Here is a 57671-nt window from a genome sequence, read left to right as displayed (position 1 = left end):
CCTGCCGGAACTTGCGCGGCTGGCCGACCAGGGGCTCACGGCCTCCGGCTACGAGGAGCTTTCCTTCCTCTCGCTCTCCACGGGGGATTTTTCCGCGCTGGAGAGCCTGTTCGAGCAGTCCGCCGGGCGCTGCCTGGCCGACCAGGTGGCCATCAGCCTGCCCTCGCTGCGCGCGGGCACGCTCACGCCCAGGATGCTCTCGCTCATGGCCAAGCTGCGCCGCACCGGCGCAACCGTGGCCCCGGAGGCGGGCAGCGCCAGGCTGCGCGCGGTCATCAACAAGGGCATCACCGAAGAGGACATCCTGGCCCACGCCACGAGGCTCTTCGCCTCCGGCTGGCAGTCCATCAAGCTCTATTTCATGATCGGCCTGCCCACCGAGACCGACGAGGACCTGCAGGCCATCGCCGACCTGGCCGTGAAGGTGCTGCGCTGCGCTCCGCCGGGCGCCAAGCGCCTGCAGGTCACGGCGGCGCTCTCCACCTTCGTGCCCAAGCCGCACACCCCCTTCCAGTGGGAGGCCCAGATCGACAGGGAGGAGACTGAGCGCAGGCTGGCCCTGGTGCGCCATGCGCTGGCCCCCTACAAGAAGATCACCATGCGCTGGCACGAGCCGGGCATGAGCTGGCTCGAGGGCGTGTTCTCGCGCGGGGACAGGGCGCTGGCCCCGGCGGTTGAGCGCGCCTACCGCCTGGGCGCGCTGTTCTGCAGCTGGGTGGACATGCTCGACGTCTCGCTCTGGGAGCAGGCCTTCGCGGACTGCGCCATCGATGCTCCGGCCTACCTGAACGCCCGCGACCCGGACCGCCCCCTGCCCTGGGACCACCTGCGCTGCGGCGTGGGCAAGGCCTACCAGCTTCGCGAACGCAAGCGCGCCCTGGAAGAGAAATACACCCAGGACTGCCGCTTCGGCGCCTGCCGCCAGTGCGGGGCCTGCCCCGAGCTGTGCCCCGAGCCGGAGCTGCACACCCCCGGCGTGCGCCCGCGCCTGAACCTGCCCGAGCCCGAGTGGAAGGCCTCCCTCGAAGCGGAGAAAGCCGCCCTGGAAGCTGAAAGCCAGGTAGCCGGGGACCGGGAGACTGCGGATCTGACGGCTGCGGAGGCTGGTGAGCGCGCGTCCGGACGGTCCGGCCCGCCCCAGCACCGCGAGGAGCTGACCCGCCGCGCCGCGCATTTCCGGGTCTGGTTCTCCAAGACCGGCCCGGCGGCCTACCTGAGCCAGCTGGAGCTGGCCAACGTGCTGGAGCGCGCCCTGCGCCGCTCCGGGCTCAAGCCCGCCTTCTCCGCCGGGTTCCACCCCATGCCGCTCATCACTTTCGGCTGGGCCCTGCCCGTTGGCGTGGAAAGCCTGGAGGAGTGGTTCGCCCTGTTCCTGCGCGAACAGGCCGAGGCGGACGAGGTTGCCTCCCGCCTGGACGGAGCGCTGCCCGAAGGCCTGCGCGTGACGCGCGTGGACGAGCTGGGCATGGGCAAGAAGGTGGCCCAGCCCGTGGCCGAGGAGTTCCTGCTGGAATTCCTGCTGGAAGGCGACGCACTGGCCGCCCGCATGGAGCAGTGGCGCGCCTTCTGGGCCCAGGAGCACTTCCCCTGGTTCAGCGTGACCAAGAAGGGCTCCCGCACGGTGGACATCCGCCCACTGGCCGCCGCCATGGCCGAAGAGTCGCCCAACACCCTGCGCCTGACCTTCTCCTGGGAGGGCAACCGCTACGTCAGCCCCCTCAAGCTGGTGAAGGCCGTGAACGAGGACATCTCCTTCAAGGACTTCACCCTGACCAAGATCCGCCAGATATTCGAATGATCCCGTCGGGTTGGCCGGCGAACATGACCGAGGTTTCATGTTCGGCGCACTAGCCGCAAGGGTGCGAATGCATTATGGATAGCCGATTGTGGCCCCGTGGGAGGCAGCGCCGCCTAGGCGCCGGCTCCCCGCGGCGGCCGGTTTATCCAAAGAGGTCGCACCATGATGAACCGCAGACTATTCGGATACCTGCTCGTGGCCGTGCTCCTGGCGTCGGGGCTGGTCTACCACTTCCGCCTGGGCAGCCGTCCACAGCCCCAGGAGCAGGGCCAGACTCAGGCTCAGGGCCAGACTGAGGCCCAGCCCACGAAGCAGGCCGCCCGGGCCAAGGCCGGCGAATCCGCGGCCATCCCCACCGTCACCGAAAGCCTCGAACTGCCCGTCACGGACGGCCGCCTCCTGGCCAGGCTTCCCAACGGGCTCACCGTGCTTGTGGCGGAGGACAAGCGCTTCCCCCTGGTGGCGGAGCGGCTCTACGTGCATGCCGGGTCCTCCTACGAGACCAAGGCCCAGGAGGGCATCAGCCACCTGCTGGAGCACATGGTCTTCAACAGCACGGCCAAGCGCCCCAAGGGCGGCGTGGCCTCCGACATCGAGGGCGTGGGCGGCGACACCAACGCCGCCACCAGCTTCGACTACACCCAGTACATGGCCGACCTGCCCAGCGAGCACTGGAAGCTGGGCCTTGACGTCTTCCAAGACATGATCTTCGGGGCCAGGTTCCTGCCCGAGGAGCTGGAGCAGGAGAAGAAGGTCGTCATCTCCGAGCTGGAGCGCGGCCAGGACGACCCGGGCCAGCGCCTGTTCAAGCTGAGCCAGGCCCTGACCTGGAAAGGCACCCCCTACGAGCACCCCATCATCGGCTCGCCAGAGACGATCAACGCCGTGACCTCGCAGGACCTCAAGGACTACATCGCCAAGCACTACCAGCCCCAGTCCATGCTGCTGGTGGTGGTGGGCGACGTGGACGCCCAGCAGGTCTACCGCGAGGCCCAGGCCGTGTTCGGCTCCCTGGAGAACGACCGCACCGTCACCCCCCCCGACACGCGCGACATGCCAGCCAACACCGGCGGCCCCGTGGCCCGCGCCGTGCCCGGCAACTGGAACACCTGCTACCTGCGCGTGAGCTTCGCCGTGCCGGGCCTGCACTCCGCCAAGGACGTGCCCCTGGAGGTGCTCTCGGACCTGCTTGGCGGCGGCAAGACCTCGAAATTCTACCGCAAGTACGTCTATGAGCTCCAACTGGCCAACGACATCGACGTCTCCTCCAGCACGCTGGAGCGCGGCGGCATGTTCACCATCGACGCCACCCTCAAGCAGGACAAGCTGGAGGCCTTCTGGGCGGAGCTCGGCCGCGACCTGGCCACGCTCAAGGCCGACCGCTTCACCGACGAGGAGCTGGACCGGGCCAAGCTCAACATCGAGGACCACCTCTTCCGCGCCAAGGAGACCATAGGCGGCCTGGCCACCAAGCTGGCCTACTACCAGTTCAACGGCTACGGCCCGGACGGCGAGGCCAACGTGGTCTACGACGTGCGCAACGTGGACCGCGCCCAGCTGCAGGGCCTGCTCACGGAGTACGTCCAGCCCGGCAACGCGGCGCTCTCCCTGCTGGTCCCCGGCAAGGAGCAGGCCCAGGCCGACGCCCTGGCCACCAAGATGCTCGCGGGTCTGAAGGCGTCCTGGCCCGCCGCGCCCGTGGCCGCCCAGGCGGCGGGGCAGGGCGGCAAGGCTTCCGCCCCCGAAGTGGTGGAGCTGGGCGGCGGGCACATCCTGGTGCTGCAGCCCGACCCCACCATGCCCTACGCCTCCGTGACCCTGGCCTACCGGGGCGGCGACGGCCTGCTCACCCCGGAGGAGCAAGGGCTTTCCGAGCTGGTCGCCAAGACGCTGGCCCGCTCCGTAGGCAAGCGCCAGGCCCCCGAGATCGACGACTTCCTGGGCAACCGGGCCGCCTCCCTGGGCGCCACCGCAGGGCGCGACGCCTTCCTCGTCAGCGCGCGCTACCCCTCAAGGTTCGAGCGCGACGTGCTCGGGCTGTTCGGGGACGCCGTGCTTGAGCCAGCCTTCGACCCCGCCGAGCTGGAGCGGGCCAAGAAGCTCCAGCTGGCACAGATCGACCAGGCCGCCGACAAGCCCACCAGCCTGGCCTTCCGCAACATCTATCCCTTCCTGTTCCCCGGCAGCCACTACGGCTACTTCCGGGCCGGACTGCCCGACACCGTGGCGGCCTTCACCCGGGAACAGGCCCGCGCCTACTGGGAGAAGCAGCGCTCCATGCCCTGGGTCATGTCCGTGTGCGGCGTGTTCGACCGCAAGGCCGTGCTGGAGACGGCCACGCGCCTGGCCAAGGCCCCGGCGGCCAAAGCCCCGGCCATCATTTCACCGGCCTGGGGTGCAGAACGCTCCAAGGTCATGAAGCTGCCGGATAGGACGCAGTCGCACCTGTTCATGGTCTTTCCCGTGGAGGGGCGCGACAGCGAGGACACCGCCGCGCTGGAGGTGCTCAAGACCGCGCTGGCCGGCCAGGGCGGGCTGCTCTTCCAGGACCTGCGCGATCAGCGCGGGCTGGGCTACACGGTGACGGCCTTCCTTTGGCAGGCGCCCAAGGCGGGCTTCCTGGCCTTCTACATCGGCACCACCCCGGACAAGACCGGCGAGGCCCTGGAGGGCTTCAAGCGCATCGCCGGGCAGGTTGCGGCCAAGGGCCTGGACAAGGATGAGCTGGACAGGGCCAGCAACTCCATCGAGGGCGACTACTACCAGGGGCACCAGAGCATCGCCAGCCGCAGCCTGGAGGCGGCGGGCAACCTCATCATGGACCTGCCCCTCAACTACGACCGCGAGATGCTTAACAAGGTGGCCGCGCTGAGCCCCGAGCAGGTGGCCAAGGTGGCGGCCAAGTATCTGGACGCCAGCAAGGCGTATTTGTTCAGCATCGAACCGTAAGCCTTCTCGTCCGTGCATCGAACGAAAACGGCCCGGACTTTCGTCCGGGCCGTCTTGTTTTGAAGCGCGCGGGAGCCTAGATCACGATCATCATGTGCAAATCGCACACGTTGGTCATGGTCGGCCCGGTTTTCAGCAGGTAGCCGATCTTGTCGAAGAAGTGGTAGGAGTCGTTGTTCTTGAGCGATCCGTTGATGGAGAGCCCGGCCTTGGCGGCCAGTTCGATCAGCTCGGCCGAGGCGTAGGCCCCTGCCGCGTCCGTGGGGCCGTCGGTGCCGTCGGTGGAGGCCGACAGGAAGTAGATGTCCCTGCCCTTGAGCTCGTCGCGGGCGATCTCGGCCAGGAAGGCCAGGGCCATCTCCTGGTTGCGGCCGCCCTTGCCTTCGCCCTTGAGCGTCACCACGGTCTCGCCCCCGGCGATGATGCAGGCGGGCTTCTTCACCAGCAGCTCGGACTTGCGCACGTCCTTGGCGATGCCCCAGAGGAACTTGGCGGCCTCGCGGGATTCGCCGGTGAGGGCGCAGGTCAGGGCGGTGGTGTTGTAGCCCAGGCCCCTTGCCGTTTCGCAGGCGGCCAGCAGCGCGGCCTGGTTGGAGCCGATGAGGATGTTGGTGGCCAGCTCCGTGGCCGGGTCGCCGGGCTTGGGGGTCTCCTCGATCTTGCCCTGCACGCCTAGCGTCAGGGTGCGCATCACGCCCGGGGGGGCCTTGTCGTAGAGCTGGTACTTCTCGATGATGGACATGGCGTCTTCGAAGGTGGTCTCGTCGAAGCTGGTCAGGCCGGAGGCGATGGTGTCCAGCCGGTCGCCCACCACGTCGGAGAGGATGAAGTTCAGGCTGCGCGCGGGCTGCATCAGGCGCAGGAGCCTGCCGCCCTTCACGCCGGAGATGTGCTTGCGGATGCAGTTGATCTCCCCGATGTCCGCGCCGCAGGCCAGCAGGGCCTTGGTCATGTTCTGTTTGTCGGACAGGGTCAGGTTGATGGGGCCGTCGGGGTGGTCCAGCACCAGGGGGCAGGGCAGCAGGGCCGAGCCGCCGCCGGAGATCAGGTTGAGGATGAGGGTCTTCTCGTCCGCGCCGCGCACCAGGTCGGCGATGCGCTGGGCCGCGCCCACGCCCTGCTCGTCGGGGGTGGGGTGGCCGGACTCCACCACCTCGATGTGCTTGAGCGGCTCCGCGTGGCCGTACTTCACCGAGATGAGGCCCTTGGTGATGCGGTCGGCCAGGATGTCCTCCAGGGCCTTGCCCATGCGCGCTGACGCCTTGCCCGCGCCCAGCACCAGCACTCGGTTGTAGTCGTCCAGGTTGACGTCGTGGTGTTCGCCCTCGAAGTCGACGGCCAGCCGGGAGCCCTCCAGCCGCACATGGTTCACGATCATCTTGTAGGGGTCCACCCGCTCCAGGGCGGCGGTGAACATCTGGGTCAAATGGTCGAATTCTTTCATGGGCTCCTCTCTTTGCACGTAATGTCCCGGGGCCGCGCCGGCCGGCTCGGCCCCGGGAAGTTTTCCTCAATGTGGCGCGGCCTGTCCAGGGGTTAGGGCAGCATCCACTTGAGCACGTATGCCTGGGCGATGGTCAGCAGGCAAAGCACCAGGACCATGGCCAGGGAGTGGAACAGGTTGAAGCGGAAGATGTCGCCCTCGTGGCCCACCAGACCGGTGGCCGCCGTGGCCACTGAGATGGACTGGGGCGAGATCATCTTGCCGGTGACGCCGCCGGTGGAGTTGGCGGCCACGCACAGCTCGGGGCTGACGCCGATCTGCTGGGCGGTGGTCTTCTGCAGGTTGCCGAACAGGGCGTTGGAGGAGGTGTCCGAACCGGTGAGGAACACGCCCAGCCAGCCCAGGATGGGCGCGAAGAAGGGGAAGAAGGCCCCGGTGTTGGCGAAGGCCAGGCCCATGGTGGCCGACAGGCCGGAGTAGTTGTACACGTAGGCGATGGCCAGGATCATGGCGATGGTGATGATGGGGAAGACCATCTTCTTGATGGTGCTGCCCAGGCAGGCGATGGCCTTGCCGTAGCCGTAGTTGGGCATGAAGGAGACGGAGATCAGGCCGCCGATGAGCACGGCCGTGCCGGCCGCCTGGCCGAAGTTGAAGTTGTACACGGCCGGGTAGAGCGCCTTGGCCGCCGGGATGCCCTCGGGGACGATGGGGGGCATCTTGGTGACCAGGTTGTGCAGGCCGGGCCACTGGAAGGTGAAGCCGAAGGGCGCCAGCAGGGCCTTGATGTCCTGAAGGCCCCAGAGCAGCACCATGATGGCCAGCACGATGTAGGGGCCCCAGGCGCGCAGCACCTGCCCGGCGGGGTAGTCGCAGCAGGCCTTGCCGGTGGGCGCGGGCTCGTCCGGGAAGTGCCAGGTCACCTTGGGCTTCCAGAATTTGAGCAGGGTCAACAGGGCCAGGATGGTCACGATGGCGGACATGATGTCCGGCAGGTACGGCCCGTGGTAGTTGGAGAACGCGAACTGCGCGGCGGCGAAGGCGAAGCCCGCCACCAGGATCGCGGGCATGATCTCGAAGGAGCGCTTGAACCCGCACATGGTCACCGAGAGCCACATGGGCACGATGATGGAGAGCAGGGGGAGCTGGCGTCCGGCGATCTTGGAGAGGGTCATCAGGTCGAGCCCGGTTACGTTGGCCGCCGTGACCAGCGGGATGCCGATGGAGCCGAAGGCCACGGGCGCGGTGTTGGCGATCAGGCAGATGGCCGCCGCGTAGGTGGGGTTGAAGCCCAGGCCCACCAGCATGGCCGCCGTGATGGCCACAGGGGTGCCGAAGCCCGCCGTGCCTTCGATGAAGGCGCCGAAGGCGAAGGCGATGAACAGCGCCTGGAGCCGCCTGTCATCGGTGATGGAGGCCAGCGAATTCTTGATGATCTCGAACTCGCCTGATTCGACGGTCATGAAGTAGACCCACACGCCGCAGATAACGATCCAGACGATGGGGAAGATGCCGAACAGCGCGCCGAAGGCGAACGAGTTCAGCGCCAGGGTGACGGGCATCTTCCAGACGAAGATGGAGAGCAGCAGCGCCGTTGTGACCGCGCAGAACGCCGCCACATGCCCCTTGGCCCGCTTCACCGCGAGCAGGTAGAAGAGGATGTAGAGCGGGATGCCGGCCACGAAGGCCGAAAGCCAGATGTTGCCCAGGGGATCGTAAATCTGTTTCCAATCCATACCTTCCTCCTTACGTATGCAACCCGGCTGTGCCGGGTGTCGTTGCGCTGCCTTGTCCCAGGGGCCAGGGGAGGGTGAGTCCCCTGACGCCACCGCCGGCTGGAGAGGTCCGGGCGGTTGGAGAGGCGGCACAAATCGGCCGAGAGGCAGGCCCGGAAACAGAACTGATTGTGAAGCATTTAACTTTGGATTATGAGGTGTTTCAATTGACATCTTGACGGAATTTCCTTCAGCGCGCCGCATGCATTTGTGCAGGTGCACAAAAGGACGCCCCATGATCATCCCCGACGCCCTGGCGCAGCACATCGTGGACTCGGCCCAGGAGATAGTGCGCTGCAACGTCAACATCATGGACCGCGAAGGCATCATCATCGGCACGGCCCAGCCCGAGCGCTACAGGACCTTCCACAAGGGCGCGCGCGACGTCATCGAGTCCGGCGTGGGGGTGGAGATCCAGCCGCAGGACGTGAGCCGCTACCCCGGCGCCTTGCAGGGCGTGAACCTGCCCATCGTGCTGGAGGGGCAGGTGATAGGGGTCATCGGCGTCACGGGCGATCCCGGCGCGGTGCGCGGCCCGGCGCGCCTCATCAAGATGATCACCGAGCTCATTCTGGAACGCGAGTTCACCCACCAGGAGATGCAGAGCCGCCAGCGCCTGGCCGAACAGGTGGTGGAGATGCTGGTGGGCGGGGGCGAGCACTACCGGCGGCGCATCACCCGCGCTGCCAAGACCCTGGATTTCGACCTGGACATCCCCAGGCTGGTGGCCGTGGTGGACGTTTCGGCCCTGCTGCGGGGCTTCTCCTCGGAGTACGGGCCGTCCGAGCTGGTGCTGGAGCGCTCGGCCGAAGCGATCTTGGAGGGCCTGGCGGCCTGCGGCGGCACCGGTCCGCAGGATCTGGCCGTGATCCTGGACAGGCGGCTGGTGGTGCTCAAGCGCATGGAGGAATCCCCGCGGGAGGTGCGGGCCTGGGGCGAGAGACTCAAAGGGGCCTTCGAGGCCTGGGATGTGGGCCGCGTGGCCTGCGGGGCCGGGGCCGTGGCCCTGAGCCTGGACGAATACCCGCTCTCCTACCGGCAGGCGAAGTACTGCTTGCATGCCAAGGACGGCCGGGCCTTCCGCTCCATCTACGACCACGCACACAGCGTGGGCTACCTCCTGGACCAGACCTCGGCCGGGCCAGCGGCCATGCCCTTGCGCCCGCTGAGCACCGCCCTGGCGGACGCCGTGGCCCGCAAGCCCGAGCTGCTGCCCACCCTGGACGCCCTGGCGGCCAACAATTTCGAGAGCGACCAGGCGGCGTATTCGCTGTCCATCCACCGCAACACCCTGGCCTACCGCCTGGCCCGCCTGCGGGACCTGACCGGCCTGGAGCCCGCCAAGCGCCTGGACGACGCCATCCTGCTCAAGGCGCTGCTTGGCATGATGCGGGGGTGAGGTCCGGCCCTTGCCTCCCCCAGATGATGGGATTATCATAACGCATCGTTTCGAAACAGCATCGTCCGACCCGAATCCCAAAGAAGCCGCAACCTCCATGAAAAGCAAAAACGCCGGGATGGCGGCCGCGCTGGCGGCGACCATCATCTGGGCGGGCAACTTCGTCCTGGCCAGGGGCGTGGCCCATCACATCCCTCCGTTCCAGCTCAATTTCTGGCGCTGGGCCGTGGCTCTGGCCTGCCTGCTGCCCTTCGCCCTGCCCAAGCTGCGCGCCGACCTGCCCGCCATGCGCCTGCATTGGCGCTACCTGTGCGTCATGGCCCTGGTGGGCGTCAGCGCCCTGAACACGCTCATCTACAAGGCCGGGCAGACCACGGAGAGCCTGAACATGGCCCTGCTGGTGCCCACCGCGCCCATCATGATCATCATCATGTCGCGGATATTCTACGGCGAGCCCATCACAAGGCGCAGGCTCTTCGGGCTGGCCGTGGTGCTGCTGGGCGTGCTGGTGCTCATCTCCCGTGGTGAGTGGAGCAGGCTGGCCTCCGTGCAGTTCACCTCGGGCGACTTCTGGGCCCTGGCGGGCGCGGCTTGTTTCGCGCTCTATTCGCTGCTGGTGCGCAACCGCCCGGCGGAGATATCCGTGGAGGGCTTCAACGCCGCCACCTTCGCCCTGGGTGTGGCCTTCACCGTGCCCTTCGTGATCTGGGAGGCCCTGGTCATGCCCAGGCCGGAGTTCACCATGCCGGTCATCACCGCCATCCTCTACGCGGGCGTGGGCTGCTCCTTCGCGGCCTATCTGCTCTGGACCAGGGCCATCGCGGCAATCGGCCCGGTGATGGCGGGGGTGGTGTACTACTCGCTGCCGCTGTTCGCGGCCGTGGCTTCGCTGCTGATCCTGGGGGAGGAGGTCAGGCCGGCCCATCTGCTGGGCGGCGTGCTGGTGGTGGGCGGCATCCTTGCCGCAACCGTGGACACCCGGCTGCTACGGGCCGGGAAATGAGAGGACGCACTATGCGACGCATGCCCGTTATTTTCGTCGGCCACGGCAGCCCCATGAACGCCGTGGAGGACAACCCCTACACGCCCCAATGGAGCGAGGCCGCCCAGTCAATTCCCAGGCCCGAGGCCATCCTCTGCGTGAGCGCCCACTGGCTGACCGAAGGATCGTTCGCCGCCACCACGGCGCGCCCGGAGACCATCCACGACTTCTGGGGATTCCCCCAGGCCCTCTACGACATCGCCTACCCCGCGCCCGGATCGCCGGACACGGCCGCTGCCGCCATGCGGGCCGTGAAGTCCGCCAGCGTGGCCCCCGACGCGGAATGGGGGCTGGACCACGGGGCCTGGTGCGTGCTGCGGGCCATGTACCCCGAGGCGGACATCCCGGTCTGCCAGCTGAGCATCGACATGCACGCGGAACCCGAGACGCACCATGCCGTCGGCCGCGAGCTGGCCCCCCTGCGCGATGAAGGCATCCTGATCCTTTGCAGCGGCAACATCGTGCACAACCTGGGCATGCTGCGCCGCGCCGAGCCGCCCCACGCCTGGGCCGTGGAGTTCGACGAGGCCGTGCGCGAGGCCGTGGAGCGCCGCGCGGACGAGGAGCTCTTTGATCCGTCCGTGTTCGGCAAGGCAGGCAAGCTCTCGGTGCCAACCAGCGAGCATTACTGGCCCCTGCTCTACGCCCTGGGCGCGGCAGCCCACGGCGAGAAGCCGCGCTGGTTCGCCGAAGGGTTCGAGCTCTCCTCGCTTTCCATGCGGAGCGCCGTTTTCGGCTAGGCTCTGCGGGCCTGAAACCGCACAGCAGGCGGGAAACCTGCCCGGCTGCCCGTGGCTTCGCCATCCGTGTCGCCACATCCGGGTAGCAGCCGCCTCAAGGTGCTTCGCAGCGCAGGAGGCCATGATCCCGCTTCCACACCCGCGCAGCAGCCGCCAAAGCATAGCGCCCATGAGCTCCCAGCTCCAACCGGTGCCCTCGCCGCTACCAATTCGTCAGGCGCGCCTCAAAGCCGCCGGTCCGGCCCCGGTTCGGCCCCGGTCCGGCCAAGGATCAGCTTGTCCGATTATTCGTCGGCATTCTCAATCAGTAATTTCTAACACATCGGAAACGCAGTATATTTACATATTCACGTACTGCAAGATCCTGCTAAGGTACGCCTCGGCAGCGCTACATACTCTCAAACTGCATGCGCTGCCCGGCGCAGCACGATGAGAACATATCCGTAACACTCTGAGTTCGATAGAGATGTCGCAATGCCCAATCCGCCCATATTGCGGATATGCAAGGCGCTATGATATGAATTCCCCAATTTCCAGGGGGTGCGGCCATGAAGAACATCGCCATCTTGGCCTGTTTGCTGACGTTTGTTTGCGCGGCGGCCCCTGCGCGGGCGCAGCTCTACGCCTACGACGCCACGGGGGTGAAGGTCGGGGTCCTGCTCAAGTTCGGCGGGTATGCGTTTTATAATGAGAAGATCAAACGGTTCCTCTCCTTCAATCTCGACGGAACCCTCGTCACCGGCAGCCTGATCTTCGAATCCACGGACTGCACGGGCCAGGCGCTGCATCTGACGGCTGCCCCGCCAGGGGTGGTGTACGCCTTCGGCCCGAAGAACTATGAAATCGTCTCCAACAAGGCGGCCACGCCGCGCAGCTACAGGAACCTGGACGGCACCTGCGGGGTTTACGGCTCGCCCACGGCAGGAACCTATGCCGTCGTGAGCGAGTACCTCACGCCGCTGCCCTTCACCGTGCCCCTGCAACTGCCCCTGAGCTACGCAACGGCCCGCAGCGTGGCCGTGGTGCCCATGACCGTCAACTGAGGCCCGAAAGGCCCCCGTGGCAAAGCGAAAGCGCCGGAGGGCATCCCTCCGGCGCTTGTATTTGGCGGAGCCACCCTGGGCGCTCCCGCGCCGGGCCTGGTTTCCAGCGGGCCGCCTTTTCAGCCCGTCTGGGAAATGTTCTGGTTCAGCCTGAACAGATTTATGGGGTCGTAGCGGCGTTTCACCTCGGCCAACCGCTCGTAGTTGGAGCCGAAGGCCCCGTGGATGCGGTCCTTCTCGTCCGAGGGCATGAAGTTGACGTACACCGACCCCAGGGCGTGGGGCGCCAGCGCCTTGAACAGGCCGCGCGCCCAGCCGATGCAGGTTTCGTCCTGGGCCGGGTCGCGCCAGCGGGTGTGCATGTTCACGATGAACCGCACGTCGCGGCGCGGGTAGGCCGTGGCCTCGGGCGCGATGCGGTTGACCCGTCCGCCCAGTTGGCCCACGAACAGCTCGCATTCGTCCGTAGGCAAGCGCTTGGCGGCGTCGAGGAGCGCGTCGCAGGCCCCGTCGCTGAGCTCCTTGAAATCGTGGCTTTTCCAGTAATTGCGGGCTCCAGGGGTCAGCAGGGGGTCGAACGCGGCCTGCCAGCCGGTGAAGGGATGCGGCCCGACCAGATCCACGATGGGTTTGCCCAGCTTGCGGAAGGGGAGGGCGTCCTTTTCTCCGGCCGTGAGCGTGCCGGTGTGGCACAGCGCGATGATGATGACCTCCTTGCCGTGCCACTCCGCGGGCACGAACGGTGCCGGAGGGGCCTTGCGCAGCACCAGCCAGGCGCTCAACTCGTCAGGGGCTTCGGCCGCCAACCGGCGGTATTCGCGCATCAGGGCCGGCGCTTCGGCGATGGGGTGCAGCAGCAGCCCGGCGACGACCATCGGGCCGAGGGGGTGCAGCCCGAACTCGAAGGATGTCACCACCCCGAAGTTCCCGCCGCCCCCGCGCACCGCCCAGAAAAGGTCGGGGTTCTGCCTGCCGTCCGCCCGGCGCAGCTCCCCGTCGGCGGTGACGATGTCCACTGAGAGCAGGTTGTCGATGGTCAGGCCGAAGGTCCGGCTGGTCCACCCGAACCCGCCGCCCAGCGTGAGACCGGCGATGCCGGTGGTGGAGTTGATCCCGATCGGCACGACGAGCCCGAAGGCCTGCGTCTCCTTATCCAGGTCGGAGAGCAGCGCGCCGCCCTCGACCCGCACCCTGCGCGATTCCGGGTCCACGCGCACGGAGCGCATGCGTGAAAGGTCGATCATGACGCCCCCATCGCAGACGGCGTTGCCCGCGATGTTGTGCCCCCCGCCGCGCACGGCCAGGACCGCCTCGTGTTTGCGGGCGAAGTCCACGGCTGCCTTCACGTCCACGGCCCCAAGGGCCTGGACGATCATGGCGGGCTTGCGGTCGATCATGGCGTTCCAGATCGACCGGGCGGCGTCATAGCCGGGATCGCCGGGCAGCAGCAGGCCGCCGCGCAGGGCGGCGCGCAGGGCCTCGACTTCGGTTCCATCCACGAGCGCGTGAGCGCCGGAGAGAGTCTGCAAACGCACGTTGTCCATAGCATCCTCCTGGTTGTGGAGCGCACGGGAACACGGCAGAGGCCGGGCCTCATGCGGCCATGATGCGGTCAGACGTCAGGGACACGCAAACGAACGGGTTTGGGGCAGGATATAACAGCCAGGGAGAAAAAAAGGCAACGTCTCGCGGGGAGAAAGGTGCGGCATGAATTGAAGGGGCGCCGGGAGGCTGACTTCCGGCGCCCCCGGACGTCATGCGCGGCGAGTTTCAAGGCGGCTCAGGTCGCGCGGCGCTCGCAACCGGCGCGGCGGTTGAGGGCATGCAGCACCGGCTCGCCGTGGCCGAAGCGCAGCACGTTCAGGCAGCCGTGATCCTGGCCGAGGTTGAAGAGCCTTCCCAGGGGAAGGCCCAGAAGCCCGCAGATGAGCGCGCGGTTCACCCCGGCGTGGGCCACCAGCAGGATGTTGGCGTTGCCCGCCCCCGAACGAACATCCTCGGGGCAGCCGGCCGGGCGGGCAGCCGCCTCCCGCAGGATGTCGGCCAGGGCCTGGCCAGCCCTTAGCGCAAGATCCTCGAAACTCTCGCCGCCGGGGGGCCTGAAACCGGCGATGTCCGCGCCGCGGGCCTCATAGAGGCCGGGGTAGCCGCGGCGCACCTCCTCGACGCTCAGGCCATCCCACTCCCCAAGCGAGATCTCCCGCAAACCGGGCACGGGAGTGGCCGCGAGTCCCCGGCCCGCCAGCACCAGTTCGGCGCTTTCCCGGCAGCGGGCCAGGTCAGAGCACCAGGCTCCGGCGAAGTCCAGGCAGGAGAATTCGTCGCGCCAGCGGCGCATCTGCTCCCGCCCGGCATCCGAGAGGGGGGCGTCGCGCTGGCCCAGGAAGCGCCAGGGCTCCTCCCTGGCGGTCTTGCCGTGGCGCAGCAGGTGGACTGTCAGGCCCATGGTCTTGAGAGAAGCGCGGAGTTTCCCCGCGCACGGGATTTCATCGGCGTTGCCATGCGGTATGTGCTTGGCCCAGTCCATCGCCGTGTCGCGGCCCGCCCCCCGAGGTTCGCCGGCCTTGTCATGCGGCTCCCCTGGCGGCCCTGGCCTGGATGAGCTCGGCCAGGATGCTCACAGCGATCTCCTCCGGGGTCTCGGCCCCGATATCAAGCCCGATGGGGCAGCGCACGCGCTCGAAATCGGCGTCCGTGAAGCCCTGGGCGCGCAGCTTGCCGTACACGCTGTCGCGCTTGCGGCGGCTGCCGATCATGCCGATGTAGCCCGCCTGGGTGCGCAGGGCCTGGGCCAGCACGTCGGCGTCGCCCACGTGCCCCCGCGTGACGATCACCACGGAGGCGTCCGGGCCTATCGCCTTGCTGCGCAGGCAGGTGCGCATGTCCTCCACGATGAGCTCGTGCGCTTCGGGGAAGCGGTCCCGGTTGGCGAACTCGGGCCTGTCGTCCATGACCGTGACGCGAAACCCGGTCATGGACGCCACCCTGGCCGTGGGGCGCGACACGTGCCCCGCCCCGGCGATGTAGAGCGGCGACGGCCCGGCCCAGGGCTCCAGGAACCAGCGCTCCTCCAGGGCTTCAAAGACGACCGGGGCGCGGATGTCCCTCCCGGCCTGGCGCGCGCCCTCCAGCAGCCCCTGGGGCAGCCGTGCGCCCAAGGCCTCGCCGCGCGCGGGCACCAGGGCGCGCGGCCCGCCGCCCATGGGCACGGCCAGCAGCATGCGCTCGCCACGCTCCACCCTGCGCAGCAGCTCGGCGTAGAGCGCGCCCTCGGCCCCGGGTTCGATGCGCTCCAGGAATACCCGCAGCTTGCCGCCGCAGACCATGTCCGCCCCGGCCGCCAGTTCCCCGGTGAGGTCGAAATCCATGATTCCCGGCACCCCGTCGCTGAGCACCCGGGCGGCGGCCTGGAGCACCCTGGCCTCCACCAGGCCGCCGCCCACCGTGCCGAACATCTCCCCGCCCGGGCGCACGATCATCTTGCTCCCGGCGGAGCGGGGCGTGGAGCCCTCATGGGTGACGATGGTGGCCGATGCGACGGGCTTGCCTTCCGAAAGCCAGAGGCTGAGCGTCTTGAGCAGGTCTGTCATGGCGTGTTCGCTGTTCCTTTTTCCGGGGTGAGCACCTGGATGGCCCCCCCGTCGGTTACGATCCGCCCGGCCACGGGGCCGAGCCTCCTGAGCGGGCTGCCGCAGGCGCAGGGGCCGGGCAACATCCGGCCCATGTCCCCGGTGCGGTAACGCAGCAGGGGCATGCCGCGCCGGTTGAGGGTGCTCAACACCACCTCGCCCTGGCGGCCGTTGGCCACGGGGTCGCCGCTGACGGGTTCGACCACCTCGACCAGCAGGTCGGCCTCGCGCAGATGGTAGCCCTGGTGCGCCCCGCATTCAACGCCGCCGCCGAAGCAGGTCTCCGTGAGGCCGTAGTGGGCGAAAATCTCGATCCCGGCCTTGGCGGCGGCCTGGCGCAGGCCGTCATCCACGGGCTCGCCGGAGAGGAGGGCCCGGTCCAGGGCCCGGTCCGGGGCAGGAGACCAGGGTGGCGGGCCGGGAGAATGCTCCAGCAGGGCACGAAGCTGGGAGGGCAGGGCGGCCAGGCACGTGACGCCTTCCTCCGCGATGAGCCGGGCCGCCACTTCCGGCGGGCAGGGCTGCGGTGCGAGCACCGGGCGCACCCCGATCTCCGCCAACGCCTTGGCCAGCAGCATGGCGGCCCCGTGCTCCGTCCGGCCGGGCAGCAGGATGAGCACCACGTCCCCCACGCCGGTGAAACTGGCCATGCCCACCCGGAAGAAGTCCAGGGTGGCGTCGAGGTCCTCCCCGGTGAAGAAGAGGCGTTTGGGCTTGCCCGTCGTGCCCGAGGTGTTCAGCGTGACCACGCGCTCCACTTCGCCTTGCGAGACGCAGAGCATGGCTTCGTGGTGCTCGCGCAAGTCATGGGTGGTGACGAAGGGCAGGCGTGCGGCCCAGGCCGGGTCGTCCGGGATGGGGTCGGGCAGGTGCTTGAGCAGCCGGGCGTAGAAGGGGCTGCGCTCCCTGGCCCAGCGGGCAGCCTCCAGCAGCCGCAGGGCCTGCCAGCGGCGCAGGGCGTCCGGCTCGGGGCCGTGCAGCCCCGTGGCCAGGGAGACCCAGGCGTCCAGCGGGCTGCGCATGGCCGGGCGGGACGGGGCGAAGATCATCCGGCCCCCCCTGTGTGCTCACGTTGGCGGCCCCTGTGCAGCGCCCGGCCCCGCGCCGAGGTCAAGTTGTAGGCGCAGAAGGGGACGAGGCCCCCGTCCGGGGCCAGCACATGGATGCAGCAGCCCTGGAGGCGCTCCAGGTCAACGGTCCAGGCGTCCTGGAAGGCCATGCAGGAGATGGAGAAGCGGTTGTGCGCTCCGGACTGGGCCAGGAAGCGGTCGAAGTCGTCGGCCGGTATCCCTCCGTGCGGAGCGGGGGAGGCTGCCCACTGCCTGGCGGTGAAGGCGCGGGATTTGATGGCTCCATCCAGGGCGGCGGGGGCCTCACGGTCCGCTCCTGGGCCGGTGTCGCAGCAGGACGCCTGCCCGGCCAGTGGCTCCAGGCCGTCTCCCCGGCGCAGGAACGTGCCTGAGAAGGAGCACAACGCGTGCTCGCAGCCGGGGGGGTGGAAGTCCCGAGCGCGGACCAGGCCGCCGCTCTGGGCCTCCAGCGCGGTGAGCACCTCGGGCAGGGTGGGGCCGTGCAGGCCGCGCTCCTCACCTGTGTTCGGTCGCCTGCCGAAGGCGGCCATGGGCTGGAAGTGCACCCCGCGCACCGTCGGCCCAAAAGACAACGCCAGGCGCAGGATGTCGCCGCATTCGCGCTCGTTGACGCCGCGCGCCAGGGTGGGCACCAGCACCACGCCCAGCCCGGCGCGCGCGCAGACCTCGATGGCCGCCAGCTTTCTCGCGAGCAACGGGCGGCCGCGCAGGGCCGTACAGGCCTCGTCCGAGCCGTCGAACTGCAGGAACACCGAGGAGAGCCCCGCTGCGGCCAGCTTCTCGGCGTAGCCTTGCTCGCCGCCCAGGCGCAGCCCGTTGGTGTTCAGCTGCACGAAGGGGAACCCGGCGGCCACGGCCAGGCGCACCACCTGCTCCAGGTCGTCGCGCATGGTGGGCTCCCCGCCGGAGAGCTGCAGGTTGCAGCGCCCGGCCTTGGCCCGCAGTTCCCGGAACATGCGCTCCAGATCGCCCAGCCCGGGGTCGGGGGGCGAGGCCTCCCCGCCCGCCCCGGCGAAGCAGACCGGGCAGCCCAGGCCGCAGCGCTGGGTGATCTCCACCAGGGCGGTGCAGGTGTGCTGGGCGTGGCCGGAGCAGAGCCCGCAGTCGAAGGGGCAGCCACGCGCGCGCCCGCCTTCGGGGTTGGGCGGCGAGGGCTTCTTGGGCCGCCGCCAGGAGTCCATGTCCGGCCCGCCCACCCAGACGGGCACGCTGACGGGGCCGTGCTCCGGGCACTCGCGCTCCAGCAGGACGAATCCGTCCCGCTGCACCCGGCGTGCGGGCAGGCGCTTGAGGCAGACGGGGCAGAGGCTCTGCGTCTCGCCGTAATGGGGCTGGGTCACGCCGCCTACTCCCTGGCCTCGGAAGGGTCCACGCCGATATCGTTCAGGATGGTCAGTATCCGGCCCCAGGCCTCGCCGATCAGGTCCGCGCAGCGGCTCATGTCCGGCTTGGCGTCGAAGCATTCGCCCAGGATGTCGGCGCAGGCCGTGCCGCCGTAGGGCGCGGTGCGCTCCGTGAACCAGTCCACGAATTCCGAAATGGCCAGGTCGGCCTTGTCCGAGGCGGTCTCGTGGTCCGCGCCCTTGCCCAGGTGGTAGCCGAGCACGCAGGCCCCGCCGGTGAGCACCCCGCAGGTGCGCCCGCACTGGCCCATGCCGTGGCACAGCCCGCCCAATGCCCGCACGAGGCCGGGGTTCTCCACGCCCTGGGCCTGGAGCGCCAGCAGCCCCAGCATCTGGCTGCAGCAGTAGCCCCTGGCGGCCAGGGGCAGGATGTCCAGCATGTATTGGCTCATGGGGCCTCCTTTCGGGCGATGCACAGGAAATAGCCGGGCCGCGCCCCGCCTTGGCAGCCGAGCCCAAGCTCTGCACGCTCGAACCCGGCGAAGAGCAGGCGGGCGGCCAGCTCGGCCAGGAGTCGGCTGTGGTCCTCGAAAACGATCAGGGCGAACCCGGCGCGCTCCAGGCGGGATTCCAGCTCCAGGCGGGTGACGGCCCCCGAGGCGCAGCCGGGGGCCGGATTGCCGCAGCCGCCCCCGGACTGGCGCAGATACAGGTCGGAGAGCAGCAGAAGACCGCCGGGCGCGAGGATGCGGCGCATCTCGGCCAGGGCTGCGTCCGGGTCGGAGGTGACGGAGAGGGCGCACTCGCAGAGCGCGGCCTGGCAAGTCCCCCCGCGCAGGGGGACAGCCTCGGCCCGGCCCCGCAGCAAAAGAGCTTCGGGTGCCAGTGATCGTGCTTCGTTCAGCAGTTCGGCCGACGGTTCCAGACCAATGGGCCTGAAGCCGCGTGCGGCCAGCAAACGCAGGCTCGCGCCCCGGCCGCAGCCGATGTCCGCCACGGATGCGCCCGGCCCGAGCAGCCCAGGCGCTTGCTCCCGGGCCAGGTCCAGCAGCCGGGCGGTGAGGGCCTCGCCCCCGGGACGCAGGGCGGGCCCGGCCACGGCGCGGAAGTCCTCCCGCTCGAACAGGGGCGGGGCGGCGGCGCTACTTGTCCTCAAGCAGTTGCTCCACTTCGGCCATCTTGCCCAGGGCCAGGCCCTCGGGAACCAGCTCCAGCCCGCACTTCGCGCAGGTCAGCAGGGTGATGGTGAAGGCGCTGCCCAGGTAGCCCGCCACCACCGGGCCGGGAACAAGCGGCTCCCCGCAGGTGCAGGCCCAGTCGCCGGATTCGGGCATGTACACGTGCTGCGTGGGCGCCTCGCCCGAGGCCGTGCCCGTGGGGCCGGTCAATTCCATGCGGTGGCTCCAGGCGCGGGTCACGGTGACGCGCCCGCCCTCCTCGGCGTACTCCACCCAGTACTGCACCCGGCGGGGCCTATGCCCTGCCAGGTAGCGGCCCGTTGTGTGATCCACCATGCGTTTGCCCGTGCGCCGGGCTTCGGCCAGCACGGCCTGCACGTCCTCCCGCAGGATGCGCCGGGACTCCATGAGCTCGGGCACGCCCGGGGCGTAGTCCACCTGCGGGGCTTCGGGTCCGGCCGGGGGCTCCTCGCCCCAGATGTCGCGCAGCAGGGCGGCCTTGAGCCGGGCGCGGTTCTCGTGCCGCTGGGAATAGCCCGGCCCTTTGGCTGCCGGGTCGGCCGCCATATCCGGCGCGGGGAAGAGGTAGTCCAGAACATGGCGGACGCGCTTGCCCTCGGCGGCCAGCCTGTCGCGGCACATGGAGCAGGAGGCCGCCATGTCCAGGGGCGTCTCCGAGGCGCGCCGGGCCGCGACCTTCCTGGCGAGATCGGGGTTGGCGTTGCCCATGAGCCCGCCGTAGCCGCAGCACTCGGTGGAGAGGCCCGTGAGTTCCAGCTCCTCGAAGGGCACGCCCGCGCCGCGCAGCACGGTGCGCACGGCTTCGCGGGCCGGGGCGTCGTGGCGCAGGGTGCAGGGGTCGTGCAGGGCCACCGGGGCTTCGGGCTTGATCCCGGCCGGTTCCGGCGCGCCCGCTTCGGCGAAGACCTCCCAGATGGAGCGGGCCTTGAGCTCCGGCAGGCGCTCCTTGAACACCGCCAGGCAGGAGGAGCAGGCCGTGACGACCTCCGGGGAGCCAAGGGAGCGCCAGTCCGCCAGCAACTCCTCGCAGGCCTGCGCGAACAGGTCCTCCCGCCCGGCCCATTTGGCGGGGATGGCGCAGCAGCGCAGCATCAGGCCCACCCCGCCGCTGAGGCGCGAGCGCAAGAAGGCGTAAACCGAGGCCGCGTGGTGCGGGTGGGAGGCGGCCAGCTGGCAGCCTGGGAAGAAGGCGTAGGCGCTGGCCGTCGCGCCGGGCTCGCTTGCGGCCAGGCGGAAGGCCGGGCTGTTGTTGAAGGCCATGTCCTCCAGGGCGAATTCGTGGGCTGAGGGCGGCATTTTGCCGCGCTCCACCATGTCCCGCCGGGCCTCCAGGCAGAAATCCGCCATGGAGAAACGCTCCGGGCAGACCTCGGTGCACAGCCCGCAGAGCATGCAGGAGTCGATCATGGTGTTGGCCTGGTGCACGCCCTGCACGATGGCCGCGTTGTTGTAGATCTGGCGGGCGTACTTCTTGGGGTAGCCCTTGTAGTGCTCCAGGTAGGCGCAGACCTTGACGCACTCCAGGCACTGGCAGTCCAGGCAGCGCGCGGCCTCGGCGGCGGCGTCCGGCGCGGCGTACTGGCCGTGCTCACCGGAGGGGGCCACGCGTGGGGCTGGCTCCACGCCCTTGAGGGAGGTGAACAGCCGCGTGGGGACGGGGCCTTCCTTCTCGCGCGAGGCCGTGAGCGACGCGCCGGACATGGTCCTGTCCATGGAGGCCCCGGCGCGCCTGCCGTCCGCCGCCTCGGAGATTGAGGAGGGCTTGCCGTCCGGGCCGGGCCAGCCGCCGCAGTATAATTTCTCGCGCCCGGCGGAGAGGGTCAGCGGGTCGGCGTCCTCCCTGGCGGGCGGGCAGAGGGGGGCGCCGTATTCGGCGAACACGGCGTCGAAATTCGTGAGCACCGTGTCCAGTGCCCAGGGCGAAAAATCCTGCCTGGTGAGGAACTCCACGCCCATGCCCCGCAAACGTTCAAGTTCCAGTTTAAGTGTCAGGGCGGGGAGCTCATGCTCCGGCAGCGCGGCCAGCCTGCCGCCCACATGTTCCTCGGGCGTGAACACGGTGACGGCGTAGCCCTTGCGGGCCAGGTCCCAGGCGCAGGTAAGGCCCGCCAGCCCGCCGCCCGGCCCACCGGCCAGCACAGCCGCCTTTCCGGCCTTGGATGGAAGCACCAGGGGTTTGGGGCCGGGTCTGCCCAGGCGCACGCAGGCGCGCTCCAGCGCGCCGATGGCCAGGGGCTCGCCCGCCTCGCGCCGCTTGCAAACCAGCTCGCAGGGGTGGTCGCAGATGGAGCCCAGCACCCCGGGCAGGGGCATGGTCTTTTCGAGAATCTTGCGTGCGGCGTCCGCGTTTCCGGCCTTCATCTGGGCCATGAAGGCGCGGGCGTCCACGTGGATGGGGCAGGCCGCCTGGCAGTAGGGCGGCTCCTCCTGGATGCAACGGTTTTCCCAGTCTCGCAATTCCTGCTGGTCCATGCGTCTTCCATGCGTATTGCGGGAGCGGACGGTTTCCCGCCCGCCCCCGCCTTGGATTTGTGGTTCAAGGCTCCCCGCCTGGGCGGGGAGCCTGTACACAGCCTATACTACTTCGCGGCCTTGAGCCCGGCCAGCACCTTTTCGGGCAGGGCGGGCAGCTTGGTGATGCGCACGCCGCAGGCGTTGTAGATGGCGTTGATGACCGCCGCGTGCGGGCAGGTCAGGGGCAGCTCGCCCGAGCCGGACGCGCCGTGGGGGCCGAACTCGCGCGGGGTCTCCACGTACATGAGCTCGATGTCGTCCGGGATCTGCAGGGCGTAGGGGAAGCCCGCGCCCACCAGGGTGGAGTGTTTCTTGATGTCCTCGAAGTCCTCGGTGAGGGCCAAGCCGATGCCCTGGGCGATGCCGCCGTACATCTGGCCGTCCACCACGAGCTTGTTGGCCAGGGTGCCCAGGTCCGCCACGAGGGTCATCTTCTCCACGGTCACCTTGCCGGTGGCCACTTCAACGGCCACTTCGGACATGAACAGGCCGTACATGTAGCAGCTGAAGGGGTTGCCCACGCCGTTGGTGTCGCAGTGGGTGGCCGGGGCGGTCCACTGCCCGGTGTACTTGGTGGGGATCTTCTCGGCCACCATTTCGTCGTAGGTGCGGTATGTCTTGTCGGCCTTGCGCATCCCGGCCATGAGCAGCTCGCAGCCCGCCACGATGGCCTTGCCCACCATGACCTGGGAGCGGCTGCCGCCCGCCGGGCCGGAGTTGGGGGCCACGCTGGTGTCGTTCATCACCAGCCTGATCTGCTCGGGCTTCACGCCCATGGGGCGCAGGGCCTCGTGGGCGGTGGCCAGGGTGCCCATGTCCGCGCCCTGGCCGTGGTCTTCCCAGGTGTTGAAGATGGTGATGGTGTTGTCGGGGTTGAGCTCCACGTAAGCTTCGGAGGCGTCGGGGCCGTCCAGGCCCGCGCCGTACACGCCAAGGGAGACGCCCACGCCGCGCTTGATCGCGGCGGTGGAGTCCTTCCTGGCCTTGGCTTTGGCCGCCTCGTACTTGGGGCGCAGCTTGTCGATCATCTCGGGCAGGCTGTAGACCTCGGGGTCCTGGCCGTTGGGGGTGGTGTCGCCCTTGCGGTAGCAGTTGAGGTAGCGCAGCTCCAGGGGGTCCATGCCGAGCTTTTCGGACAGCTCGTCCATGAGCACTTCGGAGGCGAACTCGCTCTGCGGGGAGCCGTAGCCCCGGAAGGCCGAGCCCCAGGCGTGGTTGGTGCACACGGTGCGGCCCTCGCCCCGGATGCTCGGGATGGAGTAGCCAGCGCCGATGAACTGCGCGCCGCGCAGGGTGAGCAGGTCGCCGAACTCGGAGTAGGGGCCGTGGTCGACGGACCAGTCGGTCTCCATGCCCAGGAGCTTGCCGCTCTTGTCAGCGGCCATGCGCACGTTCATGAAGAACGGGGAGCGCTTGCCGGTGTAGGTCTGCTGCTGGTGGTAGTCGTAGCAGAGGAACACCGGGCGGCCGGTGGCCAGCGCGGCCACGCCCACCAGGGCTTCCATGGTCGGGCTGAACTTGTAGCCGAAGGTGCCGCCCGCCGGGTTCTGGATCATCACCAGCTTGTCGGCTTCCACGCCCAGGCCCGGGGCGATCATGTACAGGTGCAGGTGCAGGCCGATGGACTTGGAGTGGATCACCAGCTTGCCCTCGTCGTTGACGTAGGCGAAGCCGACGTCCGGCTCGATGGGCAGGTGGGGCTGGCGGCCCACGTAGAAGTCGTCCTCCACCACCACGGGGGCGGAGGCGAACACGGGCTTGGTGTCCGGGCCTTTGACGATCTTCTGCTCGAAGTAGACGTTGGGGGTGCCGGGGTGGATCTCGATGGCGTCGTCTGCCATGGCCGCCGGGGCGCTCATGTAGGCGGGCAGCTCCTCGAGGTCGACCTTCACCTTGGCGGCGGCCGCCTTGGCCTGGGCCTCGGTGTCCGCGCAGACGATGGCGATGGCGTCGCCGTACTGGAAGACCTTCTCGTCGCAGAGGATGGGGCGGTCCCAGCCGTCGCCCTTGTTGGTGGGGAAGGTGATGAGGCCGGTGATGCGGTTCTTGCCCTTGACGTCCTTGTGGGTGAGCACGCTGTGCACGCCGGGCATCTTCAGGGCTTCGGAGGTGTCGATGCCCTTGATGTTGGCGTGGGACACGGTGGCCTGCACCAGGGCCAGCTTCAGGGTGCCGCAGGGCATCTTCACGCCCAGGTCCGCGCCGTAGTCGCAGGTGCCGGTGACCTTGGCCTCGGCGGAGGGGCGGGGATAGTTGGTGCCCCAGATGCGGCCGTCCTTGGGCAGCTTGAAGGCCAGGTCGCTCATCTTCAGCTTGCCCTGGAGCACCTTGGCGGCGTCCATCACGGCGTCCACCAGGGGCTTGTAGCCGGTGCAGCGGCAGGCGTTGCGGTTCTTCTGGAACCACTCGCGCACTTCCTCGCGGGTGGGGTCGGCGTTGGCGTCGAGCAGGGCCTTGGCGGAGACGATGAAGCCGGGGGAGCAGAAACCGCACTGCGCCGCGCCGTGCACCATCCAGGCGAGTTGCAGCGGGTGCAGGTTGCCGGGCTGGCCCAGGCCTTCGATGGTGTAGATGTTGGCCCCGTCGGCCACGCGCTTCATCTTGGTCACGCAGGAGCGCGTAAGCTTGCCGCTGACGATCACGTTGCAGGCGCCGCACTGGCCTTCGCCGCAACCGACCTTGGTGCCGGTGAGCTTGAGCTGCTTGCGCAGCACGTTGGCCAGGGTCTCTTCCTGGTCCACCACCACGGTCTGGGGTTTGCCGTTGATAATCAGGCTCCGCTTGATCATTCCCTGCCTCCTTCTCGCATGGGTTGAGGTCGTGTGTCGCGTATGGCCCGGGTGCGCTCCAGCGTCCCGGGATCAGTGGCCTTTTCCGAACGGACAGATGGGATAGCGGCACTCGGGGCAGGCCATGCACAGCCCGCCGTGGCCCAGCGCCGCGATGTCGCGCTTTTCGATGGTGTCGCCAGCCAGGAGCCGGGGCACGATCAGGTCGAAGATGCTGGCCTTGTGGTACATGACGCACCCGGGCAGCCCGAGCACGGGCACCTTGCCGATGCTGGCCAGCAGGAACATGGCCCCGGGCAGCACCGGTGCCCCGTAGCCCACCACCTTGCCCCCGGCCTCGCGGATGGAGGAGGGCGTCTGGTCGTCGGGGTCCACGGACATGCCGCCCGTGACCACGATCATCTCCGCCCCCTGGGACAGCAGCTCGCGGATGGCGTTCACGCACATGGGGATCTCGTCATTGACGATGATCTGGCGGAACACATCGCTGCCCAGGGCCTCGAACTTGCGGCGCACCACGGGGCCGAAGCCGTCCTGGATGCGCCCGGTGAACACCTCGCTGCCGGTGGTCACCATGCCCACCCGCGTGGGCCGGAAGGGCTTCACCTCCACCAGCGGCGGGCCTTCGAGCACCAGCTCGGCGCGGCTCAACTTCTCCTCCTCGATGACCAGGGGCACCACGCGGGTTCCGGCCACGGGCTGGCCCGCGCGCACCTGCTGGTTGGAGTGGGCCGTGGCGAAAACGATGTCCGGGATGGTGTTGAGGGTGGTCAGGCGCTCCGCGTCCACCTTGAGCAGGCCGTCGTGGGCCGCCCGCAGCGTCACCTTGCCCTCCGAAGGGGAGGAGAGCGTGATGCCGCGCCCCTTGGCGCAGTGCGCCAGGCGAAGGGCCGCGTCGTCCTCGTGGACCATGCCCAGGCTCAGGTCGAAGACGTAGATGTGCTCCTTGCCAACGGTGAGCAGGCCCGGGATGTCCTCCCGGGTGATGACGTGGCCCTTGCGGTAGGCCGGACCTTTGGACTGACCCGGCACTATGCGGGTGATGTCGTGCCCCAGGACCGTGCCCACGGCCTCCCGGACGGGGATGGCCTTCATGCCTTTCATCATGGTCATGGACGTTCTCCTTGGAGTTGGGCGGATGCCGCCAGGCCCACACGCCGCACGTCAGGGCCCCGCCCGGTATCCGGCCGAGCGGTTATTGACCCCGAAAGTGTGTCATTTTCGACATATATCAAAATTGGCATATATAGGGGCATGGCTTTAGTCCGATGTGAAGTCAAGAATTTAAAAATCATTCCTTTGTGGTTTGGAATTTACAGCGGAAGCACGGAAAACAAAAAATAAACCTGGATCGAGGATGGGGTACGAAAGAGATTCATGCCGACTCTGTTTCCTGGTTTATGAGAGATATACCATTGGGGTATGAAGTTCCATCGCATGGATGGATTCACCTCTTCATCCGCCGCACCATCAAACAAGTGCATATATGTTAAAAATAACATGCAAGCGCTCTCACATAAAAAGAGCAAGAACCGGGCCGCATATAAAATTCTTTAATTCAAGTGTGTTGGCCGCAGGTGCCCTGCGATCGGGTCTGAAAACAGGGTCATAAGTCCCTGTAAAGTGGGAAATGGTGACCGGCAGCAGGCCGTATGCCTGCATTTGCCATTTAATTATGAGGTGTTGCGCAAGGAGAGAAATAATGAACCAGCGGAAAGCTGTGAATGGGTCAAAAGGGGACAGCCGTTGCTGACGGGGCTGGCGGCACAATTATCGATATGGAAACGGTGCCGTTGGCGTGTCGCCTTGACGTTATGGTTCCATTGAGAAGGAACCCGACCGCGGGGGCATGGGCTCTTGGCGGAGGGGAGATATGGAAGGATGGTTCGGATAGCTTCGCGTGGAGCGTAAAGAGCCGACAGGTTGAGTCCGGCCACGGGGGGCTATTTGTAGGGTCGCGCTCAGGATGTAGTTTCCAAAAAAGATCAGGGCCTTGCGGAAGGATCCGTAAGGCCCTGTTTCTTTTGGTGGAGGCGATGAGGATCGAACTCACGACCTCAGCATTGCGAACGCTGCGCTCTCCCAGCTGAGCTACGCCCCCGTGCGAGGCAGCGTAGTTAAGCGTTTTTGCGTGGGCGGTCAAGAGGCGGCGTGATTCAATATGGTTTCCACCCGGGCGGCGTAGATGTGCCGGGCGGCGATATGCTCCCGCCAGGCCGCGCGAAGGGTCTCGCCTGCCGATTCCAGGCGGCGCAGGGCCTGGGGGATTTCTGCGGGCGTGCGGAAGACGATCTCCCGCGTGAGCTCGGCGGGGAAGATGTCCAGCCCAGGTGCGGCGTCCGAGAGCAGGAGCCCGCCCGAGGCCCACACGTCGAAGTGCCGCTGGGTCAGGCCGCGCGGCAACAGGGGGCTGGTGGCCCCGACGACGCAGCGGCAGGAGGCGTACATCCCGGCCAGGGGGCCGTAGTAGTCCACGGGCGGCAGCAGCTCGAAGGCGGCCCTGGCCAACTCCGGCCAGCGCTCGTCGCCACAGACGGAAAGAGGGCCGGCCGCTGCCGCGCCCTCGATCACGGCGGCGCGCCAGGCCTGGCCGCACAGCTCCGCGCCCAGCCCGGCCAGCCGGGCCTGCCTGCCGGGCCAGAGGGTTTCGCAGCCCAGGCGCTCAAGCCACCAGGCGTAGTCGGGCCGCTGGCCCCGGCGCAGCATGGCCAGGGCTTCATCCAAGAGCGCTTGCGGCGGGCGCAGGCCCGCGAAGAAGTCGTCCCGCCCGGGAAAGCCGCTGCGGCCCACGAAGAGCAGCTTGTTCTCTAGGTGTGGGGCATCGGGCTTCGCGTCGAAGAAGGACTGGCAGGCGGCCAAGGGCAGATGGTACGCGTGATTTGCTCCGTGTCGGCGCAGGGGCTCCAGAAACCAGCTGTCGGTGACGAAGATATGGATGTCCCGCCAGAACACGCCCTTCAGGCGGCTCAGGGCGTGGAAGGGGTTGTCCACGCACCAGACGGCCACGGGCACCCCGGCGCGTCTGAGCAGGTGGAAGTCGAAGCCAAGCTCATCCAGGCCGTCGAAATTGACGCTCAGGAACAGGGAAGGGCTCTCCCGGCGCAGCACGGCCGCCAATTCCCCGGGCTGTACCTCCAGGATGCGGAAGCCCCGCGCCTTGAAGGCCAGTATCAGTTCGCGGCGCAGCAGCCGCCCGGAGGAGGCGGGCATGAGCACCGTGGGCTTCGGTGATGCGGCGGCGGGCGAGGGCAGGCGCAGCCGGGCCAGCAGCGGACCCCAGAACCCCGGGAACAGGCGCAGGCCGGACGTCGATAGTGAGATATTGCCGCCGGGCGAGGAGGGCAGCCCCTCCAGGCGCGTCCAGTGCGGCGGGATGGCGGCCCGCCAATCCGGCCCGGCCTGGGCCTCGAAGTCCGGGCATTCGATCCAGGCCACGCGCGCCCCGGCGGGCAGTTCGTCAGCCAGGGCGGCCGGGTCCGGCCCGAGCCCGAGCAGCAGCCAGTCCGGCGAGTCGGCGCCGGCGAGAAGCTCCCGCGCGGTGCCGGGCGTTTTCAGCTGGCCCAGTTCGTCCGTCAGGCGCAGGCGCCGGGGAGGGCTTGGCATGTGTTGGGAGCCTTGCTACAGGTTCTTCTTTCGGGGAGGCCCATGAAAAAAGTTCAAGACCACTACTTCAAGCGAGCCAAGCAGGAAAACTATCCCGCGCGCTCCGTGTACAAGCTCCAGGAGATGGACAGCAACTTCAAGCTGCTGCGCCCTGGGCAGAAAGTGCTGGACCTGGGGGCCACCCCCGGCTCCTGGACGCTCTACGCCGCCAAGAAGGTGGGACCTTCGGGCCGGGTGATCGCGGTGGATTTGAACCCCACCGAGACCGCCTTCCCGGAGAACGTCACTTTTCTGGTGGCCGACGCCCTTGAGCCCGGCCCAGAGTTCAAGGCCCTGCTGGACTCCGTGAAGCCCTTCGACCTGGTCATAAGCGACATGGCCCCCAAAACCACGGGGCAGCGCATAACGGACCAGGCCCGCTCCCTGGAGCTGGTGGAGCAGGCCCTTGCATTGGCCGGGACTTGCCTGATACACGGCGGCCACTTCGTCGCCAAGATATTCATGGGGCCTGACGTCAAGGCCTTCACCGACTCCATGCGCGGCAGCTTCGAAAAGGTCAAGACCGCCAAACCCAAAAGCTCCCGCTCGGAGAGCTTCGAACAGTTCATCGTGGGCCTCGGTTTCCGGGGCCTTCCAGACATAGCCGGAGGATAGAATGGCTGGGCATTCGAAATGGAAGAACATCCAGGTGCGCAAGGGCGCCCAGGACGCCAAGAAGGGCAAGGTTTTCACCAAGGTCACCAAGGAGCTCATGCTGGCGGCCAAGGCGGGCGGGGGCGACCCCAACATCAACGCGCGCCTGCGCTCCGCCATCGCGGCGGCAAAGGCCGTGAACCTGCCCAAGGACAAGATCGAGCAGGCCATCAAGAAGGGCACCGGCGAACTGGCGGGCGGCAACCTGGACGAGATCACCTATGAGGGCTACGGCCCGGGCGGCGCGGCCATCCTGGTCGAGGCCGCCACGGACAACCGCAACCGCACCGTGGCCGACGTGCGCTCCATCATGAGCAAGAACGGCGGCAGCCTGGGCGAGGCCGGAAGCGTGGGCTGGATGTTCGACAAGAAGGGCGTCATCGAGCTGGATAAGGCCAAGTACGCCGAGGACCAGGTCATGGAGGCCGCCCTGGAGGCCGGCGCCGAGGACGTCTCCGGCGACGGCGAGAACTGGGAGGTCACCACGGCCCCCGAGAGCCTGTACGCCGTGCGCCAGGCCCTGGAGTACGCCGGGATGGAGCTCCTCTCCGCGGAGCTGACCATGGTCCCCAAGAACACCGTGGCCGTGGACGCCGAGACCGGGCGCAAGCTGCTCAAGCTCCTGGACGCCCTGGAAGATTACGACGACGTGCAGAAGACCCACGCCAACTTCGACCTGCCCGAAGAACTCCTGGCGGAGATGGGCTAGTGGCCGCGTGGCCTCGCTGACCGTTCTCGGGCTGGACCCCGGCTCGCGCTTCACGGGCTGGGGCGTGGTCCGGGAGGAGTCCGGCGTGCTCACCCTGGTGGACGCCGGGGTGCTCCGGGTGCAGTCGCTGGGCGACATGGACCTGCGCCTGGGGGCCATCTACAAGGGCGTGGCCGAGCTGGTGGCCCGGCTCTCGCCCCAGGAGGCCGCCATGGAGGACGTGTTCGTCTCGCGCAATCCGTCCTCCGCGCTCAAGCTGGGCCAGGCGCGCGGCGCGGCCATGGCCGGGTGCTCCGTGGCCGGGCTGCGGGTGCACGCCTACGAGCCCTCGGTGGTCAAGAAGAGCCTGGTGGGAGTGGGCCGGGCCGAGAAATCGCAGGTGGCCTTCATGGTGGCCCAGGTGCTCTCATGCCGAAAGGATATGCCCGCCGACGCCACGGACGCTTTGGCCGTGGCCGTGTGCCATCTCAACCAGAGGCGCTTCAGGCGCCTCTCCGGGGAGCCATGATAGCCTACCTGCGCGGCGAGCTGCTGGAGAAGACGGACAAGGGCTGCCTGATCCTCACGTCGTCGGGCGTGGGCTACGAGCTGACCGTCTCCACGGGCACGGCGGCCAACCTGCCGGGCAAGGGCGGGCAGGTGTCGCTCTTCGTGCACGCCCAGACCGGAGAGGACGGAACGCGCCTCTTCGGCTTCGACACCAGCGAAGACAGAAGGGTCTTCCGGGCCATGATCGAGATCCCCAAGCTCGGGCCCAAGACCGCGCTCTCCATGCTCTCCTGCTTTTCCGTGCACGAGCTGGCCTCCATCGCCGCCCGGGAGGACGCCACGGCCCTCTCCCAGGTGCCGGGCATCGGCAAGAAGAGCGCCCAGCGCATGATTTTGGAGCTGAAATACGCCTTGGCGGACTTCTCCTCCGCCGTGTCCATCCCCTCGGGCAAGGCCCCGGCCGGGTCCGTGTACCGCGACGCCCTGGCGGCGCTGACGAATCTGGGATATGCGGAGGCCGAGGCGGGCCAGATGCTGCGCGAGGTCCTGGAGGCCGAGCCGGACCTGGACGTGGCCCAGGCCATCCGCACGAGCCTCAAGAAAATCGCGGCCATGAAAGCATGAGCACACCCCCACAAGATAATCGCGGCGACGACACCATCCGCCCCAGACGGCTCGCCGACTTCATCGGGCAGGACGACCTGCGCGCCAACCTGCAGGTCTACCTCTCCAGCGCGGCGGAGCGCGGCAAGGCCCTGGACCACACCCTGTTCTACGGCCCTCCGGGCCTGGGCAAGACCACCCTGGCCCAGATCATGGCCTCGGAGCTGGGCGTGAACCTCATCACCACCTCCGGCCCGGTGCTGGAGCGCGGGGGCGACCTGGCGGCCATCCTGACCAACCTGGGCCGCCACGACGTGCTCTTCATCGACGAGATCCACCGCATGCCCCCGGCCGTGGAGGAGATCCTCTACCCGGCCATGGAAGACTTCAAGCTGGACCTCATCATCGGCCAGGGTCCGGGCGCGCGCACCGTGAAGATCGAGCTGGAGCCCTTCACCCTGGTGGGGGCCACCACCCGCCTGGGCCTGCTCACCTCGCCCCTGCGGGACCGTTTCGGGGTCATCTTCCGGCTGGATTTCTACACCCCCAGGGAGCTTTCCACCATCGTCACCCGCGCGGCGGGCATCATCGGGGTCACGCTCACCCCGGAGGCCGCCCTGGAGATCGGCAAACGCTCGCGCGGCACCCCGCGCATCGCGGGCAGGCTGCTCAGGCGCGTGCGGGACTTCGCGGTGGTGCAGTCCTGCCCGGTGGTGGACAAGGAGCTGGCCCGCCAGGCCCTGGGCCGCATGGACGTGGACGACCACGGCCTGGACCAGATGGACCGCAAGATCCTGGGTTGCCTCATCGAGCAGTTCGGCGGCGGCCCCGTGGGCGTGAAGACCCTGGCCGTGGCCTGCTCCGAGGAAGTGCGCACCATCGAGGACATCTACGAGCCCTACCTGATCCAGTGCGGGCTGATAAAGCGCACCCCGCGCGGGCGCGTGGCCACGGCCAAGGCCCACCAGCACCTCAAAACCAATTTCCTGGGTTGACCTACATGCCTGCCAAATCCCTGGACGTCACGCTCCTGGCCCACACCCCCGAACCTCTTTCCGTAATCTACGCGGCCTTCCGCCAGTGCTACCACGCCGGTTTCGTGGGCGACATGTGGCCCAGGCTCATGGCCGGGGAGATCAGCCGCGAGCAGCAGGCCGAGTTCGTGGACAAGGTGGTGCTCTCGGGCCACGTGAGCCCGGTGGAGCACGTGAGCTTCACCTTCGCCATCGAAGGCGTGTCCCGCGCCCTGACCCATCAGTTGGTGCGCCACCGCATCGCCAGCTACTCCCAGCAGTCCCAGCGCTACGTGGACGCCTCCAACTTCGATTACATCCTGCCCCCTGCCATCGCGGCCATCCCCGAGGCCAAGGCCCGCTTCGAGGCCTTCATGGGCGAGGTAGGCAGCGCCTACCGCGACCTGAAGGACATGCTCGAGTCCGCCGGGAAGGGCGCGAAAGCCAAGGAGGACGCCCGCTTCGTGCTGCCCCAGGCCGCCGAAACGCGCATCGTGGCCACCCTGAACTGCCGGTCGCTGTTCAACTTCTTCGAGCACCGCTGCTGCCGTCGCGCCCAGTGGGAGATCCGCGCCCTGGCCGACAAGATGCTCACCCTCTGCCGCTACGTGCTGCCCGAAGTGTTCCGCACCGCCGGGGCCAAGTGCGAGAAGCTGGGCTATTGCCCCGAGGGCGAGAAGTTCTGCTGCGGCAAGTACCCCACCGACCCCAAGGCCGCGAGGCTTTAGTGTGGTGTCCTCGAAATTCGTCTTTATGACCTGGTAAGGCAACACGCCAAAACCATTGGTTATAATTTGAAAAACATATTCATGTTTTTCAAAATTGCGACGTTAGCCTCAGCGGTCCCGCTCGCGTAGCACGGCGGGCATCCAGCGGCGCAGGGAATTGACCAGATAGAGCCGCTTCGCCCCGCGCACGTCCTCCGCGTGCAGAACGCGCTCCCGTACTCGCCCCGAGGCCAGCAGCCGCTCCCGGAACACGCCCCCGAGCAGCCCGCATTCCACCGGCGGTGTCCAGAGACGCTGGCCGTCGTCCAGCACCACGTTGGCGCGCGTGCTTTCCGTCAGTTCGCCCCGCTCGTTGAAGAGCAGCATGTCCCAGGCGTCCGTCACGCCGCGCAGGGCTGCATCGTACATGTACCGGTCAGTGGTCTTGTGGAAGAGGCGTACATCCGCGCTGTTCACTGGCGTCGGGCAGAAGCCCAGCGTGACCGTCGCCGGGGTGGGGTCCAGGTGGTGGACTTCGACCGTCGTATCCCCGTTGCGCCCGTACAGCAGCCTCACCCGCCAGGAACCCGACGGATGCCCGGCGACGGCTCCTCGCAGTTCCGTCAGCACGGCCTCCCGCCTGAAGGCGAAGCCGAAGTGCCGCGCACTGCGGGCCAGCCGGTCCAAGTGCCCGCGCAGGTAGGCCAGGCGGCCGTTTTCCAGCAGCAGCGTCTCCAGCAGGGTGACCTCCGGGCTCGGCTCGGTGAGGAAGCGGGCCTTGTGCAGGCACTCCCCGTATTCGCCCTCCGGGGTTGAATCGAAGGTGACGCCGCTGCCCACGTGGAACACGGCCTTGCCGCGCTCCCGGTCCAACTGCACGGTGCGGATGGGGACGTTGAACACCGCGTCGCCCCCCGGCCCCACATAGCCAAGCGCCCCGCAATAGACGCCGCGCGGGTGCGGCTCCAACTCGCCGATGAGGCCCATTGTGCGCAGTTTGGGCGCGCCCGTGACCGAGCCGCAGGGGAACAGCGCGCCGAAGATGTCCGCCAGGCCCGTACCGGGCTTGAGGCGCGCGCGCACGCTGGAGGTCATCTGCAGCACCGTGGGGTATTCGCTCACCTGGAACAGCCGTTCCACCTTCACCCCGCCCGGCACGGCGATCCTGCCCAGGTCGCTGCGCAGCAGATCCACGATCATCACGTTCTCGGCCCTGTTCTTGGGGCAGGCGGCCAGGCGGCGCATGGCTTCCACGGTCTCCTGGCGAAAGCGGCCCTTGGGGGCGGTGCCTTTCATGGGTCGCGTCAGGATGGCGCGGCCTTTGCGCCGGAAAAACAGCTCGGGCGAGAAGCTCAGAAGCGCGAAACGGCCCATGTCCACGTATGCGGACCAGGGAGCGCCCTGGGCCCTGCCCGCCGCCTGGAACCAGGAGAGGGCGTCGCCCTGGAAGTCGGCCTCCAGCGGAAAGGTGTAGTTGACCTGATATGTCTCGCCTTGGCGGATGTATTCGCGGATGCGGCCGATGTTGTCGGCGTACTCATCCGGGTCGATGGCCGCCCGCCATGGGCCGATATTCCAGGGCGTGTCGCTCCGGGACAAGGCCGGGTCCGCTTCCGGCAATCGCGCGGGGCGGGGGTAGATGGCGGCCCAGAGAAGGGGCAGAGGAGCGGTGTCTCTGACGGGAAAGGCTGGATTGAAGGCGCTGGCCGCCTCGTAGGCCAGGGCCAGCACTGCCCATGCGCCTCCCTCCGTGGCCGCCTGGACGCGCTCGATGCCTGACAGCACGCCCGCAGCGTCGTGCGCGGCGATGACCTCCCGGGGCGAATCGAAGGCCATGGACCAGCCGCCCCAGGGCGAGAAGCTGCGGAAGACGGCCAGCCCGGGGCGCGCCGGCGATTCCGTGGTGTCGGCTGGGAACATGCGGCGGACCATGCCGAATGCAAGCGTGGTTGTACAGCCCGCCGCCTTTCAGATCCCGGGCAGGCGCGGGCGGTCCTCTTCAGGCTCCCACCGGCCCAGCATGGATGGCGAGGCCGGGTCGTGAGCGGCGCGGTTGCGCCGGGCCAGGGCGAAATCCCGCGTGGCGTAGCAGTAGGCGCAGCCCGCCTGGCAGGCGTCGTACATGCCGATGTCGCGGCTGGGGGCGCAGCGGCAGGCCGGGCGCTGGCTGGCGTCCTTGCCCGTAGTCGCATCAACTCCGAACAATCGCTTGATGAGGGCCGCGTCGATGCAGGCCCCCGGAACGAACCCCAGCTCATCCAGCCCGGCCTCGTCCGCGCAGGAGGCGGGCTCCATGCCGACAGCGCGCGCCATTGCCGCCATATCATTGAACATCGCGCCCAAGGCATCCTCATCAGGGGCGAGCATGTCCACCCCTGCCGCCGCCAGCCTGCGCCGCGCCTTGCGATAGGGCTCCATCAGGCTCACCGTGACCCGCCGGGTGCATCCTTCCAGCTTCCGGCAGAGGGCCTCGAACATGCGCAGGTGGTAGTCCGGTCCGGCCGAGGCGCAGAGCAATATGGGGTCGTAGCGCCAGAGCACGCGATCCGGGCCGATTTCGCCCGCCAGCCGCCGGAAGGCTTCGATGCGCTCGGCCAGGGGTAGCATGCCAGGGTGGATGGAGGCGGGGTACTCCAGCAGGGTGAACTGGAAGACGCTTGGCAGGCCCAGCCGGTCCAACTCCGCCAGATGCGGGATCATGGGCCTGGGGTCGCGCGTCCAGAAGACCACGGCCTCCACGTCCCGGGCGGCCAGGCTCACCCGGCTCACCTGGCGGGCGTTGAAGGGGTTGGGCACGGCGCACCACCCGGCCCGCGCCCGCTCCAGGAACCACGCGGCGTAGTGCGCGGGCAGATCGGCGCGCCGGGTGGCGCTGACGATCACTGCAGGCGCACCGGCAGCCGCCCAGGCATGGGGGAGGCCCCGGCCAGGGCGCGGGAGAGGGCCTCGATGGAGACGGGCACGTCGCCGTAGGTGGCCAGGCTGGTGGGCGCGGCCGGGAAAAGGCCCGCGTCGTAAGGCCCGCCCAGGGAGACGTGGATCACGTTCTGGGGTTTCATGGCCAGCATGGTGCGCACCAGGTTCTGCTGGGCCTGGTTGCGCGTGGCGTCGTAGGTGAACACCACCACCTTGTCCATTCCCGCCGCGGCGTCGGCGGCTTCCCGCAGCTCCTGGGCCGATGGCTCGCGCGATGTGCGCATGAGCGCGGCCCCCTTGGGCAACGTGAGCGAGGCCACGGGGTCGAAGGCGTTGCGTTCCGGCCAGAGCACCAGTGCCTTGTCGGAGGGCTTGAGCGGCAACATGCGGGTGCGGTCGCGCAGCAGGGTGATGCTGTCCTGCGCGATCTCCAGGGCGGCCTGCCGGTCCTCCGGGAGGCCCACCTGGAAGGCCACGGCGGCGCTGGTGTCCCCGATGGAGGCGGCCTGGAGGATGCCGTAGCGTTGCTTCACGGCCAGGATGCGGCCCACGGCCTGGTCGATGCGGGCCTGGGGCAGCTCGCCGGAGCGGGCGGCGGCCAGCAGGGCCTCGTAGGCCTCGATCTGCTGCTGCGGCTCGTGTCCGATGTCCGCCCCGAAGAGCAGCACGTCCGCCCCGGCCTTGGCCGCCAGCACGGCGGCCCGCACGGTGCCCACGCCCTTGGAGAGCGCGCCCATGCCCAGCGAATCCGTGACGATGAGCCCCTCGAAGCGCATCTGACGCCGCAGCACGCCCTCCAGCACCGGCTGGGAGAGGGTCGCGGGCGTGTCCGGGCGCGGGTCCAGCGCGGGGACCTCCACGTGGGCGGTCATCACCGCCGGGGCCTTGGCCGCGAAGGCCGCGGCGAAGGGGGCGAAGTCCACTCGCTCCAGGGTCCGCTTGTCGTGGCCGCTCAGGGGCAGGCCCAGGTGGGAGTCCACGGAGGTGTCGCCGTGGCCGGGGAAGTGCTTGGGCGTGCAGATCATCCGGGCCTGCGCGTAGGCCTCCACCGTGGCCGCCGTGAGCCTGGAGACGATGTTGGGGTCAGAGCCGAAGGAGCGGATGCCGATGATGGGGTTGGCCGGGTTGGAGTTGACGTCAGCCACTGGAGAGAAGGTGGTGTTGATGCCCAGGGCGGTGAGCTCCTTGGCCATGATCCGCGCGGCGGTGCGGGCGTGCTCGCGGTTGCCCGTGGCCGCGATGGCCATCTGGCTGGGGAGGACCGTCACGCCTTCGCGCAGGCGCACCACCGGGCCGCCTTCCTGGTCGATGCCAACGAACAGGCCGACGCCCGTGGGGGTTTTGGCGGCGTCCGCCTGGAGCGCGGCGTTCAACGCGGCCACCTGCTGCACGTTCTCCACGTTGCCCCAGGAGGAATAGAGGATCACCCCGCCCAGCCCGCGTTGCCGGATCATCTCGGATATTTCGGGAGACAGGCCCGGCCCCTTGAAGGCCACCAGCATCATCTGGCCGATCTTCTGCTCCAGGCTCATGGAGGCGAGCAGGGCGTCGGGGGACGGTTCGGCCGCGCGGGCCGGAGCGGGTGAGAGCGGGCCTACGAGCAGGGCAAGCGCGAACAGGGCGATAGGATAGAGTTTCATGCGGACTCCCTCTGTGCGCGACACTACACGATGCCGGGCGGGAACGGAATACGCACCGCGCATGTGGGGCAGCTCAGGCCAGGGAAGGCGGGCGGCGAGGGGAGCCCGGCCGAAGCGCCGCAACGCAAAAAAAGGGGCGCGCCTTGCGGCGCGCCCCGTGAAGGCGATGTTGGCATCCGGGGCTAGAAGCCCAGGTTGTAGGTGTCGATGAAGGCGTTGATGCGCTTGTGCTCGGCGTCGATGCGGGCGCGCAGTTCCTTCTTGTACTGGGCCAAGTCCAGCTTCTTGGTGGCCACGCCGGTGTCCATGGCGGCCTTGGCCACGGCGGGGGCTTCCCATTCCAGCAGGCGGAAGTCCAGGGCCTTGGGGATCACGTAGTCGATGCCGAAGGTCACGTCCTTCTGGCCGTACATGGCCAGGATCTCGGCGGGCACGGGCTCCTTGGCCAGGGCGGCGATGGAGCGGGCGGCGGCCAGCTTCATTTCCTCGTTGATCTTGCGGGAGCCGGCGTCCAGCGCGCCGCGGAAGATGAACGGGAAGCCGGAGACGTTGTTGACCTGGTTGGGGAAGTCCGAACGGCCGGTGCCCATGATGGCGTCGGGGCGCACGCCCTTGGCGTCGGCGTAGGGGATCTCGGGGTCGGGGTTGGCCATGGCGAAGATGATGGGGTTCTTGCCCATGCTCTTGACCATCTCAGGCTTGACCATGCCCTTGACCGAAAGGCCCAGGAACACGTCGGCGCCTTCCATGGCTTCGGCCAGGGAGGCGAAGTTCTTCTTCTGCTTCTCCGCGAAGTACTGCTTGGTGGGGTGCAGATCTTTGCGGGTGGTGTTGAGGTGGCCCTTGGAGTCGAACATCGCGATGTTCTCGCGCTGCACGCCCAGCTTCTCGTAGAACTTGGAGCAGGCGATGGCCGAGGCGCCCGCGCCGGAGACGACCACGCGCAGGTCTTCGATGTTCTTGCCGGCGATCTCGGCGGCGTTCAGGATGCCCGCGCCGGAGATGATGGCGGTGCCGTGCTGGTCGTCATGGAAGACGGGGATCTCGAGCTCCTCGATGAGGCGCTGTTCGATCTCGAAGCACTCGGGGGCCTTGATGTCCTCGAGGTTGATGCCGCCGAAGGTGGGCTCAAGCATCTTGCAGCAGGAGATGACTTCGTCGGCGGTCTTGGCGTTGATGTTGATGTCGTAGACGTCGATGTCCGCGAACATCTTGAAGAGAACGCCCTTGCCTTCCATGACCGGCTTGCCGGCCTTGGGGCCGATGTTGCCCAGGCCCAACACCGCGGTGCCGTTGGAGACCACCGCCACCAGGTTGGCGCGGTTGGTGTACTCCCAGACCTTCTCCGGATCGTGGTAGATCGCCATGCACGCCTCGGCGACGCCGGGGGAGTAGGCCATGGACAGATCTTTCTGGTTGCGGCAGGGTTTGACGGGGACGACTTCAACCTTGCCGCGGCGACCGGCGGAGTGGTAGAGAAGTGCTTCCTCTTTGGTGAACAAAGCCATCAGCGACCTCCAAAAAGCGGCTCATGCGTTAAGGAACGGGCGAGTTGGCGAACGGGCGCAAAATAGGTGAGTCCCGGCCACATTGCAACTTCTTTCATAAAGCTGAACTTTTCTTCACATACCCCGAACCACCATGCGCACCCTCGTCATCAACCTGACGCGCTTCGGCGACCTGCTCCAGACGCAGCCCGTGATTGCAGGCTTCAAGCAGGCCGGTGACGTCACAGGTGTCATGTGCTTGCAGAACTTCCGGCAGGCCACGGGGCTCCTGCGCCATGTGGACGCCGTGTACGACGTGCCGGGCGCGAGCCTGCTGGCCGCCCTGGACCAGGACTGGCCTCAGGCCCTGGGCGGCTGCCTGGCCTGGATGGACGCAGTCCGGCGGGATTTCGCCCCGCAGCGCGTTGTGAACCTGACGCCCTCGCTGCCCTCCCGGCTCATCGCCCGGGCCATGAACGCCGATGAAATCCTGGGCTTCGGCCTGGACGAACTGGGCTTCGGCACCTACTCCACGCCCTGGGCCGCCTTCCTGGAGGCCTCCGCCCTGCACAGGGGCTCCAGCCCCTTCAACGTGGTGGACCTCTTCCGGCGCGCCGCCCACCTGGAGAGCGCGGGCGGGCGCTTCGAGCTGGCCGCCCCTGACCCGGCCGATGCGGCGCACGTGGCCGGGCTGATCGCCGCCCAGGCGGGAGTGGAGCACGCGGGGCTCCTGGGGCTGCAACTGGGGGCCAGCGCGCCCAAGCGCCAGTGGCCCGCGGCCAGCTTCGCGGAGGTGGCCTCGGCCGTCTGGCGGGAACACCGCCTGCTGCCGGTGCTGCTGGGCTCCAAGGAAGACAAGCCCCTGGCCGAAGCCTTCGCCGCCGCCACGGACGTCCCCCACGCCAGCCTGGTGGGCCAGACCAGTCTGCCGCAGCTTGCCGCCGCTGTCTCCGGCCTGCGCCTGCTGCTCAGCAACGATACGGGCACCCTGCACTTGGCCGCCGGGCTGGGCGTGCCGGTGCTGGGCATCTTCCTCTCCACGGCGCAGCCTATCGACACGGGGCCCTACCGCCCCGGCTCCTGCTCGCTGGAGCCCGACATGGCCTGCCACCCGTGCTCCTTCTCGCATGAGTGCGCCCAGTCCTGGGCATGCCACGGCGAGGTCACCCCGGCGGCGGTGCTCCACTTCCTGGGCGCATACCTGCGCGGCGGCGCTTGGCCCGAGGCCCGGGGGCTCGGGGTGCGGGCCTGGGAGACCGTTCTGGACGAACACGGCTACCTGGACCTTCGCTCCCTCAGCGGGCACGGCGAAGGCGAGCGCGCCGCCTGGAACCGCGTGCAGCGCACCTTCTGGCGGCAGTTTCTTGACGCCGCGCCCGTGGAGCCGGCCCCGGGCGAAGCCGGATGCCTGCCCGAATCGCTGAAGGCGTCCCTGCGCCCCGTGCTGGAGCAGGCCGGGGGGCTGCTGGCCGTGCTCATCCAGCAGGCCCGGGTGCTTGGGGCCGTGCCGCGTCCGGCCATGCGCACCAAATTCATGGCCACATGGCAGCGCCTGGAGACGGTGTTCGCCTCCCACCCCTTGCTGCTGCCGCTCTCCCACCTCTGGCTGCGCCTCTCCCAGGAGGGGGCCACGGGCCTGGGACACATCCAGGATTTCGCCGCCCGCACCGCCTCCCTGGTGGCCGCGCTGTCCGCCGTCGTCTCCCCCCGCTCCTGAAGTGCCCGTTGGCATGCTCCTTGTATGTGGTCCGGTGCAGGAATTTTTTTCCACACCGTCACATCCTTGAGGAGGGAGAGACATGATCGCCGTGGACGGCCGGGAAACCGGATTGAACATCCAGGACTTCGAGAACCTGGAGCAGATTCTCGTCAAAGTGATGGAAGACAAGCAGTATGAAGGCCGCATCGTCACCGACGTGCTGGTCAACAGCGAACCTTTCTCCGAAATTTACCCCCACCAGGCCGAGGATGTGGAAGCGTCGGACATCGAGTCCGTCGAGCTCATCACCGTGGCCACCACCGAGATGGCCGTGAACATCACGCGCGAGCTCTACAAGGTCATCACCCTCATGGACCACGGCGCGCGCCGCGTTGCGGACCTGTTCCGCAAGGCCGACGACGGCGAGGCCCTCGAGGTCTACCAGGACCTCATGGACGTCACCCGCGACTTCCTGGGCATGGTGGGCGTGCTGCGCGACGAGTTCAGCCTGAAGCGCTCCCGCCAGTTCAACGAGGCCGCCGACGACCTCTCCGGACTGTTCTCGGAGATGCTCGAAGTCATCGAAAGCGAGGACTGGATCCTCCTTGCGGACCTGCTGGAGTACGAGTTCACTCCCGCCGTCGAAAGGTGGAAGAAGATCGTCGCCCAGCTGCGCGAGGACATCAAGGACGTCGCCCGCGCGGCGTAACCAAAGGCGGCATCGCTATGAAGGACGAGATCGACATCCTCGATCAGGCCCTTGAAACCGGACGCCTGGAACTCGGCCAGCTCTGCGAAGGCGAAGTCGAGGAGGCGGAGCGCCTGGCCCATGAGCGGTTCTCCCTCATGGAGGAGGCCTGGCGCATGCGCGACCCGAAGCGCATCGGCGAACTCAAGGAGAAGCTGCTCCAGCTCCAAAGCCTTCAGGGGCAGATAACCTCGGAAGCCCGCAGGCTTCACGAGGCCATCAAGCGCGACCTGCTGAAGGCCAAGCAGGAGAACCAGCGGCTGACGGGATATCGCTCGTCGCTTCGCGTCTCTCCTCTCGGCAGCAGGTTCGTTGACAAGGTCGGCTGATTCGCACCGCGCGGGCCGGACGCCGCTCCGGCCCGCGCTTTCACCCCTCGCTTCCAGTTCGCGGCGGGCTTGCGAAGCTCCGCCGTCCTTACTCGCGTATCCCCTTTCGCTTGAGCATGTCCCCGCCATTAAATGACCGCTGCAACGGGACATTGTTTTGACTCTCCGAGAGCATCCGTGGTATCTAAAAATCAGCCAGTCACCTGTAACGAGGGGTGGACCATGGAATGCGCACCCGGGCTGGAGCTGCGGAAGTTCGTCGCCCCCGAATTCGTTTTCGGACTCGGCGCGTCGGAATTGGCGGCGCAATACGCCCAGAATCTCGGTGCAAGACGTCCCATGCTGGTCACCGACCAGGGTGTTGTGGACATCGGCTGGGCCGGCATGGTGGAAGCATCGTTGCGCGCCGCGGGGCTTGACTGCGTCGTGTTCAGCAACGTGACGGCCAACCCCAAGGATTACGAGGTGATGGCCGCGGCTGAAATCTACCGGGACAAGGGCTGCGACGCGCTGGTCGGCCTTGGCGGCGGCAGCGCCATGGATTGCGCCAAGGGCGTGGGCGTGGTCCAGGCCAACGGCGGCAACATCCTGGATTACGAAGGCGTGGACACCGTGCCCCGCGCCCTGCCTCCCCTGGTCTGCGTGCCCACCACCTCCGGCAGTTCGGCCGACGTCTCGCAGTTCGCCATCATCTCGGACACCAAGCGCAAGGTGAAGATCGCCCTGGTCAGCAAGATGCTCGTGCCCGACGTATCGCTCATCGACCCCAGGCTGACCGCCACCATGTCGCCGGACCTCACGGCCAACACCGGCCTCGACGCCCTGACCCACGCCATCGAGGCCTACGTCTCCAACGCCAGCGCCCCCGTGACCGACCTCTTCGCCCTCGAGGCCGTGCGCCTTGTGGGCAAGCACCTGCCCCAGGCCGTGGCGGACCCATCCGACATGGAGGCCCGAACCCAGATGTGCCTGGCCAGCCTCGATGCGGGCCTGGCCTTCTCCAACGCCATCCTGGGCGCCGTGCACGGCATGGCGCACAGCCTGGGCGGCCTGCTTGACCTGCCCCACGGCCAGTGCAACGCCATTCTGCTGGCGCCGGTGGTGCGCTTCAACTTCCATTCGGCACCGCTGCGCTACCGCGACATCGCCGTGGCCCTTGGCTGCGACGTGCCCCACGGCGCGGACAACGAGGTGCTCGATGCCCTGGACGGCGCGTTGCGCTCCCTCAACAAAAGCGTGGGCATGGGGCAGACCCTGGGCGACCTGGGCGTCACCCGGGAGGAAATCCCCAGGCTTGCGGAGTTGGCCATGCAGGACCCCTGCCTGCTCACCAACCCCCGCAAGCCGAGCAAGGCGGACATCGAGGCGATCTATGAGTCTGCCCTTTGATGAAGACGAGCAGGGCGGACCTGGGGTGGAGGCTCCGGGCGGCCGCGACGCGCTGCGCGACAAGCTCATCGGGCTGGGCGAGCGCTCCATGCGCAAAAGCTACTACCCGGAACTGCGCGAACGCATGGAGCAGTTGGAGCGCTTCCGGCTGCTGCTCGACATCGCCAGCGACCTGATATTCCTCGTCGACGCCGACACCACCCGCATCGAGGACCTCAACCGGACCGCCTGCGCCAAGACGGGCCTCAGCCGCGATGAGCTGCTGGGCTCCAGACTCTCCTCCCTGCTGGGGGAGCGCTCCTTTTCCTCCCTGACCGGACTGAAAAACCCGCTGGAGCCCGGTGGAGGCGCGGCCTTCATCTCCAGCCTGCCCCGGCCCGGCGGCGGGCGCTTTCCCGTGGAAGTGAGCGTGAGCGTGCTCGGGGTCGGCGCGCAGACCTTTGCCGTGGTGGTGGCCCGCGACGTCACCGTGCGCCTGCGGGCCCAGGCCGAACTCAGGCGCGCCCGCGACCTGCTGCGCACCGTTGTGGACGCCATGCCCTCAGCGCTGCTGGTGGTGGACGCGGAAGGCATGGTGACCATGGTCAACGCGCACGGTTCGCTGCTGCTCGGCCTGCACACCACCGACATCCAGGGCCGTCCCCTCGACGAGGTGCTCCCCTGGCTGCCGGAGCTCGGGCCTGCCCTGGGCCGCACCCTGGAGGACGGCAAGCACCGTGTGCTGCGCAAGATGCCCGGCAGGCGCGGCAAGGAGACCGCCTGGTACGACGCCACCCTGTTCAGGCTTGGCGACGGAGCCGAGGCCGAGGCCGCCGCGCGCCTGGACGACGTGACCTCCCGCGTGCGCATGGAGGAGATGCTCATGCAGACCGAGAAGATGCTCTCGGTGGGGGCGTTGGCCGCGGGCATGGCCCACGAGATCAACAACCCCCTGGCGGGCATCCTGCAAGGGGTGCAGTCCGTCACGCGCAGGCTCTCGCAGGAGTTGGAGCCCAACCGCCGCAGCGCCGAGCGCGCCGGGATCGACCTGGCCGCCCTCAAGGCCTACATGGAGGACAGGGGCGTCACGGACCTGCTGGAGTCGATCCAGTCCTCCGGGGTCCGGGCCTCGCGCATCGTCTCCAACATCCTGGAGTTCAGCCGCCGCTCCGACGCCAGCAAGGCCAACGTGCAGCTCGCCTCCATCGTGGACAAGGCCATGGAACTGGCCGTGAGCGAGTTCGACCTGAAGAAGAAATACGATTTCAGGCACATCGAGATCATCCGCCAGGACGCTCAGGATCTTCCATCCGTCTGGTGCGTGCCCACCCAGATCGAGCAGGTGGTGCTCAACCTGCTCAAGAACGCGGCCCAGTCCATGGCGACCGCAAGAACGCCGGACCCGGCGATCACCGTGAGCACCCACGCGGCCGAAGGCATGGCCTGCATCGACGTCACCGACAACGGCCCCGGCATGGACGAGGCCACCCGCGAGCGGGTCTTCGAGCCGTTCTTCACCACCAAGGCCCCGGGGGAGGGCACCGGCCTGGGCCTCTCGGTTGTCTACTACATCGTGGTGGAGCAGCACGGTGGAAGGGTGGGCGTGCGCAGCGACCCGGGCGTCGGCACCACGGTGAGCATCAGGCTGCCGTTCGATTCTCCGCAGCCTTCTTCGGGCGCCGCCGACTGACCCTTCCGGCCTCCCTCGCCGTCCCGCCGGGGAGGGGGGTTTCCTTTTGCGGGGAATTGCTCTACACAAGCCCCTTTATCCGTATAGTCATATTTTGAGGAGACAGGGTCCCATGGATTACAACGTCACCGAAGTATCCCCGGTCGAAACCAAGATCGAGGTCAAGGTTCCGGCAGAAGAGATCAACGCCGCCCTCGCGGCCACCACGGCCATCTATCGCCAGAACCTGGATCTTCGCGGCTTCCGCAAGGGCAAGGTCCCCTCCAGCCTGGTGGAATCCAAGTTCCGCAAGCAGATCCTGCGCGAAGCGGCCAACGATCTAATGAACGTGCACATCAACGAGATCATGTCCACCCTGAAGTACCTGGCCATCGCCAAGCTGGACGTGACTCCCGTTGAGCTCGAGAAGAACAAGGAAATCGAGTACACGATCACCTTCGAGCACGCCCCCAACTTCGACCTGCCCTCCTACAAGGGCCTGGCCGTCGAGGAAGAGGAGGCCGCCGCCAGCGAAGATGAGATCGTGCAGGTCATTGATCGCATCCGCACCAACATGGCCGAGCTCAAGGTCATCACCGACGCCCACCTGCCCAAGGACGGCGAGGTCGCCATCGTGAGCTTCCGCGCCACCGACGAGAACGGCGCCGAGGTGCCCGGCGTCAGCGCCGAGAACTTCCAGCTCGTGCTTGGCGACAACCAGGCCCTGCCCGAATTCGAGGAGCTGGTGAAGGCCACCATGCCCGGGGCCTCCAACTCCGGCAAGATCAGCTTCCCGGCCGACTTCATCAACCAGGAGCTCGCCGGCAAGACCGTGGACATGCACATCACCCTCCACATCACCAAGGAGCGCGTGCTGCCCGAGATGACCGACGAGCTGGCCAAGCAGGCCGGCAACTTCGAGACCGTGGAGAAGCTGCGCGAAGCCATCTCCAAGTCCTACGTGCAGAGCCGCCAGCAGCTGCACCGCGCCGCGGCGCAGAAGAAGCTTCTGGACGGGCTGCTGGCCGGCGTCGAGTTCGAGCTGCCGCCCGCCCTGGTGGAAGAGCAGATCAACCTGCTGGTTGGCGACGCCAAGCACAAGATCGAGCGTCAGGGCAAGGCCCCCGAGGCCCTGGGCAAGACCGACGAGGAACTCCGCCAGGAGATGGAGCCCAAGGCCAAGGAGATCGTCAAGGCCCAGCTCTTCCTGCTGAAGCTCTCCGACAAGGAAGGCATCGAGACCACCCCGCAGGAGATGGACGCCTACTTCATGCAGGTCGCCTCCCGCACCGGGCAGGACGTGCTGGCCGTGAAGCAGCATTACGAGCAGCAGGGCCTCATCGTGCCCGTGCGCGACAAGATTCTGGCGGACAAGGCCATGGAGTTCATCTATTCTCAGGCCAAAATCACGAAGGTTCCCGCCAAGGCCGAGGCCGAGGGAGCCAAAGGAGAGTAGGGTGTTCGCTCAGATCCCTATCGTCATCGAGACCACCGGCCGCACCGAACGCGCCTACGACATCTATTCGCGCCTGCTCCGGGACAGGATCATCCTCCTGGGCACGCCCATAGACGACCACGTGGCCAACGTCATCTGCGCGCAGCTCCTCTTCCTGGAGTCCGAGGACCCCAAGAAGGAAGTCTCGCTCTACATCAACTCTCCCGGCGGTTCCGTGACCGCCGGGATGGCCATCTACGACACCATGCAGTTCATCTCCTGCCCGGTATCGACCCTGTGCATGGGGCAGGCCGCCAGCATGGGCGCGCTGCTTCTGGCGGCCGGGGCCAAGGGCATGCGCTCGGCCCTGCCCAACGCCAGGATCATGATCCACCAGCCTTCCGGCGGCTTCCAGGGGCAGACCACGGATATTGACATCCACGCGCGCGAGATTATTCGCATGCGTGAGAGGCTCAACGAAATCCTGGCCAAACATACTGGCACGGATATTGAAAAAATCAGGGAAGACACCGAGCGCGACTACTTCATGACCGCTGAAGACGCCTGCAAATACGGCCTCATCGACAAGGTCATCGTCGCCCGCGAAACCCTGGCTGTCGAATCAACCTAGGCTCTGTTTCTCCGGGACGGCAGAACCTGCCGCCCGAGGGACATCAGGGAATACGCCATGACCAAGAAGAAGACCCCAGTCTCCTCAGACCTGTGCTGCTCCTTCTGCGGCAAGAACCAGGACGAGGTGCAGCGCCTCATCGCAGGGCCGGACGTTTACATCTGCGACGAGTGCGTCAGCCTCTGCAATGAGATCATCGCCCAGGAGAGCCTCAACGAAGAAGCGGAGGACGGCAAGCTGCTGCCCCCCGCCGAGATCAAGAGGCTCCTGGACGAGTACGTCATCGGGCAGGATCAGGCCAAGAAGATCCTGGCCGTGGCCGTGCACAACCACTACAAGCGGGTTTTCTATTCCGGCGGAGCCAAGGGCGACGACGTGGAGCTGGACAAGTCCAACATCCTGCTCATCGGCCCCACCGGTTCCGGCAAGACCCTGCTGGCGCAGACCCTGGCCCGCATCCTGAAGGTGCCCTTCGCCATCGCGGACGCCACCACCCTCACGGAAGCGGGTTATGTGGGCGAAGACGTGGAGAACATCCTCGTCCAGCTGCTCCAGAACGCCGACTACGACATCGAGGCCGCCTCCAAGGGCATCATCTACATCGACGAGATCGACAAGATCGCGCGCAAGTCCGACAGCCCGAGCATCACCCGCGACGTCTCCGGCGAGGGCGTGCAGCAGGCCCTGCTCAAGATCATCGAGGGCACCGAGGCCAACATCCCGCCCAAGGGCGGGCGCAAGCACCCCCAGCAGGAGTTCATCCGCCTGAACACGGCGAACATCCTGTTCATCGTGGGCGGCGCGTTCATCGGGCTGGACAAGATCGTGCAGCAGCGCAACCGCGGGGCCTCCCTGGGCTTCGGGGCCAAGCAGGAGGGCGTCCGCGAGGAGGACGTCTCCAAGCTGCTGGCGCAGGCCCATCCCTCCGACCTGGTGAAGTTCGGCCTGATCCCGGAGTTCGTGGGCCGCATCCCCATCATCACCTCGCTCACGGAGCTCAGCGAGGCGGACCTGATCCGCATCCTCACCGAGCCCAAGAACGCGCTGGTGAAGCAGTACATGAAGCTCTTCGAGCTGGACAAGGTGCGACTGCGCTTCACCACCAACGCGCTCACGGCCATCGCCAAGAAGTCCATCGAGCGCAAGACCGGCGCGCGCGGCCTGCGCAACGTGATGGAATCCATCATGCTGGAGATCATGTACCAGCTGCCCTCGCTCACCGGGGTCACCGAGTGCGTGATCAACAAGGCCGTGGTGGAGAAGGGCCAGGAGCCCCTGCTGTTCTACCAGCAGGAAGTGAAGAGCGCGTAGCCGACCGTGCCGCGTAACGAACCTGAAGCCCCTCCCGCGAACTGCGGGAGGGGCTTTTTCGAAACTGGTGCCACGCTCCGGCCGGGTGCCCGCCAACCGGCGCGATTTGACATTTTCCCCGCCTGTCTTACTCTCAGCCCTTGCGAGTTACGCTGCTCCGCCGGTACTTTCATCCGGCGGACAACACTGCCCAGGAGGCATGCATGACCAGCTTTTTCTCCGATGACCAGCCCCGTCGCATGGAGCGCCTTCGCCTTCCGGTGATGAGCCTGCGCGAGGTGGTCATGTTCCCCCGCTCCATCGTGCCCTTGTTTGTGGGCCGGGAAGCCTCCATCAAGGCGATCGAGAACGCCGTATCGAGCTACGACAAGAAGATCTTCCTGGTGGCGCAGCGCGCCCCCGAAACCGAAAAGCCCCAGCCGGAAGACCTGTTCCGCGTGGGCACCGTGAGCAAGATCCTCCAGATGCTGCGCCTGCCCGACGGCACCATCAAGGTGCTCTTCGAGGGCCTGTACCGCGCCGAGTGGGACGAAGACGGCATGGAGGGCTTCGAGGACGACTTCCCCACCGCCCGCGTCACCCGCATGCAGGAGGACGACGGCGAGGGCAGCGAGGCCGAGGCCCTGGTGCGCACCGCGCACGAGGCCATGGAGCACTACGGCCGCATCAACAAGAAGCTCGCGCCCGAGACCATCCTGGCCATCAACGCCCAGACCGCGCCCGGCCGCCTGGCCGACGCCGTGATGCCCCACCTGAAGGTGGACTACATCAAGAAGCAGGAAATCCTCGAGCAGCTCGACCCCAACAAGCGCCTGGAAGAAGCCTTCGCCCTGCTGCAGGGCGAGATCGAGATCTCCTCCATCGAGAAGAAGATCAAGAGCCGCGTGAAGCAGCAGATGGAGAAGAACCAGCGCGAATATTACCTCAACGAGCAGCTCAAGGCCATCCACAAGGAAATGGGCCGCGACGAGGACCCCCTGGCCGAAGTGGCCGAATTCGAGCAGCGCCTGGCCGAGAAGGACATGCCCGAAGAAGCCCGGGAAAAGGCCCTGCGCGAGCTCAAGAAGATGAAGCACACCCCGCCCTCCTCGGCGGAGTACACCGTGGTGCGCAACTACGTGGAGTGGATCCTGGACCTGCCCTGGAACGTGCTGCAGCCCGTGGACATCGACGTGGCCAAGGCCAAGGAGATCCTCGACGCGGACCACTACGGCCTGGAAAAGCCCAAGGAGCGCATCCTGGAGTATCTGGCCGTGCAGAGCCTGGTGGAGCAGATCAAGGGCCCCATCCTCTGCCTGGTGGGCCCCCCCGGCGTGGGCAAGACCTCGCTGGCCAAGTCCATCGCCAGGGCCATGGGCCGCGAGTTCGTGCGCCTCTCCCTGGGCGGCGTGCGCGACGAGGCCGAGATCAGGGGCCACCGCCGCACCTACGTGGGGGCGCTGCCCGGCAAGATCATCCAGTCGCTCAAGCGGGTGAAGTACAACAACCCCGTGTTCTGCCTGGACGAAGTGGACAAGATGTCCACCGACTTCCGGGGCGACCCGTCCGCCGCGCTGCTGGAGGTGCTCGACCCCGAGCAGAACTCCTCCTTCGGGGACCACTACCTCGACCTTGATTACGACCTTTCCAAGATCTTCTTCATCACCACGGCCAACGCGCTGCACACCATCCCGCTGCCGCTGCAGGACCGCATGGAGATCATCCGCATCCCCGGCTACCTGGAGACGGAGAAGCTCTCCATCGCCAAGCAGTACCTGGCCCCCAAGAAGATCAAGGAGAACGGGCTCAAGCCCGAGAACGTGACCATCACCGAGGACGCCATCCTCGAAGTCATCCGGCGCTACACCCGCGAGGCGGGCGTGCGCAACGTGGAGCGCGAGCTGGCCTCCCTGTGCCGCAAGACCGCGCGCAAGCTGGTGGAAGGCGGCGACCGCGAGGCCAACTTCACCATCACGGACAAGGAGCTGCCCGAACTGCTGGGCGTGCCCAAGTTCCGCCACGGCGAAATGGAGGAGGAGCCCCAGGTGGGCGTCTCCACCGGCCTGGCCTACACCGACGTGGGCGGCGAGATGCTCCTGGTGGAGACGGCGCTGATGCCCGGCTCCGGCAAGGTGGAGATCACCGGCAAGCTGGGCGACGTGATGCAGGAGTCGGCCCGGGCCGCGCTCTCCTACATCCGCTCGCGCTCGGCCACCTTCGGGCTCAAGCCGGACTTCCACAAGGAGATCGACATCCACATCCACGTGCCCGAAGGCGCCACCCCCAAGGACGGCCCCTCCGCCGGCATCACCCTGGCCACGGCCATGGTCTCGGCCCTCCTGAACCTGCCTGTGCGCAACGACCTGGCCATGACCGGCGAGATCACCCTGCGCGGGCGCGTGCTGCCCATCGGCGGCCTGCGCGAGAAGCTGCTGGCCGCGCACCGGGGGCTCATCAAGAAGGTGCTCATCCCCGAGGAGAACGCCAAGGACCTGAAGGACGTGCCCGAAGCCATCCTGAACGGGCTGGAGATCGTGGAGGTCAAGCACATGGACCAGGTGCTGGAGCAGGCCATCCTCTGCAACGACGCCACCAAGCTGTTCTGCGGCAGGGACGAGGGCGTGCAGCCCCTGGCCCTGAGCCTGCTCAAGGCCCAGTTCCAGGATCAGACCCGCCACTAGAACCTCAAGCGTCACTTGAAGAAGCAAGGCCCGCGACGGTTCGCCGTCGCGGGCCTTTTGCGCTTGTCGCTCGTTTCACAAGCTTTGGTCCATCATTTCGCCAACCTGCCTGCCTCAGTCTGATATGCTGTATCCCGTGGATAAATTCCGGACGTTGCCGGTATTCATTTACAAGTTTCTTCGATGTTGTATTGTTGATGATAGGGGGGATCTGTAATGAGTAACTACATCATCATTCAGGACGCGGACAAGTGCGGCCATTGCGAAGTATGCGTGGCCAAGTGCATGAAGTCGAACCATTTTCCAGCGCGCGTGCGAATGACGGACATGGTGTCGCCGCACCATACCAAGGTCGGCACGCACCATTTCGCCTTCCTCTCCTGCCACCACTGCGAGGACCCCAAGTGCGTCGCCGCCTGCCCCCACGGGGCCATGCAGCGCACCGAGACCGGAGTGGTGCGCGTCTCCGAGGAGAACTGCCACGGCTGCGCCAGCTGCGCCCATGCCTGCCCCTGGCACGTACCCAGGGTGCTCGGCGACACGCCCACGGTGAAGTGCAATCTCTGCGACGGCACGGCCGCCCTGGGCGACACCCCGGAGTGCGTCAAAACCTGCCCGCACGATGCTCTGCGCCTGGTGCGCGTGCAGCAGCTCTCCCGCGAGGGCAGGGAGGAGTACGCGCAGAAGTTCATGATGCGCAACTTCCTCAAGGGGCAGAACATAGAGGGTTGATCGAGGAGAGTGCTCCAGGCGGGCAGGGGCGTCAGCCCCTGCTCCTGAACAGCCAGGCCTGGGCTCGGCATGCCTTGGGCTCAGCTTCGCACCGGATCCCACCGGGCGGATGGGCAGCCATTGGGGCTTTTCCGGCCAGAGCCCGTGGAGGGGCCGTGATGTGCAGGGCCCAGCGGAGTTGCCTACTCCGGTTTCTCTATGGGCCGCTTCCCAGGGCGGGTTTTTCAGGATAGATTACTGAAAACAACCCCCGTCGGCTTCTTCCGACTCTACAAGGAGCACCTCATGATGCCCCAGACCGACGACTGCAACCGCCTGCCCGGAGCCTACCAGGAATTCCACGACCGCATAGCGGCCTTCATCCCGCAGGAGCGCATCTTCTGCGGCCCCTTCACCAACCTTGCCTACGGCGACGACGCCAGCTTCTACCGGCTGGTGCCCAAGATCGTGCTCAAGGTGCGCACCCCGGAGGAGGTCTCCAGGGTGCTGGCCGAGGCCAGCAGCCTCAAGGTGCCCGTGACCTTCCGCGCGGCCGGGACGAGCCTCTCCGGCCAGGCCGTCACGGATTCGGTGCTGGTGTACCTCTCCGGGGCCTGGAAGGGCCTGCACATCCACGACAGCGCGGGCTTCATCAGCCTGGAGCCCGGCGTCATCGGGGCGGAGGCCAACTTCCAGCTGGCGCCCTTCAACAAGAAGATCGGGCCGGACCCGGCCTCCATCAACGCGGCCATGATCGGCGGCATCGCGGCCAACAACGCCTCGGGCATGTGCTGCGGCACCGCGGAGAACAGCTACAAGACCGTGGAGTCCATGAAGCTCATCTTCGTGGACGGCACCACCCTCGACACCGCCGACCCGCGCTCCCGCGACGCCTTCCTGGACGGCCACCCCGCCCTGGTGCGCGAACTGGAGGCCATCCGCGACGAGATCGCCGCGGACCCGGCCCTCACGGAGCGCATCCGCCGCAAATTCAAGATAAAGAACACCACGGGCTACGGCCTGAACTCCTTCGTGGACTTCCAGGACCCCATCGACATCCTGCTGCACCTGATGGTGGGCTCCGAGGGCACCCTGGCCTTCATCTCCGAGGTGACCTACCGCACCGTGCCCGAGCACCCGCACAAGGCCTCGGCCATGCTCTATTACAAGGATATTTTCAGCGCCTGCCAGGCCACCATCAAGCTCAAAAAAGGCCCGGTCTCGGCGGTGGAGCTCATGGACAGGGCCTCCCTGCGCTCCGTGGAGGACAAGCCCGGCATGCCGGGCTTCCTCAAGGGGCTTGGCGACGAGGCGGCGGCCATCCTGGTGGAGACGCGCGCCCCGGAAAAGCAGGAGCTGCTCTCCAACATCGAGGCCATCCAGGCCCTCGTGGCGGACATCCCCACCGTGCACCCCATCACCTTCATGGACGCCCGGGAGGACTACGAGAAGCTCTGGAACATCCGCAAGGGCCTGTTCCCCTCGGTGGGCGGCGCGCGCACCCCGGGAACCACCGTGGTCATCGAGGACGTTGTCTTCCCCATCGAGTCCCTGGCCCTGGGCACGGTGGAGCTGCAGCAGCTCATGAACAAGCACGGCTTCCCCGAGGGCATCATCTTCGGCCACGCCCTGGAGGGCAACCTGCACTTCGTCTTCTGCCCTGACTTCAGCAAGCCCGTGATGGTGGACAACTACCAGGCGCTCATGGAGGAAGTGGCCGACATGGTGGTGGGCAAGTACGACGGCTCCCTCAAGGGCGAGCACGGCACCGGGCGCAACATGGCCCCCTTCGTGGAGATGGAGTGGGGCAGGCAGGCCTACGCCGCCATGGTGCGCCTGAAGAAGGCCTTCGACCCGGAGAACCTGCTCAACCCCGGGGTCATCATCAACGACAACCCCCACGTCTACCTGGAGAACCTCAAGCCCATGCCCGCGGTCAACGAGATCATCGACCGCTGCATCGAGTGCGGCTTCTGCGAGCCGGTGTGCCCTTCGAGGAGCATCACCACCACCCCCCGCCAGCGCATCGCCCTGCAACGCAACATGGTGCGCCTCCGCCACTCCCATGACGACGCCCTCATGAAGCGCTTCTGGGAGGAGTACGCCTACTTCGGAGAGCAGACCTGCGCTGCGGACGGGCTGTGCTCCACGGTGTGCCCCGTCTCCATCGACACGGGCAAGTTCACGAAAGAGCTGCGCGCAAGCCAGACCACGCCCAGGGCCAGGAAGATCGCCCAGTGGGTCGCGGACAACTTCGGCTGCGTGCTGCGCGGCATGCGCACGGGCCTCAAGGCCGCCAACGCGATCCACGGGCTGCTGGGCACCTGGCTCATGGGGCAGCTGGCCGGTTCCTTGCGGGAGCTCTCCGGCGGGCGCATCCCGCTGTGGACCAAGTGGATGCCCAAGGGCATCACGCCCCCGCCCTTCAAGGACACCGCCGGCCAGCCCGAGCGCGAGGTTGTCTACTTCCCCAGTTGCGTGGTCAGGTCCATGGGCCCGGCCAAGGCCGACCCGGACCAGCGCGCCGTGTACGAGGCCATGCTCTCGGTGCTGCGCAAGGCTGGCTACGGGGTGCGCTTCCCTCAAGGGCTGGACGAACTGTGCTGCGGCATGGCGTTCGAATCGAAGGGGTTCTTCGACCAGGCCGACCAGAAGGTCCGCGCCCTGGAGGCGGAGCTGCGCCGCGTGAGCGACAACGGGCGCATTCCCATCCTCTGCGACACCAGCCCGTGCCTCTACACCATGCGCCGCAAGATCGAACCGGACCTCACGCTGCTGGAGCCCGTGGAGTTCATCCACGACCACCTCATGGACAAGCTCCAGTTCACCCCCCTGCCGGATTCGGTGGCCATCCACGTCACCTGCAGTTCGGTGAAGATGGGGCTCACGGCCAAGTTCAAGGCGCTGGCCCAGGCCTGCGCCAGCAGCGTGACCCTGCCGCGCGGCATCAACTGCTGCGGCTTCGCGGGCGACCGGGGCTTCAACTTCCCCGAGCTCAACGAGGCCGCCCTGGACGGCCTGAACGAGGCCCTGCCGCCGGAAACCGCCGGCGGCTACTCCAACAGCCGCACCTGCGAGATCGGCCTCTCCAAGAACAGCGGCATCGCCTACCAGTCCATCGTCTACCTGGTGGACCGCGCCACATCGCCCCTGAAATAGCCTGATCCTCCCCCCGGAGCCTTGGCCGCGCCAAGGCTCCGTGGGTTTGCCTTCCGGCCTGAGCCCGCTCATCGGGGCGAGCCCGGATGGGGTGATACCCTCCTATGCCGACCCAGGCACAGCATCCCGGAGGGGCCAGTTCAATTCCTTCCACGTTCTGGACCGCTCCCGTGCTTCATGGGCACTCCCAGGCGAACGCCAAGACTGCATTGCAGCGAGGTGCGCGGCGAATGCTCCAGCCGGCACAATGAAGCCTCCCACACGAATTCATGCTTCATTCCTCCCTGGGGTGACAGCGGCTGGCCGCTACGCTATCCTTGCACGCAAGAAACTGGTGGAGTCATTGCATGGATATGTCGTTCCTTTCCGATCTCGTTTTGATTCTCGCCATGAGCGGCGGCGTCATGTTCCTCTGTTTGAAGATGGGCCTGCCGCCGATAGTGGGTTTTCTTGTGGCGGGCGTGGTCTGCGGCCCTGGCGGCTTCAAGCTGGTTGGGTCCGTGCACCAGGTCGAAATGATGGCGGAAATCGGCGTCATTCTGCTGCTGTTCTCCATCGGCGTGGAGCTCTCGGCCTCTGAGCTCATGCGGCTCAAGCGCCCGGTGTTCATGGGCGGCTCCATACAGATCGGGGCGACCATCGGCTTGTTCGTGCTGCTCAGCGTGGCAGTGGGCTTCGGGTTCAAGAAGGCTGTGTTCCTGGGCTTCCTGGCCGCGCTGTCCTCCACGGCCATCGTGCTCAAGCAGCTCCAGACCCGCGCCGAGCTTGAAAGCCCCCACGGCCGGGTGGCCCTGGCCATCCTGATCTTCCAGGACCTGGCCATCGTGCCCATGATGCTGCTCACGCCCTTCCTGGGCAGCACCGGGGGCGACCTGGTCAGCTCCCTGGGCATGATGCTGCTCAAGGGCGGCGCGGTGATCGCGCTGGTGCTGCTGCTTACGCGCTACGTGGTGCCCAGGCTGTTCCTGGCCGTGGCCAGGGCTCGCAGCCGGGAACTGTTCCTGATGGCCTCCATCGTGTTCTGCCTCTCCGTGGCCATGCTCACGGCCGGGGTGGGGCTGTCGCTTTCGCTGGGGGCCTTCCTGGCGGGGCTCATGCTCTCAGAGTCGGAATACGCCCAGAACGCCCTGGAGGGCGTGCTGCCCTTCAAGGACGTGTTCACCAGCCTGTTCTTCGTCTCCGTCGGCATGCTGGTGGACGTGAGTTTCCTGCTGCAATACCCGTTGATGGTGCTGGGGGCGGCGGTTGCTGTCATCCTGCTGAAATCATTGGCCGCTGGCGGGGCAGTCATGTCCCTTGGCTACCCCCTGCGCACGGCGATCCTGGGCGGCCTGGGGCTGGCCCAGGTGGGCGAGTTCTCCTTCGTGCTGGTCAAGGTGGGCTTGAAGGAGGAACTCATCACCGGGTTCGGGTATCAGCTCTTCCTGGCCTCCAGCGTCATCACCATGGCCGTGACGCCCTGGCTGATCCAGCTGGCCCCGGTGGTGGCCAACCGCATCTGCGGCACGCCCAAGGGCAAGGGCGGGAAGCCCCAGGACCATACGGAGCTCACCGACCACCTCATCATCGCCGGTTTCGGCCCTGGCGGCCGCCAGATAGCCCATGCGGCCAAGCGCGCGGGCATCCCCTACCTGATCCTGGAGATGAACATCGACACCGTGAAGCGCGAGCGCAAGGCCGGGGAGCCCATCCGCTACGGCGACGCCTCCTACCCGGCGGTGCTTGAGCATGCGGGCATCCACAGCGCGCGGGTGATGGTGATCGTGGTCTCCGACCCGACGGCGGTGCGGCGCATGGTGGGCACGGCCAGGGGGATGAACCAGAACCTGCGCATCATCGTCCGCACGCGCTTCATAGGTGAAACCGAGGAACTGCTGCACGTGGGAGCCTGCGAAGTTGTTCCCGAGGAGTTCGAGACCTCCATCGAGATCTTCACCCGGGTGCTGGTGGAGTATCTGGTGCCCAACCAGATGATCGAGCGCTTCATCCTGGAGGCGCGGGGCAAAAACTACCGGATGCTGCGCACCCCGGACCTGCCCACGGACGGCCAGAAGCTCATGACGCCGCACCTCTCCGGCATGGACCTGGCCGTGTTCGGCGTGGAGGAGGGGGCTCCGGTGCAGGGTAAATCGCTGATGGAGTCGAACATCCGCAAGGAGCACGCCCTGACCGTGGTGGCCGTGGACCGCGACGGGAAGATGCACATGAACCCCGACGGGGAGTTCACCCTGGGAGTGGGCGACCTGGTCTACGTGTTCGGCAGCCAGGAGGACGTGGTGGACAAGTCCTGGCTGTTCAAGGCTGAGTAGCGGGAGGCGTCAATGGTGTGACGCCCGCCTGTGGCGGATGGGATGCCGAGAGCATTTGAAATGTGGTTGGAGGGTCCCGCCGGCGCAGGCCCCGGCGGGACCCGTCGCGTTTCAGGGCGGGAAAGCGATACGATTGGGCCCGGCTTACTAGGGCAGCAGGAAGTTGGGCACCTTCTGCCGGGTGGTGCGCCAGTCGCCCTGGGGGGTCGTGTACGGGTCCACGCTGGTGTCGGTGCCGGGAGTGGTGACCACGGTGGGCCGCACGTTGCTCTGGCCGGGCGTCTGGGTCTGGTTCAGGTAGGCCACGGGGCGGCTCATGGGGATGACCTTGCTGGACTTGGCCAGCACGTCGTTGTTGCGGGCGTCCACCACCTCGATGTTGAAGCGCACGCCGTAAGGTGTGCTCACATAGGTGCCGGTGAGCACCAGGGTGCTCTGGAACTGCCTGGTGACCAACTGGCGCACGTCGCGCGAGAGCATGAACTCACCCTGGGCCTTGTTGAAGACCACCTCGGACGTCTTCCTGATCTCCTGCACGTAGTAGCCCTTGGCTGTCATGGCCGAGCCCAGCTCCTCCGCGAGCACCCTGGCGAGCGGGGTGGCCTGGCCCATGTTGTTCAGGTCCGACGGGGTGGTGACCACCAGCCACTGCAGGCCGCGCGTGGTGGACTGGCCCACCCCCAGGCGCGGGGCCATCTGGGCGTCGAGTTCGTCGGCCATGATGCGGGCGGCCTGGGGGTAGTATTCGTTCATGTCCGGCTTGTCGCCGCCCCAGGAGGGGATGAGCGAAGCCATCTCGCCGTTGGCCATGGGGGCGCAGGCGCTGATGGAGAGCAGGATGAGCAGGGCGGCGTATCTCATGGTCGTATCCTCGGCCGGTCAGAGTGCAGGAGTTGCCTTGGGCGCAACCATGCAGGGTCCGTGCCGTGTGTTGCCATGTCCGTGGGGGGCCCCCCCCCCGCGGGGCGGGGGGCCCCCCCCGCCCCTGGGGGCCGGCGGATCCCCGCAAAAATGACCCGCCCCCCGC

42 protein-coding genes and 1 tRNA gene (1 of these 43 cut by a window edge) are annotated in these 57671 nt (G+C 67.4%); 24 read left to right on the top strand and 19 right to left on the bottom strand.

Annotated elements, in window-relative coordinates:
- On the top strand, positions 1 to 1798 hold the 3' portion of the coding sequence (locus MLE27_RS01955) for a TIGR03960 family B12-binding radical SAM protein (RefSeq protein WP_243310353.1). The gene continues 815 nt to the left of window position 1, outside the view; the window shows 1798 of its 2613 coding nt (coding positions 816-2613); its start codon lies beyond the left edge, outside the window; it ends in the stop codon at positions 1796 to 1798.
- A 165-nt stretch (positions 1799 to 1963) separates the two neighbouring features.
- Positions 1964 to 4747, top strand: a complete 2784-nt coding sequence (locus MLE27_RS01950; protein WP_243310197.1) for a M16 family metallopeptidase — start codon at positions 1964 to 1966, stop codon at positions 4745 to 4747.
- Positions 4748 to 4823: 76 nt separating this feature from the next.
- Here the strand turns inward: MLE27_RS01950 and MLE27_RS01945 are convergent, their stop codons facing one another.
- Together MLE27_RS01945 and MLE27_RS01940 are read right to left on the bottom strand one after the other, a co-directional pair.
- The gene (locus tag MLE27_RS01945) at positions 4824 to 6191 is read right to left on the bottom strand and encodes a glycerate kinase type-2 family protein (RefSeq protein ID WP_243310196.1); all 1368 of its coding nucleotides are present in this window, start codon (positions 6189 to 6191) and stop codon (positions 4824 to 4826) included.
- A gap of 92 nt (positions 6192 to 6283) precedes the next feature.
- Complete coding sequence (locus MLE27_RS01940) at positions 6284 to 7927, bottom strand: L-lactate permease (RefSeq protein WP_243310195.1); 1644 nt, start codon at positions 7925 to 7927, stop codon at positions 6284 to 6286.
- Positions 7928 to 8201: 274 nt separating this feature from the next.
- Here MLE27_RS01940 and MLE27_RS01935 point away from each other — a divergent pair, with 274 nt between their 5' ends.
- The 4 genes from MLE27_RS01935 to MLE27_RS01920 all read left to right on the top strand — a co-directional run bounded on the left by MLE27_RS01935 (position 8202) and on the right by MLE27_RS01920 (position 12190).
- Positions 8202 to 9365 (top strand): CdaR family transcriptional regulator, encoded by a 1164-nt coding sequence (locus MLE27_RS01935; protein WP_243310194.1) that lies wholly within the window; start codon positions 8202 to 8204, stop codon positions 9363 to 9365.
- A 97-nt stretch (positions 9366 to 9462) separates the two neighbouring features.
- Positions 9463 to 10368, top strand: coding sequence for a DMT family transporter (locus tag MLE27_RS01930; RefSeq protein ID WP_243310193.1), 906 nt, complete (start codon positions 9463 to 9465; stop codon positions 10366 to 10368).
- Between the two features lie 11 nt (positions 10369 to 10379).
- Positions 10380 to 11147 carry a 4,5-DOPA-extradiol-dioxygenase gene (gene ygiD, locus MLE27_RS01925; RefSeq protein WP_243310192.1) on the top strand — a complete coding sequence of 256 codons (768 nt, stop codon included), beginning with the start codon at positions 10380 to 10382 and terminating at the stop codon, positions 11145 to 11147.
- A 548-nt stretch (positions 11148 to 11695) separates the two neighbouring features.
- Entirely contained in the window at positions 11696 to 12190 is a 495-nt protein-coding gene (locus MLE27_RS01920) for a hypothetical protein (RefSeq protein ID WP_243310191.1), read from the top strand.
- Positions 12191 to 12309: 119 nt separating this feature from the next.
- On the opposite strand, the gene MLE27_RS01915 is transcribed toward MLE27_RS01920, so the two are convergent.
- The 12 genes from MLE27_RS01915 to MLE27_RS01860 form a co-directional block, all read right to left on the bottom strand.
- On the bottom strand, positions 12310 to 13734 hold the full coding sequence (locus MLE27_RS01915) for an FAD-binding oxidoreductase (protein ID WP_243310190.1): 1425 nt from the start codon (positions 13732 to 13734) through the stop codon (positions 12310 to 12312).
- A gap of 236 nt (positions 13735 to 13970) precedes the next feature.
- Positions 13971 to 14636: a histidine phosphatase family protein gene (locus tag MLE27_RS01910; protein ID WP_243310189.1), complete on the bottom strand. Its 666-nt coding sequence runs from the start codon at positions 14634 to 14636 to the stop codon at positions 13971 to 13973.
- A gap of 121 nt (positions 14637 to 14757) precedes the next feature.
- Complete coding sequence (locus MLE27_RS01905) at positions 14758 to 15780, bottom strand: XdhC family aldehyde oxidoreductase maturation factor (protein WP_243310188.1); 1023 nt, start codon at positions 15778 to 15780, stop codon at positions 14758 to 14760.
- Positions 15777 to 16868 (bottom strand): DVU_1553 family AMP-dependent CoA ligase, encoded by a 1092-nt coding sequence (locus MLE27_RS01900; RefSeq protein WP_243310187.1) that lies wholly within the window; start codon positions 16866 to 16868, stop codon positions 15777 to 15779. The genes MLE27_RS01905 and MLE27_RS01900 overlap by 4 nt, the downstream gene beginning before the upstream one ends.
- Positions 16865 to 18250 carry a radical SAM (seleno)protein TrsS gene (gene trsS, locus MLE27_RS01895; protein ID WP_243310186.1) on the bottom strand — a complete coding sequence of 462 codons (1386 nt, stop codon included), beginning with the start codon at positions 18248 to 18250 and terminating at the stop codon, positions 16865 to 16867. The genes MLE27_RS01900 and trsS overlap by 4 nt, the downstream gene beginning before the upstream one ends.
- A gap of 5 nt (positions 18251 to 18255) precedes the next feature.
- Positions 18256 to 18705 (bottom strand): DVU_1555 family C-GCAxxG-C-C protein, encoded by a 450-nt coding sequence (locus MLE27_RS01890; RefSeq protein WP_243310185.1) that lies wholly within the window; start codon positions 18703 to 18705, stop codon positions 18256 to 18258.
- Positions 18702 to 19409: a DVU_1556 family methyltransferase gene (gene trsM, locus MLE27_RS01885; RefSeq protein WP_243310184.1), complete on the bottom strand. Its 708-nt coding sequence runs from the start codon at positions 19407 to 19409 to the stop codon at positions 18702 to 18704. The genes MLE27_RS01890 and trsM overlap by 4 nt, the downstream gene beginning before the upstream one ends.
- Complete coding sequence (locus tag MLE27_RS01880; RefSeq protein WP_243310183.1) at positions 19396 to 21924, bottom strand: pyridine nucleotide-disulfide oxidoreductase/dicluster-binding protein; 2529 nt, start codon at positions 21922 to 21924, stop codon at positions 19396 to 19398. The genes trsM and MLE27_RS01880 overlap by 14 nt, the downstream gene beginning before the upstream one ends.
- A 107-nt stretch (positions 21925 to 22031) precedes the next feature.
- Positions 22032 to 24755 carry a molybdopterin-dependent aldehyde oxidoreductase gene (locus MLE27_RS01875; RefSeq protein WP_243310182.1) on the bottom strand — a complete coding sequence of 908 codons (2724 nt, stop codon included), beginning with the start codon at positions 24753 to 24755 and terminating at the stop codon, positions 22032 to 22034.
- Positions 24756 to 24827: 72 nt separating this feature from the next.
- Positions 24828 to 25850 (bottom strand): molybdopterin-binding protein, encoded by a 1023-nt coding sequence (locus tag MLE27_RS01870; RefSeq protein WP_243310352.1) that lies wholly within the window; start codon positions 25848 to 25850, stop codon positions 24828 to 24830.
- 930 nt (positions 25851 to 26780) lie between these two features.
- Positions 26781 to 26856: transfer RNA gene (locus MLE27_RS01865), tRNA-Ala, on the bottom strand.
- 38 nt (positions 26857 to 26894) lie between these two features.
- Positions 26895 to 28358 (bottom strand): glycosyltransferase family protein, encoded by a 1464-nt coding sequence (locus tag MLE27_RS01860; RefSeq protein WP_243310181.1) that lies wholly within the window; start codon positions 28356 to 28358, stop codon positions 26895 to 26897.
- Positions 28359 to 28400: 42 nt separating this feature from the next.
- On the opposite strand from MLE27_RS01860, the gene MLE27_RS01855 reads away from it, so the two are divergent.
- From MLE27_RS01855 to thyX, 6 genes are read left to right on the top strand one after another with little or no spacing between them, the layout of a single operon-like run.
- Positions 28401 to 29012: an RlmE family RNA methyltransferase gene (locus tag MLE27_RS01855; protein WP_243310180.1), complete on the top strand. Its 612-nt coding sequence runs from the start codon at positions 28401 to 28403 to the stop codon at positions 29010 to 29012.
- Between the two features lies 1 nt (position 29013).
- Entirely contained in the window at positions 29014 to 29760 is a 747-nt protein-coding gene (locus MLE27_RS01850; RefSeq protein ID WP_243310179.1) for a YebC/PmpR family DNA-binding transcriptional regulator, read from the top strand.
- Positions 29761 to 29767: 7 nt separating this feature from the next.
- Entirely contained in the window at positions 29768 to 30268 is a 501-nt protein-coding gene (ruvC, locus tag MLE27_RS01845) for a crossover junction endodeoxyribonuclease RuvC (protein WP_243310178.1), read from the top strand.
- On the top strand, positions 30265 to 30873 hold the full coding sequence (gene ruvA, locus MLE27_RS01840; protein WP_243310177.1) for a Holliday junction branch migration protein RuvA: 609 nt from the start codon (positions 30265 to 30267) through the stop codon (positions 30871 to 30873). The genes ruvC and ruvA overlap by 4 nt, the downstream gene beginning before the upstream one ends.
- Complete coding sequence (ruvB, locus tag MLE27_RS01835) at positions 30870 to 31847, top strand: Holliday junction branch migration DNA helicase RuvB (RefSeq protein ID WP_243310176.1); 978 nt, start codon at positions 30870 to 30872, stop codon at positions 31845 to 31847. The genes ruvA and ruvB overlap by 4 nt, the downstream gene beginning before the upstream one ends.
- 5 nt (positions 31848 to 31852) lie before the next feature.
- Positions 31853 to 32593, top strand: coding sequence for an FAD-dependent thymidylate synthase (gene thyX, locus MLE27_RS01830; RefSeq protein WP_243310175.1), 741 nt, complete (start codon positions 31853 to 31855; stop codon positions 32591 to 32593).
- 108 nt (positions 32594 to 32701) lie between these two features.
- Here thyX and pabB read toward each other — a convergent pair whose 3' ends face one another.
- From pabB to MLE27_RS01810, 4 genes are all read right to left on the bottom strand, one after another.
- Positions 32702 to 34492, bottom strand: a complete 1791-nt coding sequence (pabB, locus tag MLE27_RS01825) for an aminodeoxychorismate synthase component I (protein ID WP_243310174.1) — start codon at positions 34490 to 34492, stop codon at positions 32702 to 32704.
- Between the two features lie 48 nt (positions 34493 to 34540).
- A complete protein-coding gene (locus tag MLE27_RS01820; RefSeq protein WP_243310173.1) occupies positions 34541 to 35455 on the bottom strand; it encodes a DUF1848 domain-containing protein in 915 nt (304 codons plus the stop codon).
- On the bottom strand, positions 35452 to 37128 hold the full coding sequence (locus tag MLE27_RS01815) for a glycoside hydrolase family 3 protein (protein ID WP_243310172.1): 1677 nt from the start codon (positions 37126 to 37128) through the stop codon (positions 35452 to 35454). The genes MLE27_RS01820 and MLE27_RS01815 overlap by 4 nt, the downstream gene beginning before the upstream one ends.
- A 182-nt stretch (positions 37129 to 37310) precedes the next feature.
- Positions 37311 to 38636, bottom strand: a complete 1326-nt coding sequence (locus MLE27_RS01810) for a malic enzyme-like NAD(P)-binding protein (RefSeq protein WP_243310170.1) — start codon at positions 38634 to 38636, stop codon at positions 37311 to 37313.
- A 133-nt stretch (positions 38637 to 38769) separates the two neighbouring features.
- On the opposite strand from MLE27_RS01810, the gene MLE27_RS01805 reads away from it, so the two are divergent.
- From MLE27_RS01805 to MLE27_RS01750, 12 genes are all read left to right on the top strand, one after another.
- Complete coding sequence (locus tag MLE27_RS01805; RefSeq protein WP_243310167.1) at positions 38770 to 40332, top strand: glycosyltransferase family 9 protein; 1563 nt, start codon at positions 38770 to 38772, stop codon at positions 40330 to 40332.
- Between the two features lie 82 nt (positions 40333 to 40414).
- A complete protein-coding gene (locus MLE27_RS01800; protein ID WP_243310166.1) occupies positions 40415 to 41023 on the top strand; it encodes a DUF8043 domain-containing protein in 609 nt (202 codons plus the stop codon).
- 17 nt (positions 41024 to 41040) lie between these two features.
- A complete protein-coding gene (locus MLE27_RS01795; RefSeq protein ID WP_243310165.1) occupies positions 41041 to 41391 on the top strand; it encodes a hypothetical protein in 351 nt (116 codons plus the stop codon).
- Positions 41392 to 41613: 222 nt separating this feature from the next.
- Positions 41614 to 42780, top strand: coding sequence for an alcohol dehydrogenase-like regulatory protein ErcA (gene ercA, locus MLE27_RS01790; RefSeq protein WP_243310164.1), 1167 nt, complete (start codon positions 41614 to 41616; stop codon positions 42778 to 42780).
- On the top strand, positions 42764 to 44449 hold the full coding sequence (locus MLE27_RS01785; protein ID WP_243310163.1) for a PAS domain-containing sensor histidine kinase: 1686 nt from the start codon (positions 42764 to 42766) through the stop codon (positions 44447 to 44449). Before ercA ends, MLE27_RS01785 begins: the two co-directional genes overlap by 17 nt.
- Before the next feature lie 112 nt (positions 44450 to 44561).
- Positions 44562 to 45884 carry a trigger factor gene (gene tig / locus MLE27_RS01780; RefSeq protein ID WP_243310162.1) on the top strand — a complete coding sequence of 441 codons (1323 nt, stop codon included), beginning with the start codon at positions 44562 to 44564 and terminating at the stop codon, positions 45882 to 45884.
- Position 45885: 1 nt separating this feature from the next.
- Positions 45886 to 46494: an ATP-dependent Clp endopeptidase proteolytic subunit ClpP gene (clpP, locus tag MLE27_RS01775; RefSeq protein ID WP_243310161.1), complete on the top strand. Its 609-nt coding sequence runs from the start codon at positions 45886 to 45888 to the stop codon at positions 46492 to 46494.
- Between the two features lie 57 nt (positions 46495 to 46551).
- The gene (clpX, locus tag MLE27_RS01770; protein ID WP_243310160.1) at positions 46552 to 47805 is read left to right on the top strand and encodes an ATP-dependent Clp protease ATP-binding subunit ClpX; all 1254 of its coding nucleotides are present in this window, start codon (positions 46552 to 46554) and stop codon (positions 47803 to 47805) included.
- Positions 47806 to 48008: 203 nt separating this feature from the next.
- Positions 48009 to 50465 (top strand): endopeptidase La, encoded by a 2457-nt coding sequence (gene lon / locus MLE27_RS01765; protein WP_243310159.1) that lies wholly within the window; start codon positions 48009 to 48011, stop codon positions 50463 to 50465.
- 216 nt (positions 50466 to 50681) lie between these two features.
- Complete coding sequence (locus MLE27_RS01760; protein ID WP_243310158.1) at positions 50682 to 51197, top strand: 4Fe-4S dicluster domain-containing protein; 516 nt, start codon at positions 50682 to 50684, stop codon at positions 51195 to 51197.
- A 288-nt stretch (positions 51198 to 51485) separates the two neighbouring features.
- On the top strand, positions 51486 to 54335 hold the full coding sequence (locus MLE27_RS01755; RefSeq protein ID WP_243310351.1) for an FAD-binding and (Fe-S)-binding domain-containing protein: 2850 nt from the start codon (positions 51486 to 51488) through the stop codon (positions 54333 to 54335).
- Positions 54336 to 54682: 347 nt separating this feature from the next.
- Positions 54683 to 56644, top strand: a complete 1962-nt coding sequence (locus MLE27_RS01750) for a monovalent cation:proton antiporter family protein (RefSeq protein WP_243310157.1) — start codon at positions 54683 to 54685, stop codon at positions 56642 to 56644.
- 147 nt (positions 56645 to 56791) lie between these two features.
- Here MLE27_RS01750 and MLE27_RS01745 read toward each other — a convergent pair whose 3' ends face one another.
- Positions 56792 to 57505, bottom strand: a complete 714-nt coding sequence (locus tag MLE27_RS01745) for a FlgO family outer membrane protein (protein ID WP_243310155.1) — start codon at positions 57503 to 57505, stop codon at positions 56792 to 56794.
- Positions 57506 to 57671: the final 166 nt, after the last annotated feature.

This window comes from Fundidesulfovibrio agrisoli, from assembly GCF_022808715.1.
GTDB classification, from domain to species: Bacteria; Desulfobacterota; Desulfovibrionia; order Desulfovibrionales; family Desulfovibrionaceae; genus Fundidesulfovibrio; species Fundidesulfovibrio agrisoli.
Note: the sequence above shows the minus strand (reverse complement) of the source record. Positions and strands in the feature narration are given on the sequence as shown.

Coding starts and splice junctions, on each gene's coding strand:
- MLE27_RS01870 (WP_243310352.1), bottom strand. CDS start 25,850: ATGAAGGCCATCCCCGTCCGGGAGGCCGTGGGCACGGTCCTGGGGCAC.
- thyX (WP_243310175.1), top strand. CDS start 31,853: ATGCCTGCCAAATCCCTGGACGTCACGCTCCTGGCCCACACCCCCGAA.
- ruvA (WP_243310177.1), top strand. CDS start 30,265: ATGATAGCCTACCTGCGCGGCGAGCTGCTGGAGAAGACGGACAAGGGC.
- MLE27_RS01810 (WP_243310170.1), bottom strand. CDS start 38,636: ATGGCTTTGTTCACCAAAGAGGAAGCACTTCTCTACCACTCCGCCGGT.
- MLE27_RS01795 (WP_243310165.1), top strand. CDS start 41,041: ATGAAGGACGAGATCGACATCCTCGATCAGGCCCTTGAAACCGGACGC.
- MLE27_RS01875 (WP_243310182.1), bottom strand. CDS start 24,755: ATGATCAAGCGGAGCCTGATTATCAACGGCAAACCCCAGACCGTGGTG.
- MLE27_RS01785 (WP_243310163.1), top strand. CDS start 42,764: ATGAGTCTGCCCTTTGATGAAGACGAGCAGGGCGGACCTGGGGTGGAG.
- lon (WP_243310159.1), top strand. CDS start 48,009: ATGACCAGCTTTTTCTCCGATGACCAGCCCCGTCGCATGGAGCGCCTT.
- clpX (WP_243310160.1), top strand. CDS start 46,552: ATGACCAAGAAGAAGACCCCAGTCTCCTCAGACCTGTGCTGCTCCTTC.
- MLE27_RS01900 (WP_243310187.1), bottom strand. CDS start 16,868: ATGATCTTCGCCCCGTCCCGCCCGGCCATGCGCAGCCCGCTGGACGCC.
- MLE27_RS01850 (WP_243310179.1), top strand. CDS start 29,014: ATGGCTGGGCATTCGAAATGGAAGAACATCCAGGTGCGCAAGGGCGCC.
- ruvB (WP_243310176.1), top strand. CDS start 30,870: ATGAGCACACCCCCACAAGATAATCGCGGCGACGACACCATCCGCCCC.
- MLE27_RS01805 (WP_243310167.1), top strand. CDS start 38,770: ATGCGCACCCTCGTCATCAACCTGACGCGCTTCGGCGACCTGCTCCAG.
- MLE27_RS01750 (WP_243310157.1), top strand. CDS start 54,683: ATGGATATGTCGTTCCTTTCCGATCTCGTTTTGATTCTCGCCATGAGC.
- MLE27_RS01935 (WP_243310194.1), top strand. CDS start 8,202: ATGATCATCCCCGACGCCCTGGCGCAGCACATCGTGGACTCGGCCCAG.
- pabB (WP_243310174.1), bottom strand. CDS start 34,492: ATGTTCCCAGCCGACACCACGGAATCGCCGGCGCGCCCCGGGCTGGCC.
- MLE27_RS01945 (WP_243310196.1), bottom strand. CDS start 6,191: ATGAAAGAATTCGACCATTTGACCCAGATGTTCACCGCCGCCCTGGAG.
- MLE27_RS01760 (WP_243310158.1), top strand. CDS start 50,682: ATGAGTAACTACATCATCATTCAGGACGCGGACAAGTGCGGCCATTGC.
- MLE27_RS01815 (WP_243310172.1), bottom strand. CDS start 37,128: ATGAAACTCTATCCTATCGCCCTGTTCGCGCTTGCCCTGCTCGTAGGC.
- tig (WP_243310162.1), top strand. CDS start 44,562: ATGGATTACAACGTCACCGAAGTATCCCCGGTCGAAACCAAGATCGAG.
- MLE27_RS01940 (WP_243310195.1), bottom strand. CDS start 7,927: ATGGATTGGAAACAGATTTACGATCCCCTGGGCAACATCTGGCTTTCG.
- ygiD (WP_243310192.1), top strand. CDS start 10,380: ATGCGACGCATGCCCGTTATTTTCGTCGGCCACGGCAGCCCCATGAAC.
- MLE27_RS01920 (WP_243310191.1), top strand. CDS start 11,696: ATGAAGAACATCGCCATCTTGGCCTGTTTGCTGACGTTTGTTTGCGCG.
- MLE27_RS01800 (WP_243310166.1), top strand. CDS start 40,415: ATGATCGCCGTGGACGGCCGGGAAACCGGATTGAACATCCAGGACTTC.
- MLE27_RS01755 (WP_243310351.1), top strand. CDS start 51,486: ATGCCCCAGACCGACGACTGCAACCGCCTGCCCGGAGCCTACCAGGAA.
- MLE27_RS01860 (WP_243310181.1), bottom strand. CDS start 28,358: ATGCCAAGCCCTCCCCGGCGCCTGCGCCTGACGGACGAACTGGGCCAG.
- MLE27_RS01930 (WP_243310193.1), top strand. CDS start 9,463: ATGAAAAGCAAAAACGCCGGGATGGCGGCCGCGCTGGCGGCGACCATC.
- MLE27_RS01910 (WP_243310189.1), bottom strand. CDS start 14,636: ATGGGCCTGACAGTCCACCTGCTGCGCCACGGCAAGACCGCCAGGGAG.
- MLE27_RS01745 (WP_243310155.1), bottom strand. CDS start 57,505: ATGAGATACGCCGCCCTGCTCATCCTGCTCTCCATCAGCGCCTGCGCC.
- MLE27_RS01915 (WP_243310190.1), bottom strand. CDS start 13,734: ATGGACAACGTGCGTTTGCAGACTCTCTCCGGCGCTCACGCGCTCGTG.
- ercA (WP_243310164.1), top strand. CDS start 41,614: ATGGAATGCGCACCCGGGCTGGAGCTGCGGAAGTTCGTCGCCCCCGAA.
- MLE27_RS01880 (WP_243310183.1), bottom strand. CDS start 21,924: ATGGACCAGCAGGAATTGCGAGACTGGGAAAACCGTTGCATCCAGGAG.
- MLE27_RS01905 (WP_243310188.1), bottom strand. CDS start 15,780: ATGACAGACCTGCTCAAGACGCTCAGCCTCTGGCTTTCGGAAGGCAAG.
- MLE27_RS01890 (WP_243310185.1), bottom strand. CDS start 18,705: ATGAGCCAATACATGCTGGACATCCTGCCCCTGGCCGCCAGGGGCTAC.
- MLE27_RS01855 (WP_243310180.1), top strand. CDS start 28,401: ATGAAAAAAGTTCAAGACCACTACTTCAAGCGAGCCAAGCAGGAAAAC.
- MLE27_RS01950 (WP_243310197.1), top strand. CDS start 1,964: ATGAACCGCAGACTATTCGGATACCTGCTCGTGGCCGTGCTCCTGGCG.